The 57,206-nt window shown below is 57.4% G+C and carries 53 protein-coding genes (2 of these 53 only partly in view); 25 read left to right on the forward strand and 28 right to left on the reverse strand.

Translation table 11 applies throughout. From position 1 onward, the window contains the following. Window positions 1-1,587 carry the 3' portion of a DUF3772 domain-containing protein gene (locus Q8O73_RS15305; RefSeq protein ID WP_305559056.1) on the forward strand. It extends 981 nt beyond the left edge of the window, so only the last 1,587 of its 2,568 coding nucleotides appear in the window; the start codon falls outside the window, past its left edge; it ends in the stop codon at window positions 1,585-1,587. A gap of 6 nt (window positions 1,588-1,593) precedes the next feature. Here Q8O73_RS15305 and Q8O73_RS15310 read toward each other — a convergent pair whose 3' ends face one another. The 4 genes from Q8O73_RS15310 to Q8O73_RS15325 form a co-directional block, all read right to left on the reverse strand. Further along, window positions 1,594-1,995 (reverse strand): NUDIX domain-containing protein, encoded by a 402-nt coding sequence (locus Q8O73_RS15310; RefSeq protein ID WP_305559057.1) that lies wholly within the window; start codon window positions 1,993-1,995, stop codon window positions 1,594-1,596. Further along, window positions 1,995-2,834: a carboxylating nicotinate-nucleotide diphosphorylase gene (nadC, locus tag Q8O73_RS15315; protein ID WP_305559058.1), complete on the reverse strand. Its 840-nt coding sequence runs from the start codon at window positions 2,832-2,834 to the stop codon at window positions 1,995-1,997. Before nadC ends, Q8O73_RS15310 begins: the two co-directional genes overlap by 1 nt. A gap of 80 nt (window positions 2,835-2,914) precedes the next feature. Next, window positions 2,915-3,946: a quinolinate synthase NadA gene (gene nadA, locus Q8O73_RS15320; RefSeq protein ID WP_305559059.1), complete on the reverse strand. Its 1,032-nt coding sequence runs from the start codon at window positions 3,944-3,946 to the stop codon at window positions 2,915-2,917. Window positions 3,947-4,096: 150 nt separating this feature from the next. After that, window positions 4,097-4,447, reverse strand: coding sequence for a nuclear transport factor 2 family protein (locus tag Q8O73_RS15325; RefSeq protein ID WP_305559060.1), 351 nt, complete (start codon window positions 4,445-4,447; stop codon window positions 4,097-4,099). A gap of 368 nt (window positions 4,448-4,815) precedes the next feature. Here Q8O73_RS15325 and Q8O73_RS15330 point away from each other — a divergent pair, with 368 nt between their 5' ends. Next, on the forward strand, window positions 4,816-5,178 hold the full coding sequence (locus Q8O73_RS15330; protein WP_305559061.1) for a hypothetical protein: 363 nt from the start codon (window positions 4,816-4,818) through the stop codon (window positions 5,176-5,178). A 43-nt stretch (window positions 5,179-5,221) separates the two neighbouring features. On the opposite strand, the gene Q8O73_RS15335 is transcribed toward Q8O73_RS15330, so the two are convergent. The 7 genes from Q8O73_RS15335 to fsa all read right to left on the reverse strand — a co-directional run bounded on the left by Q8O73_RS15335 (window position 5,222) and on the right by fsa (window position 10,604). Beyond that, window positions 5,222-6,610, reverse strand: a complete 1,389-nt coding sequence (locus tag Q8O73_RS15335) for a glutamine synthetase family protein (RefSeq protein ID WP_305559062.1) — start codon at window positions 6,608-6,610, stop codon at window positions 5,222-5,224. 4 nt (window positions 6,611-6,614) lie between these two features. After that, the gene (locus Q8O73_RS15340; RefSeq protein WP_305559063.1) at window positions 6,615-7,106 is read right to left on the reverse strand and encodes a class I SAM-dependent methyltransferase; all 492 of its coding nucleotides are present in this window, start codon (window positions 7,104-7,106) and stop codon (window positions 6,615-6,617) included. 17 nt (window positions 7,107-7,123) lie between these two features. After that, entirely contained in the window at window positions 7,124-7,555 is a 432-nt protein-coding gene (locus tag Q8O73_RS15345) for a VOC family protein (RefSeq protein WP_305559064.1), read from the reverse strand. A 4-nt stretch (window positions 7,556-7,559) separates the two neighbouring features. Then, window positions 7,560-8,165, reverse strand: a complete 606-nt coding sequence (locus Q8O73_RS15350) for a glutathione S-transferase (RefSeq protein WP_305559065.1) — start codon at window positions 8,163-8,165, stop codon at window positions 7,560-7,562. Window positions 8,166-8,262: 97 nt separating this feature from the next. Continuing rightward, window positions 8,263-9,192 (reverse strand): tyrosine recombinase XerC, encoded by a 930-nt coding sequence (locus Q8O73_RS15355; RefSeq protein WP_305559066.1) that lies wholly within the window; start codon window positions 9,190-9,192, stop codon window positions 8,263-8,265. 8 nt (window positions 9,193-9,200) lie between these two features. Further along, the gene (locus Q8O73_RS15360) at window positions 9,201-9,911 is read right to left on the reverse strand and encodes a DUF484 family protein (protein ID WP_305559067.1); all 711 of its coding nucleotides are present in this window, start codon (window positions 9,909-9,911) and stop codon (window positions 9,201-9,203) included. 36 nt (window positions 9,912-9,947) lie between these two features. Further along, complete coding sequence (gene fsa, locus Q8O73_RS15365) at window positions 9,948-10,604, reverse strand: fructose-6-phosphate aldolase (protein ID WP_305559068.1); 657 nt, start codon at window positions 10,602-10,604, stop codon at window positions 9,948-9,950. A gap of 135 nt (window positions 10,605-10,739) precedes the next feature. Here fsa and Q8O73_RS15370 point away from each other — a divergent pair, with 135 nt between their 5' ends. Continuing rightward, window positions 10,740-12,947, forward strand: a complete 2,208-nt coding sequence (locus tag Q8O73_RS15370; protein WP_305559069.1) for a primosomal protein N' — start codon at window positions 10,740-10,742, stop codon at window positions 12,945-12,947. Between the two features lie 2 nt (window positions 12,948-12,949). On the opposite strand, the gene Q8O73_RS15375 is transcribed toward Q8O73_RS15370, so the two are convergent. Next, window positions 12,950-13,774 carry an ABC transporter substrate-binding protein gene (locus Q8O73_RS15375; RefSeq protein WP_305559070.1) on the reverse strand — a complete coding sequence of 275 codons (825 nt, stop codon included), beginning with the start codon at window positions 13,772-13,774 and terminating at the stop codon, window positions 12,950-12,952. An 83-nt stretch (window positions 13,775-13,857) separates the two neighbouring features. Between Q8O73_RS15375 and Q8O73_RS15380 the strand changes: the two genes are divergently transcribed. Further along, a complete protein-coding gene (locus Q8O73_RS15380) occupies window positions 13,858-14,178 on the forward strand; it encodes a MazG-like family protein (protein ID WP_305559071.1) in 321 nt (106 codons plus the stop codon). Between the two features lie 25 nt (window positions 14,179-14,203). On the opposite strand, the gene Q8O73_RS15385 is transcribed toward Q8O73_RS15380, so the two are convergent. Further along, entirely contained in the window at window positions 14,204-14,644 is a 441-nt protein-coding gene (locus Q8O73_RS15385) for a hypothetical protein (RefSeq protein ID WP_305559072.1), read from the reverse strand. Window positions 14,645-15,005: 361 nt separating this feature from the next. Between Q8O73_RS15385 and Q8O73_RS15390 the strand changes: the two genes are divergently transcribed. From Q8O73_RS15390 to atpC, 5 genes are read left to right on the forward strand one after another with little or no spacing between them, the layout of a single operon-like run. Further along, on the forward strand, window positions 15,006-15,563 hold the full coding sequence (locus tag Q8O73_RS15390) for a F0F1 ATP synthase subunit delta (RefSeq protein ID WP_305559073.1): 558 nt from the start codon (window positions 15,006-15,008) through the stop codon (window positions 15,561-15,563). After that, window positions 15,563-17,095 carry a F0F1 ATP synthase subunit alpha gene (atpA, locus tag Q8O73_RS15395; RefSeq protein ID WP_305559074.1) on the forward strand — a complete coding sequence of 511 codons (1,533 nt, stop codon included), beginning with the start codon at window positions 15,563-15,565 and terminating at the stop codon, window positions 17,093-17,095. Before Q8O73_RS15390 ends, atpA begins: the two co-directional genes overlap by 1 nt. A gap of 34 nt (window positions 17,096-17,129) precedes the next feature. Next, window positions 17,130-18,020, forward strand: a complete 891-nt coding sequence (locus Q8O73_RS15400) for a F0F1 ATP synthase subunit gamma (protein ID WP_305559075.1) — start codon at window positions 17,130-17,132, stop codon at window positions 18,018-18,020. Between the two features lie 49 nt (window positions 18,021-18,069). After that, window positions 18,070-19,488, forward strand: a complete 1,419-nt coding sequence (atpD, locus tag Q8O73_RS15405; RefSeq protein WP_305559076.1) for a F0F1 ATP synthase subunit beta — start codon at window positions 18,070-18,072, stop codon at window positions 19,486-19,488. Window positions 19,489-19,527: 39 nt separating this feature from the next. Continuing rightward, window positions 19,528-19,932 (forward strand): ATP synthase F1 subunit epsilon, encoded by a 405-nt coding sequence (atpC, locus tag Q8O73_RS15410; RefSeq protein ID WP_305559077.1) that lies wholly within the window; start codon window positions 19,528-19,530, stop codon window positions 19,930-19,932. A gap of 58 nt (window positions 19,933-19,990) precedes the next feature. Here atpC and Q8O73_RS15415 read toward each other — a convergent pair whose 3' ends face one another. The 4 genes from Q8O73_RS15415 to Q8O73_RS15430 all read right to left on the reverse strand — a co-directional run bounded on the left by Q8O73_RS15415 (window position 19,991) and on the right by Q8O73_RS15430 (window position 26,564). Further along, complete coding sequence (locus Q8O73_RS15415) at window positions 19,991-22,537, reverse strand: ABC transporter permease (RefSeq protein WP_305559078.1); 2,547 nt, start codon at window positions 22,535-22,537, stop codon at window positions 19,991-19,993. Between the two features lie 36 nt (window positions 22,538-22,573). Then, complete coding sequence (locus tag Q8O73_RS15420; protein WP_305559079.1) at window positions 22,574-23,020, reverse strand: response regulator; 447 nt, start codon at window positions 23,018-23,020, stop codon at window positions 22,574-22,576. Between the two features lie 288 nt (window positions 23,021-23,308). Next, window positions 23,309-24,547: a c-type cytochrome biogenesis protein CcmI gene (gene ccmI / locus Q8O73_RS15425; RefSeq protein WP_305559080.1), complete on the reverse strand. Its 1,239-nt coding sequence runs from the start codon at window positions 24,545-24,547 to the stop codon at window positions 23,309-23,311. Between the two features lie 25 nt (window positions 24,548-24,572). After that, a complete protein-coding gene (locus Q8O73_RS15430; RefSeq protein WP_305559081.1) occupies window positions 24,573-26,564 on the reverse strand; it encodes a heme lyase CcmF/NrfE family subunit in 1,992 nt (663 codons plus the stop codon). A gap of 199 nt (window positions 26,565-26,763) precedes the next feature. Between Q8O73_RS15430 and Q8O73_RS15435 the strand changes: the two genes are divergently transcribed. Beyond that, entirely contained in the window at window positions 26,764-27,780 is a 1,017-nt protein-coding gene (locus Q8O73_RS15435) for a cation diffusion facilitator family transporter (protein WP_305559082.1), read from the forward strand. Window positions 27,781-27,838: 58 nt separating this feature from the next. Here the strand turns inward: Q8O73_RS15435 and Q8O73_RS15440 are convergent, their stop codons facing one another. From Q8O73_RS15440 to Q8O73_RS15465, 6 genes are all read right to left on the reverse strand, one after another. Beyond that, a complete protein-coding gene (locus tag Q8O73_RS15440; protein WP_305559083.1) occupies window positions 27,839-28,603 on the reverse strand; it encodes a PhoH family protein in 765 nt (254 codons plus the stop codon). A 365-nt stretch (window positions 28,604-28,968) separates the two neighbouring features. After that, window positions 28,969-30,198 carry an organoarsenical effux MFS transporter ArsJ gene (gene arsJ / locus Q8O73_RS15445; RefSeq protein WP_305559084.1) on the reverse strand — a complete coding sequence of 410 codons (1,230 nt, stop codon included), beginning with the start codon at window positions 30,196-30,198 and terminating at the stop codon, window positions 28,969-28,971. Window positions 30,199-30,213: 15 nt separating this feature from the next. Further along, window positions 30,214-31,230, reverse strand: a complete 1,017-nt coding sequence (locus Q8O73_RS15450) for an ArsJ-associated glyceraldehyde-3-phosphate dehydrogenase (protein ID WP_305559085.1) — start codon at window positions 31,228-31,230, stop codon at window positions 30,214-30,216. A gap of 2 nt (window positions 31,231-31,232) precedes the next feature. After that, window positions 31,233-32,300 carry an ACR3 family arsenite efflux transporter gene (gene arsB, locus Q8O73_RS15455; RefSeq protein WP_305559086.1) on the reverse strand — a complete coding sequence of 356 codons (1,068 nt, stop codon included), beginning with the start codon at window positions 32,298-32,300 and terminating at the stop codon, window positions 31,233-31,235. Between the two features lie 3 nt (window positions 32,301-32,303). Then, on the reverse strand, window positions 32,304-32,825 hold the full coding sequence (locus Q8O73_RS15460; RefSeq protein ID WP_305559087.1) for an arsenate reductase ArsC: 522 nt from the start codon (window positions 32,823-32,825) through the stop codon (window positions 32,304-32,306). Window positions 32,826-32,853: 28 nt separating this feature from the next. Continuing rightward, window positions 32,854-33,189, reverse strand: coding sequence for a helix-turn-helix transcriptional regulator (locus tag Q8O73_RS15465; RefSeq protein ID WP_305559088.1), 336 nt, complete (start codon window positions 33,187-33,189; stop codon window positions 32,854-32,856). A 178-nt stretch (window positions 33,190-33,367) separates the two neighbouring features. On the opposite strand from Q8O73_RS15465, the gene Q8O73_RS15470 reads away from it, so the two are divergent. Next, window positions 33,368-34,963 carry a peptide chain release factor 3 gene (locus Q8O73_RS15470; RefSeq protein ID WP_305559089.1) on the forward strand — a complete coding sequence of 532 codons (1,596 nt, stop codon included), beginning with the start codon at window positions 33,368-33,370 and terminating at the stop codon, window positions 34,961-34,963. 45 nt (window positions 34,964-35,008) lie between these two features. Here Q8O73_RS15470 and Q8O73_RS15475 read toward each other — a convergent pair whose 3' ends face one another. From Q8O73_RS15475 to Q8O73_RS15485, 3 genes are all read right to left on the reverse strand, one after another. Continuing rightward, complete coding sequence (locus tag Q8O73_RS15475) at window positions 35,009-35,335, reverse strand: AzlD family protein (RefSeq protein ID WP_305559090.1); 327 nt, start codon at window positions 35,333-35,335, stop codon at window positions 35,009-35,011. After that, window positions 35,322-36,065, reverse strand: a complete 744-nt coding sequence (locus Q8O73_RS15480; protein WP_305559091.1) for an AzlC family ABC transporter permease — start codon at window positions 36,063-36,065, stop codon at window positions 35,322-35,324. Before Q8O73_RS15480 ends, Q8O73_RS15475 begins: the two co-directional genes overlap by 14 nt. Window positions 36,066-36,156: 91 nt before the next feature. Continuing rightward, window positions 36,157-37,065, reverse strand: a complete 909-nt coding sequence (locus tag Q8O73_RS15485; protein ID WP_305559092.1) for a LysR family transcriptional regulator — start codon at window positions 37,063-37,065, stop codon at window positions 36,157-36,159. Window positions 37,066-37,248: 183 nt separating this feature from the next. Here Q8O73_RS15485 and Q8O73_RS15490 point away from each other — a divergent pair, with 183 nt between their 5' ends. From Q8O73_RS15490 to Q8O73_RS15515, 6 genes are all read left to right on the forward strand, one after another. Next, entirely contained in the window at window positions 37,249-38,349 is a 1,101-nt protein-coding gene (locus tag Q8O73_RS15490) for a PotD/PotF family extracellular solute-binding protein (protein WP_305559093.1), read from the forward strand. Between the two features lie 76 nt (window positions 38,350-38,425). Next, entirely contained in the window at window positions 38,426-39,472 is a 1,047-nt protein-coding gene (locus Q8O73_RS15495; RefSeq protein ID WP_305559094.1) for an ABC transporter ATP-binding protein, read from the forward strand. After that, on the forward strand, window positions 39,472-40,323 hold the full coding sequence (locus Q8O73_RS15500) for an ABC transporter permease (RefSeq protein WP_305559095.1): 852 nt from the start codon (window positions 39,472-39,474) through the stop codon (window positions 40,321-40,323). The genes Q8O73_RS15495 and Q8O73_RS15500 overlap by 1 nt, the downstream gene beginning before the upstream one ends. Next, window positions 40,320-41,126 carry an ABC transporter permease gene (locus Q8O73_RS15505; protein WP_305559096.1) on the forward strand — a complete coding sequence of 269 codons (807 nt, stop codon included), beginning with the start codon at window positions 40,320-40,322 and terminating at the stop codon, window positions 41,124-41,126. Before Q8O73_RS15500 ends, Q8O73_RS15505 begins: the two co-directional genes overlap by 4 nt. Window positions 41,127-41,170: 44 nt before the next feature. Further along, complete coding sequence (gene speB, locus Q8O73_RS15510; protein ID WP_305559097.1) at window positions 41,171-42,226, forward strand: agmatinase; 1,056 nt, start codon at window positions 41,171-41,173, stop codon at window positions 42,224-42,226. Window positions 42,227-42,230: 4 nt separating this feature from the next. Further along, the gene (locus Q8O73_RS15515; RefSeq protein ID WP_305559098.1) at window positions 42,231-43,031 is read left to right on the forward strand and encodes a carbon-nitrogen hydrolase family protein; all 801 of its coding nucleotides are present in this window, start codon (window positions 42,231-42,233) and stop codon (window positions 43,029-43,031) included. Here the strand turns inward: Q8O73_RS15515 and Q8O73_RS15520 are convergent, their stop codons facing one another. Then, entirely contained in the window at window positions 43,032-43,898 is an 867-nt protein-coding gene (locus tag Q8O73_RS15520; RefSeq protein ID WP_305559099.1) for an AraC family transcriptional regulator, read from the reverse strand. It abuts the gene before it with no gap. Between the two features lie 324 nt (window positions 43,899-44,222). On the opposite strand from Q8O73_RS15520, the gene Q8O73_RS15525 reads away from it, so the two are divergent. The 6 genes from Q8O73_RS15525 (at window position 44,223) to Q8O73_RS15550 (ending at window position 54,519) form a co-directional block, all read left to right on the forward strand. Then, entirely contained in the window at window positions 44,223-46,685 is a 2,463-nt protein-coding gene (locus tag Q8O73_RS15525; protein ID WP_305559100.1) for a methyl-accepting chemotaxis protein, read from the forward strand. A 240-nt stretch (window positions 46,686-46,925) separates the two neighbouring features. Next, a complete protein-coding gene (locus tag Q8O73_RS15530; RefSeq protein ID WP_305559101.1) occupies window positions 46,926-48,077 on the forward strand; it encodes an efflux RND transporter periplasmic adaptor subunit in 1,152 nt (383 codons plus the stop codon). 1 nt (window position 48,078) lies between these two features. Next, window positions 48,079-51,210, forward strand: a complete 3,132-nt coding sequence (locus tag Q8O73_RS15535) for an efflux RND transporter permease subunit (RefSeq protein ID WP_305559102.1) — start codon at window positions 48,079-48,081, stop codon at window positions 51,208-51,210. After that, the gene (locus Q8O73_RS15540) at window positions 51,210-52,643 is read left to right on the forward strand and encodes an efflux transporter outer membrane subunit (protein ID WP_305559103.1); all 1,434 of its coding nucleotides are present in this window, start codon (window positions 51,210-51,212) and stop codon (window positions 52,641-52,643) included. The genes Q8O73_RS15535 and Q8O73_RS15540 overlap by 1 nt, the downstream gene beginning before the upstream one ends. 20 nt (window positions 52,644-52,663) lie before the next feature. Then, entirely contained in the window at window positions 52,664-53,275 is a 612-nt protein-coding gene (locus tag Q8O73_RS15545; RefSeq protein WP_305559104.1) for an alpha-ketoglutarate-dependent dioxygenase AlkB, read from the forward strand. 200 nt (window positions 53,276-53,475) lie between these two features. Next, window positions 53,476-54,519 carry a LacI family DNA-binding transcriptional regulator gene (locus Q8O73_RS15550; RefSeq protein WP_305559105.1) on the forward strand — a complete coding sequence of 348 codons (1,044 nt, stop codon included), beginning with the start codon at window positions 53,476-53,478 and terminating at the stop codon, window positions 54,517-54,519. A gap of 1 nt (window position 54,520) precedes the next feature. Here the strand turns inward: Q8O73_RS15550 and Q8O73_RS15555 are convergent, their stop codons facing one another. Continuing rightward, complete coding sequence (locus tag Q8O73_RS15555; protein WP_305559106.1) at window positions 54,521-55,204, reverse strand: DNA-3-methyladenine glycosylase I; 684 nt, start codon at window positions 55,202-55,204, stop codon at window positions 54,521-54,523. Window positions 55,205-55,300: 96 nt separating this feature from the next. Here Q8O73_RS15555 and Q8O73_RS15560 point away from each other — a divergent pair, with 96 nt between their 5' ends. Further along, on the forward strand, window positions 55,301-56,437 hold the full coding sequence (locus tag Q8O73_RS15560) for an ABC transporter ATP-binding protein (protein WP_305559107.1): 1,137 nt from the start codon (window positions 55,301-55,303) through the stop codon (window positions 56,435-56,437). Between the two features lie 12 nt (window positions 56,438-56,449). Next, window positions 56,450-57,206: the 5' portion of an ABC transporter substrate-binding protein gene (locus tag Q8O73_RS15565; protein ID WP_305559108.1), read on the forward strand. The gene runs 200 nt beyond the window's last position; only the first 757 of its 957 coding nucleotides appear in the window; the start codon lies at window positions 56,450-56,452; the stop codon falls past the right edge of the window.

Here is a 57,206-nt window from a genome sequence, read left to right on the forward strand (position 1 = left end):
ACGGTCACCGGGGCACGGATGGTCGGGTTTTTGGCCCTGCTCAATGCCCTGATTTTTGCGGGCGATATGGTGCTGTTACAGGGGGCCACCACTTTGGGGGCGTCGCTGGACCTTGCCCTGGTGCAAAGCGTTACCAATGTTCTGCTGATCAGTGCCTTGATGTTTGTGGCGACCATGGGCCGCTGGTGGGATCATTCGGACCCGGATCGCAAAATTCTGTCGAGCAAGGTTGAACGGCGCACCCGACGCACCTTGCGGATTATTTCGATTGTGATCCCGGTTCTGGCGTTGGTCGGCTATGTGTCGCTGGCGCGGTTCCTGCTTGAAAACATTATGGTGGCGGCGGCTTTTGTCATCAGTTTCTGGGTATTGCGCGAATATGCCCGCGCCCTGGTTCATACCTATCTGGTCAAACCCGATGTGCCGCGTGATGAAAACGCCACCAGTGATGCGGTGCATGGCACGCTGTATTTCTGGTTGCGGGTGACGGTTGATGCGGTGCTGGTGACCATTGCCGTGCCGATGGCGATTTTACTGTTTACCGATACCGGCTGGGAGGCGTTGATTGCTGTCACCGAGGCGGCCTTTATCGGGGTGCAGATCGGCACCATCAATATTTCGCTCCGCGCCATTCTGGTCGCGATTTTGCTGTTTCTGGTTTTGCTGTCGGTCATGCGGTTTTTTCAGCGTATGCTCAATACCCGCGTATTGCCCAATACCAAGCTGGATCAAGGTTTGCAGCATTCGGTTTCGGCGATTTTCGGCTATGTCGGGATTATTCTGGCGGTGTTGCTGGCGGTGTCGGCGGCCGGGGTGGATTTGTCCAATCTTGCCATCATTGCCGGTGCGATTTCGGTCGGCATCGGTTTTGGCATGCAAAGCATCGTCAATAACTTTGTTTCGGGCCTGATCCTGCTGATCGAACGGCCGATCAAGGTCGGGGACTGGATCGTGGTCGGGGCCGATCAGGGGCTGGTCAAGGATATCCGGGTGCGGGCGACCGAGATTGAAACCTTTGACCGTTCATCGGTGGTGATCCCCAATTCCGAACTGATTTCCAACCGGGTGATGAACTGGACCCTGACGGATCGCAACGGGCGCGGCATTGTCCGCATTGGCGTTGCGTATGGTTCGGATGCGGAAAAGGTGCGGTCGATCCTGCTGGATATTGCCGACAGCCGCACCGAAATTCTCAGCTATCCGGCGCCGCAGGTGGTGTTTATGGATTTCGGGGCCAGTTCGCTGGATTTTGAATTGCGGTTTTTCCTGCGCGACATCAGCAATGTTCTGGCGGTTTCCAGTGCCATCCGATTTGAAATTCTGGAACGGTTCCGCACCGAAAATGTTGAAATTCCGTTCCCGCAACAGGATTTGCATTTGCGCGATATCGACCGGCTGGAAGACGCCATTCGCAGCATCGGTCAGGGCAACCCGCCGCCCCGCAAGGAAGAGACGCCCGTCGCCGAAACGCCCGAACCTGCGCCCGAACCAATGCCGGAAACCGGCACCGATAGCGGCAAGGGCGGACAGGATGCAACGCCATCGGCGGCGACACGGGAATTGCCCGATGACGGCGATGCAAAATAAACCGGGTCAGATATCGCACAGGGTGGTGGCAATCCGTTGCCCCATCGGGGCCATCAGATACCGGTCCGCCGGGCCCAGCCAGGCATATTCGGCAATTTCGCGACCGGGTTGAAATTGCCCGGTGTAACCGGCCGAAAAGCAGGTCATTTCGATCCGGGCATCGGGTGGTAAATTATGGCCCGTTCCGGTGAAAATACCCAGCCGGGTCAGGCTGTCGGGGATCAGGGCGACACCCAGTTCCTCGTGAATTTCGCGGATCAGGGCGTCTTGCGGGCTTTCCCCGGCGTCAATCTTGCCGCCGGGCAGGTAAAACCTGTCCCGGTTCCGGGTTCGGACGGCAAGGATTTTTGTCCCGTCGGTCAGAACCCAGTTGGCGGTGCGGATCAGTAAGGGAATTGGACCGGGCATTACAGAATTGCCACATCCAGTCCGATATCGACCGCCGGGGCGGACTGGGTAATTCGCCCGACCGAGACATAATCAACGCCGGTGGCGGCAATGGCGGCGATGGTATCAAGGCGCACGCCGCCCGATGCCTCGGTCTTGCAACGCCCGGCAACGATGGCAACCGCCTGGCGCAGCATGTCGGGTGTCATGTTATCAAGCAGGATGATATCGGCCCCGGCGTCGGTGGCCTCGCGAACCTGATCAAGGGTATCGCATTCGACCTCGATCTTTGGCAGATTGGCAGCACGGGCCGATTGCACGCATTGTGTGATGGATCCGACGACGCCAATATGGTTGTCCTTGATCATCACCCCGTCATACAGCCCCATGCGGTGATTTTGCGCCCCGCCCATGCGGGTGGCATATTTTTCCAGCTTGCGCCATCCCGGCAGGGTCTTGCGGGTATCAAGCAATGTCGCGGTGCTGTTGCCCATCGCGGCGACATAATGTGCTGTGGTGGTGGCAATGCCCGACAGATGTTGCAGGGTGTTCAGCGCGGTGCGTTCGGCGGTCAGAATGCCGCGTGCCGATCCTTCGACCACGGCCAGAATGCCTTTGGCCGCCACGCGGTCGCCGTCTTTGCACTGCGCCTGGATTTTGGCATCCGGCACCAGTTTGCGAAAACAGTCCAGGGCGATATCCAGCCCGGCCACCACGATATCCTCGCGGGTTTCAAGGGCAACCCGCAGCCGGGCGGTTTCGGGGATCACATGGTTCGATGTGATGTCGCCGGGGCCGATATCCTCGGCAAAGGCGCGGTCGATAAAATCGGAAATCTCGGCCGGAGTCAGGACGGTCATGAGGGGCTGCCGTGTTTGGAAGGAAAGGGGCATAAAACAGCCCCGCAAGACAAAAGCCGTGCGGGGCTGTGATGATGATATCAGGCCGCGACATTCGTGCTGTCGGGTTTGAGCGGAATGCCTTGCGACATTTCCAGCATCCGTTCCAGCGGCTTGACCGCCGCAAGGCGCAAATCTTCGGGCATGATGATTTGCGGGCCGTTATTGACCAGACACAGATAGAGTTTTTCCAGCGTATTCAGTTCCATGAACGGGCAGTTGTTGCAGGCACAACTGCCATCGGCACCGGGCACGGGGATGAAGGTTTTGTGCGGGGCGGCCTTTTCCATCTGGTGGATGATGTGGGGTTCGGTCGCGATCAGATATTTCTGATCCGGGCCGTTGATCACATATTCCAGAATGGCGCGGGTTGACCCGATCTGATCGGCATGGCGCAAAATGCCGTCAGGGCATTCCGGGTGGGCGGCAATTTTGGCATCCGGATTTTGCGTTTTCAGGCGGATCAGTTCGCGTTCGGAAAACTGTTCATGGACGATGCACGACCCGTTCCAAAGCGTCATGTCGCGCCCGGTTTTCTTGGCAAGATAAGCACCAAGATGACGGTCGGGCGCCCACAGGATCGGTTTATCAAGCGGGATCTGATCGATGATTTCGGCGGCGTTTGACGATGTGACGATGATGTCGGACGCGGCCTTTACCTCGGCCGAGCAATTGATATAGGTGACCGAGACATGATCGGGATGGGCTTCGCGGAATTTGCGAAACGGTTCGGGCTGACACGAATCTTCCAGCGAACATCCGGCCTTGGAATCGGGCAGCAGAACGGTTTTTTGTGGGCTGAGGATTTTGGCGACTTCGGCCATAAACCGCACCCCGCAAAACACGATGACATCGGCATCGGTGGCCGCGGCCTTGCGCGACAGATCAAGACTGTCACCGACAAAATCGGCAATATCCTGAATTTCGCCATCCTGATAATAATGCGCCAGAATGATCGCGTTTTTCTCTTTCTTGAGGCGGGCAATCTCCGCTTCAAGATCAAGGGTCGGATCAATCTGGGTAACAGACATCGCATCGGCGCGGGCTTCTGCGATTGTTGTAATCTGATTCATGGCGTTTACTCGTCTCGCCTCTGTGCAACCCGGAGATAATCAGCGGGAACCGATGTTGCAAGTTGATGACTTTGTTAAATCCTGAATATCGCCATCGCGGGGCAAAGGCAAGGGAATGGGGGCGATGCCAAATCCGGCAAGCTGGCGGGATTAGGCCTTGGTAAAGAAACTGGCTTTGCGGATGTGATTGTCCTCAATCTCATAGACGCACACCATTTCGACCGATCCCTTGCCCGCGGCGAAGTTGCGCGTGACCATTTCATGGTCGATGACAATCGTGCCGACAACCAGCCGGTTTAGAAGTTCCGCCGACAGGTCCGGCTCGGCAAACCGGGTTTCAAAGCGCGGGCGGATTTCCGCATGGCCCTTTGCCAGAAGGTCGCCATGCAAGACATAAAGTTCGGCATCCTGTGCATAGCATTTCAGAAGGGCGTCGATATCTTTTGCATTATAGGCGTCAAGCTGTGCCTGAACGATGGCATGGGGTGTCCTGTTTTTCATCGCAATTCCTGTAATAGAGAGGGGCCATTTTTGACAGTAATATCAGCGTGCAACAATCAGAATATGGTATTTGAGAACGCCCCGGCAAACATTGGTGTTGCAAAAATGTCATAAAAATGTGTATAAGGAGGGCCGGTATTCATGTGCCGGTTCTATCCGAAGATTTCTGTTTTTGATGTCGGGCCTTGTGTCGTGTAAACGCGCCGGGTGCCGTTATGGCCCCGAATGTCATAGAACCGGTTGTCATCTGCATCCGTTTTAACCGAAATCCGCCAGACCACATCCGATCCTGTTTTCGGGGCAGCCGTCAAGGGCTTCTCCGTTTTGTTGTTTTATTGTTGGCCCGCCAACGCAGAAGGAAACGTCCCATGACAATGCGCACCCTTACCAAAACCGTGACATTCTCAAGACGGTTCAGCCTGCGGGGACTGGCAGAAGTTCTGCCGTCGGGCGCTTATAGCGTCACCACCATACAGGAACTGCCCGAAGGTGTGACTTATCCGGTGTATCGCACGGTTTCGACGCAAATTCAGTTGCAGGGCGATGCCGGGGATGCCGGTCGTCTGATGACGATTGACCCGCGCGATCTGGAAACCGCGATCTTGCAGGATCAACGATCCCTTGATGCGCGGGAAAAAACCACGGGTCGGCAAAAACAGGCGATCCGTTCGCCCCGCCGCCGTGCGGCCTTTAAATTCGATGAAATGGACAAGAACGTCCGCCAGGCCTGAGCCTCAAAGAGGCCCAAGACCGACAGCACGAGGTAGCCTGTGGCTACACCGTAAACCCGTAAAGCTCCCATTCCGCGTTTGAAACTTCCAGCGCCATGCGGTGATATTCGGCCCGTTTGATGGCACCAAAGGCCGTATGCAGGCAATCGCCAAGGGCGTGTCGGGTGAAGGCGGACTGATCGAAACGGTCAATTGCTTCAAGCCAGCCTTGCGGCAGGTCACCGGGTTTTTTGGCGGCGTTCATTTCGTCATTGGACGGTGCGCCGGGATCGGTTTTGTGTTCGATGCCGTCAAGGGCGGCGGCAAGGGTGACGGTGGCAACCAGATAGGGATTGGCATCAACCCCGGCAACGCGATGTTCAAAATGCCGGGTTTTGCCCGGCTGACCCGGCACACGGATGGCAACATTGCGGTTTTCAATGCCCCAGTCATCCGATGCCGGGGAATAAACCGCCGAGGCAAAGCGCCGCCATGAATTCATAAACGGGGCGAGAACCAGCATGGTATCGCCAATCGTTCCGCGAATGCCACCAATCGCATGAAGCATCAGGGGGCTTAGGGACCCGTCCGGCTGATCGGCAAACAGGTTATTGCCATCCCCATCGGCCAGCGACAGATGCAGATGCATGCCCGATCCGGCCTCGTGGCCGAAGGGTTTGGGCATAAAGCAGGCCTCCAGCCCGAAGCGCCTTGCACAGGTGCGGATCAGGCGTTTGGCGATGATCACATCATCGGCGGCCCGCAACAGATCGCGATAGCGGATGGTCAGTTCATATTGCCCCGGCGCATATTCGGAAATCAGGGTTTCCAGCGTCAGGCCCAGATGGGCCGCGCCTGCGTAAATCGCATCAAACAGCGGCGACATTTCATCAAGTTCATCGACCGACATGGTATTGCGCAGATTGCTGTGCCGATTGGTCAGGACATAGGGCGCGGGGCGATAGCGCCCGTCGGGCGTTTTTTGCGGATCGATCAGATAAAATTCAAGTTCAAACGCGCCCATCGGGGTGAAACCGGCGGCCTTTGCGCGGTCAATCTGGCGGGCAAGGGCCGGGCGCGGTTCGCCTGCCACCGGTGATCCGTCATCGTGATACATGCTGATCAGCAATTGCCCGCGTTTGGTGTGGGGCAGATAGCCGAGCGTGCCGGGGATCGGCCAGCAGCGTTTGTCGCCGCCGCCTTCGGTCATGACAAGGCCGGATGCCGCCACATCGTCGCCCGCCACATCCTGCCCGAACAGCGACATCGGCAGCGCCCGGCCTGCGGTATAAACCCCTTCAAGTTCATGACGGCGGATGGTCTTGCCCCGGCCAATACCGTGACAATCGGTCAGAAACACGTCAATCGCCTGCATATCGGGGTATTTTTCAAGAAAGGCCAAAGCCTCGGCAAGGTCGGCACCCCCGGGTGCAAGCGGTGTGGTTCCGGTCATGATATTACCCCTGATAACGCCGGAAGAAATACCGGTCCTGCGGCACGCCATCGGGCAGCGGCTCGGCGATGGTGCCCGGCACGTCGATTTTCTGATCGGAGGCGACAATCGCACCTGTGATCAGGGCGGTTGGCAATGTCTGGCCGATAAAGGCGGCGATTTTGGCGTTCAGGGCCTCGTCCCCGGTGCCGACATCGGAATGCACCAGCGCGACCTTGCCCTTGAATCGTTCGACGGCACGGGGCAGGGTTTCAAAAATATCGCCCAGAAACAGGTGATCCTCATCGGGAATACATTTGGGATGGGCGGCAATTTGCCGGTCAAACACATAAATTTCCCGATCCGGCAGGGTTTCACGCAAATGATCAAAGGTGCGGCCATTGCCCAGACCGATTTCAAAAACCAGCCCGTCATGATCCTTGATCATATCGGCGGCGGCATTCAGGCAGTCGCGCTGGGCTTGCAGGCGGCGGATGACGCTATTGAGGCGGGACATATATTTTCTCTCTCCGGTCAGGGCATGTCTGGAATATCGGGCAGCGGGTAAAAGACCGCGCCAGCAGGCGGATGGATGCGATACTGCGCCAGTCGCGATTGCCAGTCGCCGCTATGAATTTCAAGGCGGTGGCCGTCAGGATCAAGGAAATAAAGCGATGCGCCTTCGCTTTTGTTGTCCTGCCATTCCGGGATATTACCGGCACGCAGGCGTTCGGCCAGTGTGGCAAAGGCATCGGGCGCGACATCAAGGGCAATATGGGTATAATTTTGCGCCGGTTTCGGGGCGTCGTCGGCAAGGCTGAGGCACAGCCAGATATCGCCGAGCAACAAATACGCCCCGGTGTTCCAGCGCATCAGGGGCCGTGCATCCAGAACAGCCGTGTAAAACCCGAAACTGCGTTCAAGGTCCCACACGGCCAGCGTCAGATGATTAAGGCCCCGGATCACGGAATCAGACCTGTGGCACGGTGGTGTCAAAGGCCGGAACACGGGCGCGGAAATCATCCAGCCATGTTACCAGTGCCGGGTAACCGGCCCGCCATGCGCCGTCAAAGCGGAAATCAAGATAGCCCAGCGCACAGGCCACGGCAAAATGCCCGATGGTCAGATCGCCGGTCAGGGATGGCGGATTGGCGGCCAGCATCGTCAGGCTGCGGGTGATTTTGTCGGCCTGATAATCCACCCAGTCCTGATGGCGTTTGTCATCGGGGCGCATGCGTTTTTCATAGACCTGCAAAATTGCCGCATCGACAATCCCGTCACCCAATGATTGCAGGGTCAGGGCCTGCCAGCGGGCATCGCCGGTGGCCGGATGCAGGGTTTTGCCATTGGCCAGCGTGTCGAGATACTCGCAGATCACCCGCGAATCAAAAATCTTTTGCCCGTCATCGAGAATCAGAACCGGAATTTTGCCCAGCGGATTTTGGTTGCGCAGGCTGTCGTCCGGGTTGTTGGTGTCGGCTGTTTCGATGGTCAGTCCGTCATAAAGCCCCAGATATTTTGCCGCCATCTTGACCTTGCGGCCAAAGGGCGAGGGGATCGAGGAACGCAGAATCATGGAATTTCTCCGGTATTTTTCAACATATTGTGCGCAGTGTAAGGGGGAATGCCGGACAAATTGAACCGATAAATTTTAAAATCGGCGTATAAATCGATTAACGGGCGCGCGGATGGGTGCCGTTATAAACCGCCATCAAATGATTGCTATCCACTGCCGTATAGCGTTGCGTGGTTGACAGCGACGCATGACCCAGCAAATCCTGAATGGTGCGCAAATCCCCGCCCCCGGCCAAAAGATGGGTGGCAAAGGAATGACGCATTGCATGCGGGGTGGCGGTATCGGGCAGGTTCAAAAGGGCGCGGATGCGGCGCATTTCGCGTTGCGCCACCTGTGCGACCAGCCGTTTGCCGCGGGCGCCGACAAAAATCGGGTCCATGCCATCGGGGGCATAGGGGCAGGCGGCAAGATAATCGTTAATGGCGTCGCGCACCACTGGCAGGACCGGCACCAGACGCTGTTTGTTGCCCTTGCCGGTGACGACGAGCGTATCGCCCGTGGGCCGGTCGCAGGCATTGAGGTCCAGCGCCTCGGCAATACGCAGGCCACAGCCATACAGCAGGGTAAACAGCGCAATATTGCGTTTTGCCAGCCACGGTTCATCCTGAAACGCCCCGGCATTGTCCAGCACGGCCAGCGCATCCGCAGGTGCCAGCGGTTTGGGCACGGATTGCGGCAATTTCGGATTGCGCAGCGTGGTCAGGGCGGCATTGTGGCCGCGCCCGGAACGATCCAGAAACCGGTAAAAATTGCGCAACGACGACAGGGCGCGGGCGGTGGATGTTTTGGCCATGCCGTCCATCGTGCGCCGCGCCAGCCAGCTTCGGAAATCACGCGGGCCAAGGGTCATCAGGGCGGTCAGATCGGGGCACTGGCCCTGATGGCCGGTGACAAAGCCCAGAAAGGCATAAAGATCGGCCAGATAATTGTCGCTGGTATGGGGCGAGGCCCGCCGTTCAGACACCAGCCATTGTCGCCAGTCGGCAATCGCCGCCCGCAGATCGGCAGGCAGGTTGATGGCGGTCATTGCATTGTTTATTCCGGGGCTGTCAACCATCGGCGCACCCCGAATTCGATGACGGATGCCAGAAACAGCACCAGATCATTGCCCTGTACCGGACTGAAATAATCCGGTTCGGCGACGCCAAAGGCGACAAGCCCGACCGGATCGCCATAAAATGGGGCAAGCCGCACCAGGGCGGCAGACCGGACAATATCGGCCCGCGGGCCGAAAATCGCCTCGTCCCCGGCATGGTCGGGCACCATCCAGACATCCTGATCTTCGCCCAGAACCTGATCCACCGCGCCTGCGGTCAGGCGGCGGACCCGCCCGCCGCATCGGGGAATCGGTGCTTGTGCATGTTCTTCAAAACAGATCGCAATGCAATCAAGGTCCAGAAGATCGGGGACCAGATCCTGCAAGGCTTCGACAAAGGTTTCAAAACCCTTGGCATTGAGCAAGGCCAGCACCGCACGGTGAATGCGCTGCTGGGTTTCAAGATTGGATCGCGAAATATGGATCAGTTCGCTGGTGGCACCGCGCAACTTGTCGCTTTCGGCCCGCAGGCGTTCAACGATATAGTGCTGCATGTCGGCAACGCCGGAACCATGCTGTCGCACCGGCATTTCAAGACCATCGAGCAAATTCTGCCTATGCCGGAAAAAATCCGGGTTTTCGGCAAGATACTGTGCGACGTCTTCGGCGCTGGGGGCGGGTTTCAGCAAGGATTCCGGCATTTCCGTCATGGTGTCACTTTCGGTATCAGGTGTATCGCTGTCAGATTACAGAATCGACTGACCGGTTTTTTCCCAGTCGGCCAAAAAGGTTTCCAGACCCTTTTCGGTCAGCGGGTGTTTGAATAACTGGCCCAGAACCTGTGGCGGAATGGTGACGACATCGGCACCCAGACGGGCCGAATCGACAACATGCTGCGGACCACGGGCCGAGGCGACCAGGACTTCGGTTTCCCATTCCGGGTAATTGGCGTAAACGTCCACAATATCGGCGATCAGTTGCATGCCATCGGACGAAATATCGTCCAGACGCCCGACGAACGGCGAAACATAGGTCGCACCGGCCTTGGCGGCCAGAATGGCCTGACCAACCGAAAAGCACAGGGTGACGTTGGTTTTGACACCTTCGTCGCTGAAGGTTTTGCAGGCTTTGAGCCCGTCGGGGGTCAGCGGCAGCTTGACGACGACGTTGTCGGCGATTTTGGCAAGCTTGCGGCCTTCGGCGACCATGGTTTCGTAATCGGTGGCGGCGACTTCGGCGCTGACCGGGCCGTCAACGACCTCACAGATTTCCTTGATCAGGTCAAGGAACGGACGGCCAGCCTTGGCGACCAGCGACGGATTGGTGGTGACGCCGTCCACAAGGCCGGATTTGGCGAGTTCGCGGATGGCGTCGATGTCGGCGGTGTCGATGAAAAACTTCATTGTATTTCCTGCTGATGAAGACCGTTGTTCGATGATGCAGATAACTGCTATTGCCTGTGGGACCGTTTTGTTGTCCGCCCGAAGCGACAATGAATTTTCGTCCGCCCGAGCATATCGTGACGGGGTTTATAATATATGAGCGCCGCAAAGGCCACATCGGGAAATCTGTTTGCGCAGGCAAGTGTCAGTGTTTTGCCGCCCCTGCCGCTGGCCGGTCCCTATGATTATCTTGTACCTCAAGGGCTTGTGGTGCAGCCGGGCGATTTTGTCGAAATTCCGCTGGGACGGCAGGCGCAACGTGGAGTGGTGTGGGGGGAGGCCAAAGGCGATGTTGATCCGGCAAAGCTGAAAGAAATTTACGGACTCCTGCCCGCAGAACCCCTGTCGGATGTTTCACGCAAATTTATTGACTGGGTCGCGGCCTATACCATGACGCCGCCCGGTGCGGTGCTGCGTATGGCCATGAGCGCACCCGATGCGCTCGATGCGGTCAAGCAATTGTTTTTGTTCACCCTTGCCGGTGAAAATGTCGATGCCGACATTCGCATGACGCCGACGCGCCAGCGTGTGCTGGATCTGTTGCGCGATAACCCGCCGATGGAACAGGGTGATATCCTGCGCGAAACCGGGGTGGGGGCCAGCGTGATCAAGGGATTGCTGGAGGCAGGTCTGCTGCGCCGGGTGATGGTCGATCCGCCGTCGCCGTTTCGACGGCCCGATCTTGATCTTCCGGCCCCTGATTTGTCCGATGACCAGAAACAGGCCGCCGGGCATTTGTGCGACAAGGTTGCCGATGACGGGTTTTCGGTGACGTTGCTCGATGGTGTGACCGGGTCCGGCAAGACCGAGGTTTATTTCGAGGCGGTGCGTGACGCCCTTGCACGTGGCAAACAGGTTTTGGTTCTGTTGCCGGAAATCGCCCTGTCGGCACAATGGCTGGACCGGTTTCGCAGCCGTTTTGGTGTGGAACCGGCCCTGTGGCATTCCGAAGTCGGACAGGCGCGGCGGCGCGATACATGGCGGGCGGTGGCTGATGGCACGGCGTCGCTGGTGGTGGGGGCGCGATCCGCGTTGTTTTTGCCCTATCGCGATCTGGGCCTGATTGTGGTGGATGAAGAACATGAACATGCCTTCAAACAGGAAGAAGGCGTGATTTATCATGCCCGCGACATGGCGGTGGCCCGCGGGCATCTGGGCGCGTTTCCGGTTATTCTGGCATCGGCGACGCCGTCGCTTGAAACATTGGCGAATGTCGGGGCCGGGCGGTATGACCGGGTGGAACTGGGGCAACGTCATGGTCTGGCGGTGATGCCGACCGTTGAAATCGTCGATATCCGGCAGGACCGACCCGAACGGCAACGCTGGATCACACCGACCCTGAAACAGCGGCTGGTGGAAACCTTTGCTGCCGGGGAACAGGCGCTTTTGTTTCTGAACCGGCGGGGCTATGCGCCGCTGACATTGTGCCGGGCCTGTGGTCACCGGTTTCAATGCCCCAATTGTACCGCCTGGCTGGTTGAACACCGGGCATGGGGAAAATTGCAATGCCATCATTGCGGTTATACGGCGAAGGCCCCGGATTCGTGCCCGGCCTGCGGGGCGGAGGAAAAACTGGCGGCCTGCGGGCCGGGGGTGGAGCGGCTGTTTGAAGAAGCGGTTGAAACATTCCCCAATTTGAAAATCGAGGTTGCGACATCGGACAATATTGCCGGACCAAAGGCGGCGGCCGCCCTGATTGACCGGGTGCATCGTCACGAGGTCGATCTTTTGATCGGTACCCAGATATTGGCCAAGGGATATCATTTTCCGATGCTGACGCTGGTGGGTGTGGTTGATGCCGATCTGGGCCTGTCGGGCGGAGATTTGCGGGCGGCGGAACGCAGTTATCAATTGATGACGCAGGTTTCGGGCCGGGCGGGGCGCGGGGATCGGCCCGGCACGGTGATTTTGCAGACTGCCGATCCGTCGAATCGCGTGATCAAGGCGATTGCGGCGGGGGATCGTGATGCCTTTAACCAGGTGGAATTGTCGGAACGGCTGGCGCATGGCATGCCGCCGCACGGGCGGCTGGCGGCCCTGATTGTATCGGGCAAAAAGGAAAACGAGGTGGACGAAGCCGCATGGCGGCTGGGCCGGGCGGCCCCGCGCGGGGAAAATATGATGGTTCTGGGCCCGGCCCCGGCCCCGTTATCGTTATTGCGCGGGCGGTATCGCAGACGGTTTCTGGTGCGGGTCGATAAACAGGTGCGGCTGCAATCGGTGATCCATGACTGGCTATCGCGGGTGAAAACACCGGGCAGTGTCCGCATCCAGATCGATATTGATCCCTACAGCTTTATGTAGGGTCAGTCTGTCTGTTGTTGTGAGCGCCACCAGTCCAGCCCGTCCGGGCCAAGGTAATCCTGATAAATTTGCGCCAGCCGCCCGTTATTGCGCATGGCAAGCAGGATGGCGTCATAACGGCGCAGGAATTTTTCCTTGTCCGGGTAATCCGACGCCTTGGACATCACATTATAATAGGCCGCCCGGCGCAACGGGGTTTCGAGAAAATGCAATTGCGGGCGCAGGCCGTTATCCAGGGTTTCATAAAGGGTGCTGAGAAAATTGACCGGCACCACATCAAACCGTTTTTGCAATAACATCGGAATCAGCAAATCATTTTTGGCGACGGTTTCAATATCCAGCCCGGCATTCCAGAATTCCGGCGTATAGGAAAAACCCGCCGCCGCCCCGATACGCCAGGGGGCAAGATCGGGCAAATCGTTAAACCGGATGTGATTTCGATCCGCCGCCCGGATCACGAAACGCCAGTCCAGAATCAGATGTGCAATATCGGGATAAAGGCCAAAATCCTGCCGGTCGGTCGATTTTGACAGGGTCAGAACAATGTCCGATGACCCGTTTCGTGCGTTATAAAGCAGGCGTTTGCCGCTATCGACCAGACGGAATTCATAATCATCAATGCCCATTTCCGACAGGATGTCGCGCATGATGTCGATATCAATGCCGCGAATGACGCCGTTATCGTCCCATTTAAGCGGGGCTTCGTTCAGCCCTTCGATGATCAGGGTGCGAGCCTGTGCGGCAATTGGCATCATCAACAGCACAAAGGGCAACAAAACCCGGCACAGACCGCGAAACTTCCGAAATTGTGCCCGAAATCCGGCCATGTCCATTTTGCTCCCTTGACCAACGCGGGTCTTTTTGCCTGTCTGTAAAACAGACATTTGGAGAATGGTAAGGTTTAGATCTGATGCACAATAGTGAAAAAACAACGACAAAAGATGAAGATCAGGCGTCGATCTGTGCCTGGGCCGAAGAAATTTTCGGCCCGGTGCGCGAGCCGGTCGCGCTGGTGGATCGGGCGAAACTGGAAATGGATGAGTTGCGTGAGGCGGTGGAAGCCGTCGATCAGAATGAAATCGGGCGTGAAGCCGCAGATGTCCTGATCCTGCTTTATCGGCTGGCCGATCAGTTCGGCATTGATCTGGATGGGTCGGTGCAGGCCAAGATGGCGATCAACCGGGCGCGGAGATGGCAAGCCGCCGGGGATGGCACCGGATCACATATATAATGTGATCCGGTGGGATGGTTTTGGCCTAGTTCGAGAAAACCATTGTGGATTGAGCGGCCAGCGGGGCCGATGCCGCCGGGTAATTCGGGGCGGTAATCATTGCATGGGTCGGGGATTTGCCGCCGCTGGGATAAATCCATGATCCGACTTCGTATTTTTTGCCGTCCTGTGTTGCGGTCAGGGGGGATACCACCGCAGAACAGGGCACCATGAAAACGCTGGTGTCCGCACCAAAGCCGGACTGGCGATCATTTGCCATCGTCTGATAGGTAGCCGGGGCAAGATCGACAAAAACCGATACGCCATTGGCGGCATCCTGATCGTCGTAATAGGCGCGATTTTCGATATTCCAGGGCGATCCGGTGCCGGTATCGACAAACCGGTAATAACCGGTCTGGCAGGCTTGGGCCGACATTGCGGCGCATGTCAGGGTGAGGGCCAGCGGGGCCAGAAGAAACAGTTTCATCAGATATCTCCGGTTGGATGTCAGGTTCCTTATGACGGGAAGCCTTTGCCGCTGTGACGCGGTTTGTTTTGAAAGGGATTCGCACCCAAAACCGGCCAATCGGGTGTCTGTCATCGGATGATGAGACTTTGGCAGCATGAAACCGGCCCGGATCATGCCGGAAATCAGGCATCTGACCGCCCGATGCAGGCCAATTTTCGCAAGATTGAAAAAGACCGGGGAAATGGCGTTGCGCGGGGGTTGCTCCGGTCAAGGACATGTGATACCAAACGCACGCTTCCCGGAAGGCGTGCCATCCGGGGGACCATTTTTTTATACCTATCCGAGTCGTTCTCATAACCAGAATTGAGGGCTTTCACCGGTGTCCCAAAATACTGCCGCGACCGGGCTGCAAGGGCGTTATGCCACCGCACTTTTTGAACTGGCCAATCAGGCCAGCCAGCTTGATGCTGTGAAAAACGATCTTGAATTGCTCGACCAGGTTATTGCGCAAAGCGATGACCTGCGGAATGTGCTCCGTAGTCCCGTGATTTCCCGGGACGTGCAGGCCAAGGCTATGGCGGCCCTTCTGGAAAAGCTTGGCATATCCGAGTTGACCAAAAAGACCGTTGGCCTCCTGTGTCAAAAGCGCCGCCTGTTCGTTCTGCCGGGCGTAATCAATGCTTACCTTTCCATGCTCTCGGCTCATCGGGGTGAAGTGACCGCTTTGGTTACTTCTGCATCCGAGCTGAAACAGGAACAGATCGACGCGGTAACCGTTGCTCTGAAGGAAGTTGTCGGTGCCACTGTGAAGGTGGACCTCAATGTCGATCCGGCGGTTCTTGGCGGTCTTGTCGTCAAGGTCGGTTCCCGGGTTTTTGATGCCTCGCTTCGCACCAAATTGCAGAAGCTCGAGCTCGCTATGAAAGGGGTTGCGTGATGGAAATCCGCGCTGCGGAAATCTCCGCTATTCTTAAAGAACAGATTGCCAATTTTGGTTCAGAAGCCGAAGTGGCCGAAGTCGGTCAGGTTCTGTCTGTCGGTGACGGTATCGCCCGTGTTCATGGCCTTGACAATGTTCAGGCCGGTGAACTGGTCGATTTCCCCGGCGGCATCAAGGGCATGGCGCTGAACCTTGAAGAAGACAATGTCGGTATCGTGATTTTCGGTTCCGACCGTGCGATTAAAGAAGGCGACATCGTCAAACGGACCGGCAACATCGTTGACGTTCCGGTTGGCAAGGGCCTGCTGGGTCGTGTTGTTGATGGTCTGGGTAACCCGATCGACGGCAAGGGCGACATCGTCAGCACCGAACGCCGTCTGGCCGACGTCAAGGCACCGGGCATCATCCCGCGTAAATCGGTTCATGAACCGGTTCAGACCGGGATCAAGTCGATTGACGCCCTGATCCCGATTGGCCGTGGCCAGCGCGAACTGATCATTGGCGACCGTCAGACCGGTAAAACGGCGATCATCGTCGATACCATCCTGAACCAGAAGCCGGTGAACGATGCGGCCAAAAATGACGGCGAAAAGATGTTCTGCATCTATGTCGCCATCGGCCAGAAACGTTCGACCGTTGCCCAGGTTGTCAAGGTTCTCGAAGAACGCGGCGCAATGGATTACACCATTGTTGTGGCGGCCACCGCATCCGAACCGGCACCGTTGCAGTTCCTTGCACCGTTTGTTGGTTGCGCGATGGGTGAATATTTCCGCGACAACGGCATGCATGCCACCATCTTCTATGATGACTTGACCAAGCAGGCTGTTGCGTATCGTCAGATGTCGCTGCTGCTGCGCCGTCCGCCGGGACGTGAAGCGTTTCCGGGCGACGTTTTCTATCTGCATTCCCGCCTTCTGGAACGTGCAGCCAAGATGAACGACGAAAACGGTGCGGGTTCGCTGACGGCATTGCCGGTTATTGAAACCCAGGGCAACGACGTGTCGGCCTTTATTCCGACCAACGTGATTTCGATCACCGACGGCCAGATCTTCCTTGAAACCGACCTGTTCTACAAGGGCGTCCGCCCGGCTGTGAACGTTGGTCTGTCGGTTTCGCGTGTGGGTTCTGCGGCCCAGATCAAGGCGATGAAGCAGGTTGCAGGTTCGATCAAGCTGGAACTGGCACAGTTCCGCGAAATGGAAGCCTTCGCCCAGTTTGCATCCGACCTTGACCCGGCCACCCAGAAGCTTCTGGCCCGTGGTGCGCGTCTGACCGAACTGCTCAAACAGCCGCAATATTCGCCGCTGAAGATCGAAGAGCAGGTCGTGGTGATCTACGCTGGCGTTAAAGGCTATCTGGACGGTGTTGCCCTTGGCAAGGTGCGTGCATTTGAAGCCCAGTATCTTTCCGAGATGCGGACTTCGGGTGCCAACATTCTTGAGGCAATCCGTACGGAAAAAGCGATGTCGGCAGACACCGAAACCAAGCTGAAGGCGTTCCTCGACAAGTTCGCGAAAACCTTCGCGTAAAAGTCTGAAACTTTAGGCGAAGGAGGAAACGCACATGGCCAATCTCAAGGAGCTGCGCTCGCGCATTGCCAGCGTCAAATCGACGAAGAAAATTACTTCGGCGATGAAGATGGTGGCAGCCTCCAAGCTCCGTCGTGCGCAGGATGCCGCGGAATCCGCACGTCCCTATGCTGATCGCATGGGGACGATGCTGGGCCGTCTGGCAGCTGCTGTTGGCGGGGCGCAAGGGGCGCCGAAGCTTATGGCCGGGACCGGCAAGGATGATGTGCATTTGCTGATCATCTTTACCGCCGATCGCGGTTTGTGCGGCGGTTTTAATGCGTCGATCGTCAAGGCGACCCGTATCAAGGTCCGTGCGCTGAAGGCGGCGGGCAAGACGGTGAAGCTGGTTTGCGTCGGCCGCAAGGGTGCGGATGCGCTCAAACGTGAATTTGGCGACGATATCGTTGCCCGGTATAGCGGCATCGAGGGCAAGAAGGGGATTGATTTCTCCGAGGCGTCCAAGGTTGCCGAGAAGATTCTGGCACTGTTTGATAACGGTGAATTCGATATCTGCACGGTCTTCTATAACAAGTTCGTGTCGGCGATTTCGCAGACTGTGACTGAACAGCAGCTTGTTCCGTTTGCGGCGGCATCGGTGGAAACCGATGCGACTGAAACCGGGACTTCGGCGATTTATGAATATGAACCGTCGGAAGAAGCCATTCTGGCTGATTTGCTGCCGCGTAATGTCGGTGTCCAGATTTTTGGTGCGATGCTGGAAAGCAGTGCATCCGAACACGGTGCGCGGATGTCCGCAATGGATAACGCAACCCGCAATGCCGGCGACATGATCGACAACCTGAGCATCGTTTACAACCGTTCGCGTCAGGCCCAGATCACCAATGAACTGATTGAAATCATTTCCGGCGCCGAGGCTTTGTAAGCGGGTCGCAGGAACAACGGATATATTGTCCGAGCAGGAGACAACACCTATGGCGAACAAGAAGGTGGGGAAAATTTCCCAGGTGATGGGCGCCGTCGTCGACGTTAAGTTCGACGATGAACTGCCGTCCATCCTCAATGCGCTGCATGTTGATAACAACGGGCAGCGTCTGGTTCTTGAAGTGGCACAGCATCTTGGTGAAAAGGCGGTCCGTACGATCGCAATGGACACCACCGAAGGTCTGCGCCGCGGACAGGAAGTTATCGATACTGGCGATGCGATCCAGGTTCCGGTCGGTCCGGAAACCCTTGGCCGTATCCTGAACGTGATCGGCGAGCCGGTTGACGAACGCGGCCCGGTTAACGCCAAAATGACGTTGCCGATCCACCGTGAAGCACCGTCCTTTATGGATCAGTCCACCGAAACCGAAATCCTCAGCACGGGCATCAAGGTCATCGACCTGATCGCACCGTACACCAAGGGTGGTAAAATCGGTCTGTTCGGTGGTGCGGGCGTGGGTAAAACCGTTCTCATCATGGAACTGATCAACAACGTGGCCAAAGGCCACGGCGGTTATTCGGTTTTCGCCGGTGTGGGTGAACGTACCCGTGAAGGCAACGACCTGTACCATGAAATGATGGATTCGGGCGTTATCAACCTTGAGGGAACGTCCAAAGCCGCACTTGTTTACGGCCAGATGAACGAACCCCCTGGGGCCCGTGCCCGTGTCGCCCTGACCGGTCTGACCTTGGCGGAATATTTCCGTGACGAAGAAGGCCAGGACGTGCTGTTCTTCGTGGACAACATTTTCCGCTTTACCCAGGCTGGTTCCGAAGTGTCCGCCCTTCTGGGTCGTATCCCGTCGGCAGTGGGCTATCAGCCGACACTGGCCACCGACATGGGTGCGCTTCAGGAACGTATTACCTCGACCAAAAAAGGGTCGATTACATCGGTTCAGGCGATTTACGTCCCTGCCGACGACTTGACCGACCCGGCCCCGGCAACCTCGTTTGCCCACCTTGACGCCACCACGACGCTGAACCGCAAGATTGCCGAGCTTGGCATCTATCCGGCAGTGGACCCGCTTGACTCCACCTCACGCGCGCTTGATCCGAGCGTGGTGGGCGAAGAGCATTACACTGTTGCCCGTGACGTGCAGCGTATTTTGCAGACCTACAAGTCCTTGCAGGACATCATCGCCATTCTCGGCATGGACGAACTGTCGGAAGAAGATAAACTGGTTGTGGCCCGTGCCCGCAAAATCCAGCGTTTCCTGTCGCAGCCGTTCCACGTTGCCGAAGTGTTTACCGGTACGCCGGGCGTGTTTGTCCAGCTTGAAGATACGATCAAGGCGTTCAAGGCTATCGTCGCTGGTGAGTATGACCATATGCCCGAACAGGCATTCTATATGGTCGGCACGATCGAAGAAGCCATCGAAAAAGCCAGGAAGATGGCCGAAGCTGCTTGATGCAGCTTCGCCCCCTCCGGGTAAGGAGCGAGGACTGTCATGACTGATACGACTGTACTGGAACTGGTATCGCCTTCTGCCCTGCTCAAATCCGAGCCGGTCGAGATGGTCGTTGTTCCGGGCACGGACGGGAATTTTGGTGTGTTGCCCAGGCACGCACCGATGATCTCGACCATCCGTCCCGGTGTCATCGAAATCTATGAAGGTGGCAAGGTTTCAGAGCGGATCTTCGTTGCCGGTGGTGTTGCCGAGGTGAACCCCGAACGCTGTACCATTCTGGCCGAAGAAGCCGTTGCGGTTTCCGACATCAAGGCAGACGAAGCCCAGGCAGCCCTTGTCGCCGCCGAAGCCGACCTGCAAGCCGCCAGCACGGCGCATGAGACGGCCAATGCCGAACATGCACTGAAGGTGGCCCGTGCCCGGATTGCGGCACTGAAAAACTGATCGTTCGGGACTATCAAGACCTTAGGGGCCGCTGCATCATGCAGCGGCCCTTTTCTTTTTATCCACGCCAGCCCGGCTGGCGATGCAGGGCGCGGGATTGCAAGGCCATGCCGGTCAGGGCGGCCAGAATGCCGATGCCGGTCACAAGGCCCGCCACCGGGATGACCGGAACCATCAGGGGCGCACCATCGGTCAGGGAGGTGATGGCAATTTGCGCCAGAACCATCCCGATGCCACCCGCCAGCAGGGTGGCGGTCAGGCCGGTGATCAGCAATTCAAGACTGCCGGTGGCGATGATCTGCCCCGGACGCACCCCCAGAACCCGCAGCATTGCCGTATCGTGCAGGCGGTGTTGTGTGAGGGCGGCCAGCGCCCCGCCGGTGACAAACAGGGCGGCAAGGATGGTCAGGGTTACAAGCCCGGTCAGAAGATGGGCAATCTGATCGAACAACCCGGTCAGTTGGGCCAATACTGGTTTGATTGCAATCATCGGCACCGCTGGATAGTGATCCTGCAAATATGCCGCGATGCGGGTTTGCGCATCCGGATTGGTTGTGATGGCACTGACCACCCCATGCGGCGGAATGGTGCGTGGCGGGGATAAAATGATTGGAAAATCAAGGTCCAGACGGGTCCAGTCGATCCGCCGCAAGGCGGCAATGGTGACGATGGTGGGGTGTCCCAGAATATTCAGCGTCATCTGATCGCCGATCCCGATGCCAAGTCCGGCGGCAATATTGGCATCAAGGGCGGCAACTTGCCCGGTTGCCGGTTGATCATCCCACCATGCCCCGGCGATCAGGGGGCGGTCATCGGGCGGGGTGGCGGACCATGACAGGCCCCGATCCCCGCGAATGACCCAGGCAATATCCCGCGGGACCGGCCAGTTGGCAACGGCAATGCCTTTGATATGGGTGATGCGGCCATGCAGGAACGGCATCTGGCGAATTTGCGTCACATCGGGAAGGCGGCGGGCATCCTGTTCAAATTGACCGGCCTGATCGGGCGGAAGATCAAAAAACACCAGATCGGGGGACTGGGCAGGCAGGATATTGCGCAAATGATGTGATGCCTGATGCCCAAGCCCCACAAGGGCAATCATCAGACTGGCTGTCATGCCCAAGGCCATGACAATGGCCGGAGCCGCGGAGCCGGGCCGGGCGATATTGCGCAAGGCCAGCCGCGCCACCGGATGCCGGACACGTTCGGACATCAACCGGCAGATCACCTGCAAAGCCATCCCTGCCAGTCGGAAAAAACCAAGACACAGCGCCAATATGACAGCAAAAATCGCAGCAAATAGCGGTGATCCGGTCATGGAGAGCAGCAATAAAAGGGCCAGCATCACCAGCAAAAAGGTGACGGCGAGGGGAACGATCATCACCCGCCGGGGCAAGACAGGAAGTGTTTGGTGGCGAAATAACAGGGCAGGGCGGGTCTGGCAGGCCCGTGTGACGGGCAGAATCGCAAAAATCAGGGCGAACAGAAAGGCAAAGCCGACGGCCTGCAATAACGGGGCAGGATGCAGGGTAAAAGCCTGTTTAGGGAAAAACAGGCCGGTCAACGGCGCCTGAACCGCCAGTGCCACGATCAGCCCGGCCAGAGTCGCCACCCCGGCGGCACCCAGAATTTGCAGCAATAACAATGTCAGGATTTGCCGTTGCGATGCGCCAAGGCTGCGCAGGATGGCAATCGTGGTTTGACGGCCTGCCAGATGGGCGCGGACGGCCCCGCCAATACCAATCGCACAAATCACAAAGACCGCCAGCCCGGTCAGACTGACAAAATCATTGGCAAGGCCGGTCAGGCGTTCAATCCCCGGAATGCCATCCCCGGCATTGACAATGCGCCAGCCCGCATCGGGAAATCGGGTTTCGATAGCGTGGATGATGTCGGGGGCCTGATCGGGCTGTGCCAGTTTCAGGCGGGCATACCAATATGTCTGGGTGCCGGGATGCGCCAGCCCGGCCGGGACAAGGTTGTTTTGCGAGATCAGGATGCGCGGACCCAGACGAAACAGCCGAAAGGCCCGTTCGGGTTCGCGGTCCAGAACAGCACGCAGGGTAAAATCCGCCGATCCGATGCGGACGACATCCCCGATGGCAAGCCCGGTTTGATCCAGAAAGTCGGCATCGACAATCGCCCCCGACATGCCATCGACCGGGGCCAGCACATCCATAGGCCGACCATCCGGCAACAGTGCAAGATCGCCATATAACGGATAGGCGGCATCAATCGCCTTGAGTTCCGACAGAACGGCAGCACCGCCTTGTGCGGGGGCAACCATCACCCGCATTTCGGCGGTTTCGCTGTAGGTGCCGTATTGTTGCAGGAAATCGCGTTCGGTCGTGGAGGGGGGCCGGTGAAACAGCCGCAAGGACAGATCGCCGCCGATGGTTTGCTGGGCCGAGAGGCGGGTTGCCTCGCGGATCGAGGATGTGACAGACCCGATACTGGCAAGGCAGGCGACGGCGAAAGTCAGGGCAAGGATCAGAAACCAGATACCATGCCGCCCGTTCCCGCGTGGGGATCGCCTGATATCGCGCCATGCAGGCAAGACAGACCGGGCAGATTCAGCAAGACGAAACGCGAAATCCTGTAACACAGCAGACACCGGCAGTTGGGCAGGCAATGGCAAGCATTACCGCGAGGGGGTCAGTGCGGTGCCAAGCCAGAAGGTTTCGATCATTTTCATCAGATCGATAAATTCCGTGACATCAACCGGCTTGCGCAAATAGCAATTGGCCCCGGCAGCATAACACAGATCGACATCGCGTTCGGCCCCGGATGTTGTGAGGATGATCACCGGAATACTGGCCGAGAGGGGATTGTTGCGGATATCGCGCAACATTTCGCGGCCATCCTTGCGCGGCATATTAAGGTCCAGCAGAATCAGGCGCGGACGTGGCGCATTGCGATAGGGACCATCCTGTTGCAGGAATTGCAGCGCGGTCATGCCATCCTTGACGTGATGCAATGTGACAGGATGCGTAAATTCCTTCAATGCCTCGTGTACCAGACGGGCATCGCCGGGATTGTCTTCAATCAGCAAAAGATCGTTAGTGGTCGATCCGGTCCCATCAGACATTAGTATGACTCTTTATTCTTAAGAAGGGGGTGGGTGAAATCAGAATACCCCAAAAAATCAGACATGGTTATAGCCAGTCTTATTCTCATATAGAAGGGGACATTGTTTTTTTCTGTTCAACCTTGCGGTAATTTGATGTTTTTTGCAGAAACCTTGGGTGTTTTGGGATGGTTTTGCCAAACTGCGCGATCTGGATAACCTGTTTGGAACGAAAAAATCGCGGCGCGTCAGCCCTATGCAAAAGAAGGGGACGCGCCGCGATTGTCGATTCGGAACGGCGTGCGCCGCTTAGCCAGCCGGGACGCCCATATCGCGGGCAATATCGTCAAGGCGTTCCAGAATATCGGGTTGCCCGGCAAGGGCAGTGCGGGCATCCTGATAGGCAGTACGCGCCTGTTCTGGGCGGTTGGTGACCATATAGGCCTGCATCAGGCGGACCCAGCCATCCGGATCATCGGGGTTTTCTGCCAGCCGGTCGGCCAGACGCCCCACCATGTCTTCGATCATGGCGGCGCGTTCTTCGGGTGTCATCTCGGCGGCGGCTTTCATGTCTTCTTCGGACGGGCCACGGGCCGCAGACGGGGCAAGGGTGATGCGCCCGGTCAGATCAATGCCTTCTACACGCGCAACCTCGTCAATCCGGCCCAGAACCATGGGCAGCCAGTTGGCGTCCGCCGGGGCATTGTTGACCAGCACGATCCAGCGTTCGACCGCCGCCGCCCCATCCCCGTTCTGGGCCTCATACATGCCCAGATAATAGGGAATGCGCGGGTCGCGGCTGGTGGTGTCGGCGGCTTCCTGCAAGGCGGAATAGGCGGCGGGGGTGATCTGGCCGGTGTTGCTGCGAATAACCGATTCGGCATACATCGCCAGATAATCGCCGCTGCGGTCCGAAAGCCGGATGGTTTCCAGAAACGCGGTCTGGGCATCTTCGGGACGACCCAGCGCCATCAGGCTGTTGCCCAGCAATTCCCAGCCTTCAAGATCATCGGGGTTTTCGATCAACCGGTTGGACAAATCGGCCACGGCCCGGTTCAGGGCACCTTGACGCGATTGATCCTGTTGCTGGCTGGCGCGGATGGCGGCGATTTCATCGGCCCGGCTGACGATTGGCCTGTCGGGGGTTTGCGGGCTGCCAAGATCCAGATACAGGCCAAGGCCGGCCAATATTGATATGGCGACAAATCCGGCAACGATGGGACGGACAATGGCAGCGCCACCGGGTTTGGTTTTTCCGGCGCGGTCCTGAATACGTTGATCGGTGGCAAGGATACGGCGTTGTACCTCGATCCGGGCGGCGGTGGCCTGCTCCCCGCTCAGCACACCGCGTTCGATATCGCGGCCGATTTCGTCAAGTTGATCGCGGTATACCGCCAGATCACGGGTCAGTTCGTCCGGCACCGCATCGTCGTCGGTGTTATTGCCATTGTCGGGGGTGCCTGCCGCCCGGTGCGGGTGCCGCAAGGGCCACAAAACATAACCCGCCACCAGCAAGGTTACGGCTGTGATGATAATCCAGATGGTCATGATGATACCTGTTGCCCTTGTCTGTTCATTCTGCCGGAAGGGCGGATTTGGCGGCGGGGCTGGTTTTGTGCGACCGGGTGGGCGCGCCGACACGATATCGGCGATCCGACAGCGACATCAAACCGCCCAATACCATGACCAGGCCACCGGCCCACATCCACGGGATCATTGGTTTGACATAAAAGCGCGTCACCCATTTGCCGCTGCTATCCTGATCGCCCAGTACGGCATAGATATCGCCGGTGAAGGATGAGCGGATTCCAGCCTCGGTCGTCGGCATGGCTTCGACGGTATAAACCCGTTTTTCAGGATAGAGCAAAACCGGAGCTTCGCCGGGCCGCGAGACGGTCACGGTTCCTTCGCGGGCGGCGAAATTGGGGCCCTGATATTCACGCAGGGCCGACAGTTCAAAGGTGTAACCGGCGATTTCCGTGCTTTCGCCAACTGCCAGCGACTGCACGCTTTCGGTGGTCCATGCCTGTGATCCGGTGATTCCGGCAACGACAATTGCCACCCCGACATGGGCCAGCATGGTGCCGTGGGCGGCACGCGGCAGGTTGCGCATGCGGCGCAAACTGGTGCCCAGCGGTTCGCGGAACAGTTTGATGCGGTTGGCCCATTCAATCATCGATCCGACAAACAGCCAGATCGCCAGCCCCATGCCAAACAGGGCAAAGGCCGGGCCCCCCGACAGCCAGAAAGTGACCAGAACGACGACGACCACACTGGCAATGGCGATTTTCAGTTTGCCGATGGCGGCAAACAGATCGGCGCGTTTCCACGGCAATAAGGGCCCGATGGCCATGGCGATGATGACGGGCGTCATGATCGGCACAAAGGTCATGTTGAAAAACGGTTCGCCGACCGAAATTTTTTCGCCGGTCACGGTTTCGAGCAACAGCGGATAAAGGGTTCCCAGCAACACCATGGCGGCGGCAATCGACAACAGAATATTGTTGAAAACCAGCGCCCCTTCGCGCGAGATCGGCTGAAACAACCCGCCACCTTTCAGCGTTGGAGCCCGCCACGCATAAAGCGCAAACGACCCGCCCACCGTCAGACACAGCAGGATCAGAATGAAAACGCCGCGTGTCGGATCGGTAGCAAAGGCATGCACCGAAGTCAGCGCACCCGACCGCACCAGAAACGTGCCCAGCAACGAAAAGGAAAAGGCAATGATCGCCAGAAAGATCGACCAGCTTTTCAGTGCATCGCGTTTTTCCACCACGATGGCGGAATGCAGCAACGCCGTTCCGGCCAGCCACGGCATGAAGGACGCATTTTCAACCGGGTCCCAGAACCACCATCCGCCCCAACCCAGTTCGTAATAGGCCCACCATGATCCCAGACCGATCCCGGCGGTCAGAAACACCCAGGCGGCCAGCGTCCACGGACGGACCCAACGCGCCCATGCCGGGTCCACCCGGCCTTCGATCAGGGCGGCGATGGCAAAGGAAAAGGCGACCGAAAATCCGACATAGCCCAGATACAGGAAAGGCGGATGAATGGCGATGCCGGGGTCCTGCAACAGGGGATTCATACCCTGTCCGTCCAGCGGCGGGTTAAAGACCCGTTCAAACGGGTTGGAGGTCAGAAGGATAAACAACAGAAACCCGAAGGCAATCAGCCCCATCACCCCGACAACCCGTGCCAGAAGGGTGGGCGGCAAATTGCCGCCAAATGCCGATACCGACGCCCCGAACAGGGCAAGGATCAGAATCCACAGCAGCATCGATCCTTCGTGATTGGCCCAGACCCCGGTGATTTTATAAATCAGCGGTTTTGACGTATGGCTGTTTTGCAGGACATTGAGCACCGAAAAATCGGATGTGACATAGGCCCAGGTGAGCGCGACAAACGATACCGCCACCAGAATAAAGGTGGCAATTGCGGTGCGTGGCGCGATGCGCAACAGGGCCTGATCCTGCCGGTTGGCGGCAAGGAAGGGGATGATGGATTGCGCCAGAGCCATTACAAGGGCCAGCACAAGGGCATAATGTCCCGTCTCGACAATCATGGGGGTCTGTATTTCCTTTTGTCAGCCCGAAGCGGTCGATATAATCGCTCATACGCAGTTTGGAAACCTTGCGGAATATCAAATTTGCGCTATTTGCAGCATCAACAGCGTTATTTTTATGGCTTTTGCCGTTATCATTTGAGTCGTATCAGGATATAAAGCGCCCACCGGATGGGTTAATGACCAAAGGCCATATATCATGAGTCAATGTCCCGTCATTGACATCGCACAAAGAGAATTGTGGGCGCGTCGTGCAACGACGGCCGCAATTGTCATTGCCTCGACCCTGATTGCCATCAAGGCGGTCGGCTGGTTCATGACCGATTCCGTCAGTCTTTTATCCTCGATGATTGATAGCATGCTGGATGTTGGCGCGTCTGTGATCAACTTCATGGCGGTGCGCAGTGCCTGGCGTCCGGCCGACCATGATCACCGTTTCGGGCATGGCAAGGCCGAACCGCTGGCCGGGCTGTTTCAGTCGGCCTTTATGATTGGTGCCGCCGTTCTGGTTCTGGCCGAGGCGGCATCGCGGATCACAAACCCGCAACCCCTGAATTTCGCCGCCGAAGGTGTGTGGATCATGGGGGTGTCGCTGGTGATGACCATCGGGCTTGTGTTGTTGCAACGCAAGGCGGTGCGCATATCGGGTTCGGTCGCGGTTGATGCCGATTCCCTGCATTACAGCGGCGATATCCTTGCCAATCTGGCGGTGATCATTGCCCTGTTGATGGGGGCATCCGGGTTTTTGTGGGCCGATCCGGTGATTGGCGGGATGGTGGCGGTGTTTTTGCTGTATTCCGCGGCACGGGTCGGGCGCAATTCGGTGTCGGTTTTGATGGACCGGGAATTGCCAATATCGGACAGCCGCCGGATTATTGAATTGTCGATGAAAAACAAATCGGTGATCGGCATTCACCGCCTGCGCACCCGGTCGTCGGGCATTCACCGGTTTGCCGAAATTGAACTGATCATGGATGGTGGCATGTTGATGCGTGAAGCACACACGATCTGCCATCAGGTGATGGACAGCATCCGCACCGAATATCCCGATCTGGATATCACCATCCATCCCGAACCGCCCGAAGACATCCATCTGGATGAATTCAGCGGCTATACCGAAGACCCGGAATTCTGGCATCCGGTGCGGGCCAAAAAGGCCGGGCAGGAAGATATTCCCCTGTCAAATGGCGACCCGCAACTGGTCAGCGGACGATAGATAATAAAAAGGCGGAGCCCGGGAAGGGCCCCGCCTTTGTTGTTTCGGATGGTGTCGGTTACAGAACCGTCAACATGCTGGCGACCAGCGGGTGACGGACGATATCCTGGTCTTTCAGGCGGACACAGGCGATGTCTTCGACATGTTCCAGACGGTCCGACATTTCCGACAGGCCGGAAAGTTCCGGCAGAAGGTCGGTCTGGTCCGGATCGCCCGTCAGGATCATGGTGGAATTCCAGCCCAGACGTGTGACCAGCATTTTAAGCTGTCCATAGGTGCAGTTCTGGGCCTCGTCGATCACCACAAAGGCATTGTTGAGGGTGCGGCCGCGCATATAGCCGATCGGGGCGATTTCAATGGTGCCATCCGACAGGAAGGTGCGCAGGCGTTTGGCCCCCAGACGATCATTCAGCGCATCGTAAAGCGGGCGCAGATAGGGGGCCATCTTGGCTTCGACATCGCCGGGCAAAAAGCCGATATTTTCCCCGGCCTCGACCGCCGGGCGGGCAAGGACGATGCGGCCAATATCACCATTTTCAAGGGATTCGACGGCCTTTGACACCGCGATATAGGTTTTGCCGGTCCCGGCTGGTCCCAGTGCAAGGATCAGGTTGTGGTTGTCAATGGCGTCCATCAGGGCTGCCTGATTGGCGCTTTTGGGGCGGATATGACGGCGGAAACTTTGATCGCGCTGTGCTTGCTCCTGTGGGCCAGATTTTTCAACCAATGGATGCCAGGTCGAATTGCCTTCATCAAACAGTTCGTGAACATTGGTATCTGTTTGCTGCGGACGGCTCCGACGGCGTGTTAAGCGCTTACCCATCACAATCACCTCGCGGTTTGGTTGCCAAAAAAGCAAAACGCGCCATTCCATTCAAGGAAAGGCGCGCAGTCTGATGTCATCTTGCGATGAAGGGGGCAGAAGGGGCTTCCACCGTCCGCCGCAGCATGTTGCATCTGCGGTCCGGGTGGTGAGAAGGTCCGATTTGTAACGCGGTTTCGCGGCACTCGTTATCCCCCTTAGCGGTCCAGTTATTGACCGTACATTCGAATCGTACCCCTACATGATGTGGTTTGTCACGAGTTTTGAGGAATTATATTTATGTGAAATCGCGAAGTGATTCTTTTCAAACACTTATATCGCATCTGCGAAGGGGGTTTTATCGGCCCGGCCCCTTTCTGTGCGGGTCAGACCGACGTTGCGGGCGTCCGCGTCGCGCCCGGCAGGCCAAAACTGATCACCCAGCCTACCAGCAAAAACGCCAGCGATACCAGCAAACATCCTGCCAGCCCGCCATAAAGATAGGCAACCCCCGACAATACCGTGCCGGTCAGACGGCCAATTGCATTGGACATGTAATAAAATCCGACATTCATCGCCACCTTGTCGCCCTGGGCATAGGCAAGGATCAGATAGGAATGCAGCGATGAATTGACAGCAAAGACAATGCCAAACACCAGCAATCCGCCCAGAACAGCAAAGCGCGGATCAAGGCCATAGAGGATTGCCCCGGCAATCGCCCCGGTGACAAGGATCAGGGCAAAAATCCAGAGCCGCGCACTGCGCCCGTCCGGGGCCTTGCGATGGCTGCGCAGGATTTTGGGTGCACCGGCCTGAATAAAACCATAACCGATCACCCATGCCGCCATATAGCTGCCGACTTCGATGTGGCTCCATCCCATTTCAGCAGACAAAAACACCGGCAGGCCGACGACAAACCAGATATCGCGCGACCCGAACAAAAACACACGGGCGGCGGACAGGAAATTGATCTTGCGATCCTTTGAAAAAACTTCGCGGAATTTCGGTTTGGCCTTGCCCGGTGTCGGGCCCATTTCAGCGCCGAGGGCCACAGCCACGGCAATCAGGATCACGGTCAGGCCAATCGCCATCACCAGCAACGCTCCGGCAAAACCCAGCCATGCCAGTAACGCGCCGCCCATGAAAAAGCCAACCCCCTTTAGCGCATTTTTCGATCCGGTCAGCAGGGCGACCCAGCGAAACAACACCCCCTGGGCGTCATCGGGCACCAGAATTTTAATTGCACTTTTGCTCGACATCTTGGTCAGGTCCTTGGCGACCCCCGACAGGGCCTGTAACCCCATCACCCATGCCACCGAAATCCACGGCAACCAGTCTGGCCCGGTCAGGGACAGGGCGGACAGGGCGGTGATTTGCAGGATCAGACCGGCATAAAGTGTGACCCGCAAGCCAAGGGCCGCGGCCATCCAGCCGCCAACCAGATTGGTGACAATCCCGGCAAATTCATACAGAACAAACAGCAGGGCAATTTCAAACGCCGAATAGCCCAGTGCATGAAAATGCAGCAGAACCAGCATCCGCAACGCCCCGTCGGTCAGGGTGAACCCCCAATAGGCGCTGGTGACAAGGGCGTAATTGCGAATGGCGGCGGACATGCTGGTTTCCAGACTTTAAAGACTGCGGGCGACTTTGGCGGCCAGATCAACCATGCGGCAGACATAGCCCCATTCATTGTCATACCAGGCAAGGATTTTGACCTGTCGTTTGTCGATCACCATCGTCGATTCGGCGTCAATGATTGAGGATCGCGGATCATTCAGATAATCGACACTGACCAATGGCCTTGTTTCATAGCCCAGAATGCCGACCAGATAGGTTTCGGATGCAACGCGCAGCAGGTCATTGACCTCCTCAACGCTGGTGTCGCGGGCGACTTCAAACACGCAATCGGTCAGGGATGCATTCAACAGCGGCACCCGTACGGCAATGCCGTTCAGCTTGCCCGCCAGTTCCGGGTAAATCATCGTGATTGCGGTGGCCGATCCGGTGCTGGTCGGGATCAGCGATTGCAGGCAGGACCGCGCCCGGCGCAAATCCTTGTGCGGCAGATCGACAATCACCTGTGTATTGGTGACATCGTGAATGGTGGTGATCGACCCGTGGACAAGGCCGATTTTCTCGTGGATCACCTTGATCACCGGGGCCAGACAATTGGTGGTGCAACTGGCCGCTGTCAGCAGATGATGGGTCGCCGGATCATACAGATCGTCATTGATGCCATAAACGATGTTGAGCGCCCCTTGCTTGACCGGGGCGGCGACGATGACTTTTTTGATGCCCTGATCAAAATAGGGCTGGATCGTTTCGGGGGTTTTGAAAACGCCGGTGCATTCAAGAACCATATCGCATCCCGCCGCCATCCAGTCGGTTGCGCCCGGTGTTGTGTTGGCGGAAAATCCGATGGCATGGTCCTGATCGACGACGACTTGCCCCTTCACGCATTCGGCACGATGGTTCCAGCGGCCATGAACCGAATCAAATTCCAGCAAATGCGCCGCCGTTTCCGGGCCCCCGGCAATTTCATTGATATGGACAAATTCAATATCCGGGTGGCCCCATCCGGCGCGCAGGGCCAACCGTCCCATGCGGCCAAAGCCATTGATACCGATACGGATTTTACGGGTCATGATCAGGCTCCGGTTTTTTGGGGGACGGGAAACCAGTGACGGGTGCGATTGGCAATCGCCACCAGCGACAACATTACCGGGACTTCGACCAGGACCCCGACCACGGTGGCAAGGGCCGCGCCGGATGAAAAGCCAAACAGGCCAATGGCGGTGGCGACGGCCAGTTCAAAAAAGTTCGAGGCCCCGATCATTGCCGAGGGTGCGGCAATGCGATGTTCTACCCCCAGAATTTTATTGAGCCCATAGGCAAGGGCGGCAATGAAATAGGTCTGCAAAATGATCGGCACCGCCAGCAGGACAATGATCATCGGTTGCGCCAGAATTTGCTGCCCCTGAAAGGCAAACAGCAAAACCAGCGTGGTCAGAAGGGCGATCAGTGACACCGGACGCAATCGGGCATCGGCCCGATGAAAGGCCGCGATGCCGCCCGACATCAATTGTCGGCGAATCAGTTGCCCGGCAATCACCGGAATGACGATAAAGGCGATGACCGAAATCGTCAGGGTTTCCCACGGCACGGTAATCGCCGAAATACCCAGCAGCAGGGCAACAATCGGCGCAAAGGCGAAAATCATCACCGTGTCATTCAGCGCGACCTGGCTTAAGGTGAAATTGGCATCCCCCTTGGTCAGATGCGACCAGACAAACACCATCGCGGTACAGGGGGCGGCCCCCAACAGGATCAACCCGGCGATATAGCTTTCAATTTCGGTTTCCGGCAAAAACGGGCGAAACAGCCAGCCGATAAACAGCCAGCCAAGGGCGGCCATCGTAAAGGGTTTGATCAGCCAGTTGACGCCAAGGGTGACACTGATCCCGCGCCATTGGCGGCCAACTTCGTGCAAGGCGCCGAAATCCACCTTCATCAACATCGGCACGATCATCAGCCAGATCAGAATGGTGACCGGCAGATTGATCTCATAGGCGGTCCATGACCCGATGGTCTGAAACAGACCGGGTAATGCTTGCCCCAATATGATGCCGACAACGATGCTGCCTAGAACCCAAAGGGTCAGGTAACGTTCAAAGGTTCCCAGCGGGGATGCCGCCGGTTTGGTCTGGTCTGTCATTCTTCAGGCCGTTTCCTGTGTGTCGGAAAGGGTGGTCTTGCCGATATCATCCAGCTTGTGCTGCAAGGACAGACGATCCAGCGAGGCAAAGGGCAGGCTGGTGAAAATGCTGATGCGGTTTTGCATCATTCGCCATGTATCGGCAAAGGCGAGGCGGATTTCCGCCTCGGTCCCGGTGACGGATGCCGGATCGGGCACGCCCCAATGGGCGGTCATCGGTGATCCGGGGAAAACCGGGCATCCTTCGGCGGCGGTCTGGTCGCAGACCGTAAAGATGAAATCAAACCGGATGTCGGATTGTTCAGAATAGATTTCCATCGGTTTGGATGAGTATCTGGACGGGTCTTCGCCCAGATTGTTCAGAAGATCAACCGTGTAGGGATGCAAATTGCCGCGCGGATGCGCCCCGGCGCTATAGGCATGAAAATGATCATGCCCGTTTTTGTTCATGATTGCTTCGGCAATGATGCTGCGCGCCGAATTGCCCTGACACAGAAACAGAACGTTATAGGTTCCACTGGCCATCACTTTGTCCTTTTTATGAAAAACGGGCCTAACAACAGGCCGTTGGTTTGTCCTGTATGGTCAGACCGCACAGCTCCGGGCGACCCTGACAACAATCATCGGCAAGAAATCCCAGTAATTCGCGCATCGCATCGGGTGCGATAAAATAAATGATCGACCGCCCTTCGCGTCGCGACGTGATCAGCCCGGCATGGCTGAGCACCGCCAGATGCGACGACATGGTGTTATGCGGAATGGCAAGGCTGCGGGCCAGTTCACCTGCGGCCATGCCGTCCTCGCCCGCCCGCACCAACAGCCGGAACGCGGTCAGACGATGTTCCTGTGCCAGTGCCGACAGGGCGGTGATTGCGTTATTTGTTTCCATATGTCGAGAATTATCGACATGTTTTCGCAAAGGCAAGTGACAAGTTTGTGTCAGCCCGTTTGTACCACCATGACGATTTCGATCCACGTCATGCCGGGCATGACGAATTCAGGATGGCATCGGCGTCAAAAATCAGTACAGTGCGCGCCAAATCGAAAATCAGTTTATTGGAATGACCATGTCGCCGATTGACCATCAGGTATCGCGCCGCCGGACCTTCGCCATCATCTCGCATCCCGATGCGGGCAAAACCACCCTGACCGAAAAGCTGTTGCTGTTTGGGGGGGCCATTCAGATGGCCGGGGCCGTCAAGGCGAAAAAGGCCCAGCGCGGGGCACGGTCGGACTTTATGAAAATCGAACAGGATCGCGGGATTTCGGTTTCCTCGGCGGTGATGACGTTCGAGTTTGAAGACAATATCTTCAACCTGCTTGATACGCCGGGCCACGAGGATTTTTCCGAAGATACCTATCGCGTGCTGACGGCGGTTGACAGTGCGGTGATGGTGATCGACGCGGCCAAGGGGATCGAAACCCAGACGCGCAAGCTGTTTGAGGTCTGCCGTCTGCGCGATGTGCCGATCACGACCTTTATCAACAAGCTGGACCGCGAAACCCGCGATTTCTTTGAGTTGATGGACCAGATCGAACAGGATCTGGCGCTGGATGTCACGCCGGTGACCTGGCCGATTGGATCGGGCCGGGATTTTCGCGGCTGTTACGATCTGGTCAATGACCAGATTCTGTTTATGGAAAAGGGCGGCAATGTGATCAAGGATGCCATCCAGATTAAAGGTCTGGATGATCCGCGCCTTGAAGAATTGATCCCCGATTATTTGTTGGCGCAATTGCGCGAGGATATCGAAATGGTGCGCGAAATGTGCCCGAAATTCGATATCGAGGCCTATCGCGAAGGCCATATGACGCCGGTGTTTTTTGGATCGGCGATCAATAATTTTGGCGTGCGTGAATTGTTGCGCGGCATTGGCGAAAATGCGCCAACCCCGCGCCCGCAAGAAGCCGCCACCCGCCTTGTCAATGCCAACGAGCCCAAGGTATCGGGCTTTGTGTTCAAGGTGCAGGCCAATATCGACCCGCAACATCGCGACCGCATTGCCTTTATCCGCCTGTGTTCGGGCCATTTCAAACGCGGCATGAAACTGAAACATGTGCGGGCGGGCAAGGTGATGGCGGTGCATAACCCGATGCTGTTTTTCGCCAATGACCGAGAAATTGCCGAAGAAGCCTGGCCGGGCGATATTATCGGCATTCCCAACCACGGCACCTTGCGGATTGGCGATACCCTGACCGAAGGCGAAGATTTGCGCTTTCGCGGGGTTCCGGCCTTTGCGCCGGAATTGCTGCAAAAGGTCCGTCTTGATGATCCGCTCAAGGGCAAACATCTGCAACGTGCGCTTGAACAGCTTGCCGAAGAAGGTGCATCGCAGGTGTTCAAACCGATGCTGGGGGCGGACTGGATCGTTGGCGTGGTCGGGCAGCTTCAGTTTGAAGTGCTGAAAGAACGCATTTCGGCCGAATATGGCATCAAGGTCCATTTTGAACAGACCCCGGCCTATGCGGCGCGCTGGGTGGTGGGCGATGATCCGCTGGAACTGAAAAAATTCAGCGAAACCAATCGCGGGGCACTGTTTGAAGACCATGACGGTACATTGGTCTTCATTGCCCGCAATGCGTGGCATCTGGAAACCACGCAAAAGGACTGGCCGAATTTGAAATTCGAGGCCACCCGCGAACAAAATCTGGCGGCGGCGTGACAATGAAACGGGCTCCGCATTCGACGGGGCCCTTTCTTTTTGGGATCAGACGATAAAATACCGCCCGGCGGCGACCAGCCCCATGCCCGTCACCATCGCCACAAACAGATTGCGGGTGACGATCATGGCAATCAGGGTGACCGCCGCCCCGGCGATGCCGATGGTGCCCGATGCCAGTGCGCTGGGCACCCAGACGGAAATCAGAACCGCGCCGGGCAATCGTTCCAGAACATGTGCCCATCGCCCGGTTTGCGGCAAACGGTCCGCCATCAAAAGCCCGCCCACGCGCATGCCATAGGTCACCGCCGCCATGCCCAGAATGGTCAGAATTGCATTGATATGAAACGTCGAAAGGCTTTCAAATACGGTCATTTTGGGCTCCTTGTCGGGCGGGTTTTGCATCCGGTGCGGTCGTGTTTCCCGGCCATGTCAGGGCCGAAACCAGCACCCCGGACGCCGCCCCGGCCAGAACCGACCATTTGCCCGGCAACAGATAATGGCCGATGATCGAGCCAATGGCGGCGGCGACCCACGGTAACAAATCAATGCGGCCTTTCCACATGCCGACCGTCAGGGCAGCAAAAATGGCGGTAAAGGCGAAATCCAGCGCATAAATCTGAGGATCGGGAATGCCGCCGCCCAGAATATATCCCGCAATATTGCCGGTTGCCCAAACCACCCCCAGAAACAGCCCGCCGCCCAGAAGAAAACCCGGATTGGCGATATCGGGTTGCGACATGGTGACGGCCCAGTTTTCATCGGCAACCAAATGAATGCCGGCGATTTTCACCCATAAGGGCCGCCCGCGAAACACCGGGCGCAAGGACGCGCCAATCAGCACATAGCGCAGATTGATAACCGCCGTGGCAATGATGATGGTGGCGGTCGGGATCGTCTCGCGCCACAAATCGACCGAGACAAATTGCGCCGATCCGGCAAACACCGTCAGGCTCATCAACAGCAATTCGCCAAGGGTAAGACCGCGCTGGGTCGCCAGCACGCCCAGCACCGCCCCGAAAATGATTGTGCTGGGCAATAAAGGCAGGCAGGCCATCGCCCCGCGCAAAATGGCGTCGGCCTGAAAATGAGAATCGCGCGACATGAACGTTTCCAGAATTTGTTGTTTTTGGCAGTCTGTTATAGCGCAGGCAAGATGTGGGCGATTGGATGAAATTGCGGTGGTGTTTGGGGCGCTATGCCGGGCGACGTTGATTGAAATCCTCTATCAGCATATCAAGAAAAAGCTGGGTGATCGGTTCCAGTTGCTGGCTGGTGTCGAAACTGGCCTGAAACATTGCCTCGGTAAAGAACTGATCGGGGCGGATGGCGCGCATGCGGCCCTGCCCCACAAATTGTTGGGCGTAATGTTCGGGCAAATATCCCAGAAAGGCACCAGACAGAATCAGACGGGCCTCGGCCTCCATGTCCGATACGGTGGCGTGCGGACGGGCAATGGCAAAATCCTTGAGATCGCGGCCCAGCCAGAATTTACGTCCGACAATGCGATAACGCCGGATTTCGTCGATGTCGATCCGGTCATCGGGCATGTGAAACAACGGGTGATCCTGCCCGCAATAGAACCGGTGCATTTCCGAATAAAGATCGATGTAGGTCAGGCCCAGAACGGTTTTTGGAAAGCTGCAAATGCCAATCTGGATCGCGCCGGTGACCACCTCGCGCAATAATTCGTTGGGCGGATAGGTTAACAGATGCAGGGTGACATCGGGGGCCTGTTCGACAAAACGGGCAATCGTGCCTTCGATGCTGGAATTGGGATCGGTGATTGTATTGTCGGTCAGCCCGATGGTCAGGGTGCCATTCAGTTTGTCGCGCAGGCTGCGCATTTTTGTTTCAAACTGTCCGACCGATTTAAACAGGCGGTGGGCATCGTCAAAAACCGTTTGTCCCTCGCCGGTCAGGGAAAACCCGCCGCGCCCGCGTTTGCACAGGCTGAAACCCAGCCGGGTTTCAAGGGTGGTGATATAGCTGGAGATGGTCGAAAGCGACAGGTTCAACTGGCTTTGCGCCGGGGCAAAGCCGCCTGCCTCGACGATGGTGACAAAAATCCGCAGCAATTTAAGGTCCGACTGGTCCATCATCATGGCGGAAATCCTTGGATTTTGATTTTACTTTGGGAATCATCAAAGTGAATTTCAGCAATAATTGATTTTTCGCCTTCCTGCAATTTGATCTGCTGATGGATGCTGGCGCGAAGGCGATGAGGCTGTGACCGGCATATAAAATTAAAAACCGGGCCCGGCCCGGCCATATCAGAGGTGGATCACATGGAAATAGTGAAGACGGGGGTAAGCCGCCGCAAGGTTCTGGCTGGCCTGGCAGGCGGATCGGCGCTGGCCGTGGCCGGGATCAGCGGTTTCCCCGGCATTCTGAGAGCCCAGACCAAAACCCTGAAAATCGGCACCTATGGCGGGTATTTCAAGGATTCGTTCGATACCCATATTTTCCCGGAATTTACCAAGGCAACCGGCATCGACGTCGAATCAATTGCCCAGCCGACCGGCGAGGCATGGCTGGTGCAGCTTGAACAGGCGGCCCGCGCCGGGCAGGCCCCGGCCGATGTATCGATGATCGCACAGGCCAGCATGTTGCGCGGTGCCAGTGCCGGGATCTGGGCGGTGCTGGATGCGGCGAAAATGCCAAATCTTGCCAATGTCAAACCGGCTTTTATCAACAAATATGCCGATGGCGGGGTTTGCGGCGTTGGGGCGGTGACATGGTATATCACGCTGGTTTCCAACACCGACGTGATTGCCGAAACCCCGACAAGCTGGGCCGAATTGTGGAAACCTGAACGCAAACAGCAATTGGGATTGCTGGCGCTGGCGTCCAATTCCTTCTTGCTTGATATCACCGCCAAAACCCATTTTGGCGGGCAGGAAATCCTTGATACCGAAGACGGTATTTTGCAGGTGATGGATAAAATCGCCGAACTGAAAGACAATGTGCAGCTTTGGTATCGTGACGAGGCGCAGTTTGAACAGGCGCTGAAATCGGGCGAAATTCCGATGGGGCAATATTATCACGATGTTGCCGGTCTGGCGGCAGCAGACGGGTATCCGGTCCGATCCACCTTCCCGCAGGAAGGAGGCATCAATGATGCCGGAAGCTGGGCGGTGTCGAAGGCATCCGATCAACTTGATCTGGCACATGTTTTTATCGATTTCATGAGCCAGCCGTCGATCCAGTCCCTGCTGTCGCGCAAGGTGGGGACATCGCCAACCATTGACCGGGCGGCAACCGACCTGACCGACGATGAATTTGCATCGGTATCGTCGGAAATTGATCCGATCATTCCGCGCTATGACATCTATCTGGAAAAGGGCGACTGGCTGGCCCAGAAATGGACCGAACTGATCGTTGGCTGATTGGATCGGGCAGGGGCAAGAATGCCTCTGCCCGCCGTCTTGCTGCGATAGTCCCGCCATCAACAGGAAATGCTGCATGTCCGGTCTGGTGTTTGATGCCGTCGAAAAACAATTCGGCGCTTTTACGGCTATTTCCGAAACCACCCTGACCATCCCGCAGGGCAAATTTGTCTGTCTGTTGGGGCCGTCGGGCTGTGGCAAAACCACATTGCTGCGGATGATTGCCGGGTTGGAAAGCCCGACCCGGGGGCGGATTTTGCTCGACGGGCGCGATATCACCCGCCTGCCGGTTCATAAACGCGATTTTGGCATGGTTTTCCAAAGCCTTGCCTTGTTTCCGCATTTAAGTGTCGGCGAAAATGTTGCTTATCCGCTGCGCATTCGCGGCACGGGCAAGGCAGATTGTTTCAAGGCCGTGCAACGGTTGCTGGATCTGGTGCAATTGCCCGATATGGCCAACCGGCCTGTGTCGAAACTGTCGGGCGGGCAACGGCAACGGGTGGCGATTGCCCGGGCGTTGGCCCTGTCACCACAGCTTTTTTTGCTGGATGAACCGTTGTCGGCGCTGGATGCCAAGCTGCGCGAAAGCATGCAGATCGAATTAAAACAGCTTCAGCGCAAGCTGGGCATTACCACCATCGTTGTCACCCATGATCAGCGTGAAGCCATGACGATGGCCGATCTGGTGGTTGTGATGTCGGAAGGCAAGGTGCATCAGGTCGCCCCGCCGGTTGAAATTTATCGCCGTCCGCGCGATGCCTTTGTCGCCGGTTTCATCGGCATGACCAATTTGCTGAAAGGCCGGGTGGCAGCCCCCGGCAGATTGGCCGTCGCCGGGGGAATTTTGGCCGTGCCGGGATTACCGGCAACCGGCGAAGCCAGCATTTCGGTGCGGCCTGAAAATGTGCAGGTCGGCAAAATGACACAGGCCAATGGTGATGGCGACCTTGAAGGGCGGGTATCCTATATCCGCGATCTGGGGGCCAGCATTGAAATTTATCTGGAAGTGGCAGGCGAACAGATTGTCGCCGTCTGTTCACCCTATAACCGCCCCGATATTACCGATGGCGATAGCGTCAGGGTGCATTTCCCGCCGGACGATTGTGTGGTGGTGGGGGCGTAATGCGGATCAAACCCCGAAATGCGTCTGATTATGCGCTGATTGCCTTTCCCGCAGGGATGCTGGCGCTGTTTTTCGTGGTGCCGTTTGGCATCATGATTACCGTTTCATTTTTTCAGCGCGTGCAGGGGGCATTCTATGAACCGGCCTTTGTTCTGGAAAACTATGCGCGGTTTCTCAGCATGTTTTTCGCCGGAATTCTGGGGTTTTCACTGGGGTTGGCAGCACTGGTCGCGGTAATTTGTGTCATTCTGGCCTTTCCGTTCACCTATATGCTGACGCGGCAATCGCGAAGGGTGCAGGTGGTGTGGCTGGTATTTTTGTTGTCAGTGCTGTCGCTGTCCGAAGTTTTGATCGGGTTTGGCTGGTCAACGCTGCTATCGCGCACAGCTGGCATTACCAATCTGTTTGTTGCCCTTGGCCTGATGGAAACGCCGATGTCGCTGACGCCGGGTTTTGGGGCGGTTCTGACCGGCATGGTGTATCAGGCATTCCCCTATACGGTTCTGGTGCTGTATCCCGCCCTGTCGCGGCTTGACCCGACACTGGTGGAGGCGGCGCGCACCCTTGGTTCCAGCCCGGCGCGCAGTTTTTTTAACGTCATTGTGCCAGCCCTGCGCAACAGCATCGTTTCAACGCTGATCATGGTGTTTGTCTTTGCATTGGGATGCTATCTGTTGCCGCAATTGTTGGGCCGTCCGTCGCAATGGACGTTATCGGTGCTGATTACCGATCAGGCGATTTACCAGTCCAACATGCCCTTTGCGGCGGCGATGGCCGTGTTTCTGGTGCTGGTCAGCCTGTCGTTTGTGGCGTTGGCGCTGTTGGTGGGCAAGCGGGAGCATACGGGATGAGCACATTCATGATCCGTTTGTTCATGGGCGCGATGGCGCTGTTTTTGGCGGCACCTTTGGCGGTGGTTGCCGGGGTGTCGGTGAATGAACGCAAATCTCTCAGCTTTCCGCCACAGGGTTTTTCGCTGGAATGGTATGCGCAGATTTTCACCGATCCGGGATGGCGGGGTGCGCTGGTCAACAGTTTTGGTGTGGCGGTCGGCGCATCGTTGCTGTCGGTGATTGTGGCCTTTCCGCTGGCGTGGTTTTTGTGGCGGTATCATGCGCCGTGGGCGCGGATCGTCCAGATTTTGGGACTGGCCCCCTTTATCCTGCCGCCGGTGATTACCGCCCTTGGTTTCCTGAGTTTCTGGAGCATGGCGGGCTTTTACGGGCAGCCATGGACGGTTGTGATCAGCCACGGCATTTTCTTTGTCACCCTGCCGCTGGTCACACTGACCCTTGGTTTCGAGGCGGTCGATGACAGTCTGGTCGAGGCCGCGGCGACAATGGGAGCCGATGACCGCACGATTTTGCGCACCGTCATTTTTCCGCTGATCGTGCCCTATATCATTTCCGGGCTGGCCTTTGCGTTTGTGTTGTCGCTTAACGAATATATCGTTGCCTATATGGCGGTGGGCTTCACCGTTGAAACCCTGCCGATCAAAATTTTCAATTCCCTGCGTTATGGTTACACCCCGACGATGGCCTCGGTGACGGTGGTGTTTGTCGTGCTGGCCGTTCTGGTGTTTGGCCTGATTGCCCGTTTTGGCGATCTGCCGCGCCTGTTGGGGGCATGGCGCGATGATGACGGGGACCGTTAGAAAACCTGCGCTCCACGCTGTTTTGTTTCAAGGAGAACGCCGCCATGTTCACACATGACAAACTTGCCGCCCTGCGGGATAAATATGCCAGCACCAAGGGCGGGGATATTTATGACCCGCATTTTCGGGCCGTGGCCGACACACAATTTAGCGGCGGCGACAAACGTAAATGGCCGTTTGCCGGGGTGCCGACCTTTCTGGATGCCCCCTATCTTCCGGATGCGACGGAATTACCCGATTTTGGCGGCATCGACATTGCCCTGATCGGGGTGCCGATGGATTTGGGGGTGACGAACCGGGCCGGTGCGCGTCTTGGTCCGCGGGCGGTGCGCAATATCGAACGCATTGGCCCTTATGAACATGTGTTGCGCATGGTGCCGGGATCGGAATGCAAGGTTGCCGATATCGGTGATGTGCCGTTTCGCAGCCGCTATTCCCTGCAATCCTGCCACGAGGATATCGAGGAATATTTCAGCAAGCTGGTGACGGCGGGCGTTATTCCGATTGCGATTGGCGGCGATCATTCGATCAGTTATTCGATCTTGCGGGCGGTTGGCAAACAGCGACCGGTCGGCATGATCCATATTGACGCCCATTGCGATACCGGTGGCGAATATGAAGGATCAAAATTCCATCATGGCGGCCCGTTCCGGCAGGCCGTGATCGATGGTGTTCTGGACCCGGAACGCACGATCCAGATCGGCATTCGCGGCGGGGCGGAATATTTGTGGGAATTTTCCTATGACAGCGGCATGACCGTGATCCATGCCGAAGACGTGCCGAAAATGGGGGTAGATGCCGTTATTGCCCGCGCCCGTGCGGTGGCAGGTGATGGGCCGGTCTATTTGTCCTTTGATATCGACAGCCTTGATCCGTCCTTTGCGCCGGGTACCGGCACGCCGGAAATCGGCGGCCTGACCTCGCGCGAGGCCCTGGCGATTTTGCGTGGGTTGTCGGGGGTGGATTTTATCGGGGCCGATATGGTGGAAGTCGCACCGCAATATGATGGCACCACCAATACGGCCCATGCCGGGGCGCAAATCCTGTTTGAGGAATTCTGCCTGTGCGTCGCGGCGCTGAAAAACCGCAAAGGCGGTTAGGCTGATGAAAATCGCCATTTATCAGTCCGGATCGGGTAGTGGCCCTGACAAGGAACAACGGCTGTCTGATCTGGCCGTGCAGGCGGCACAGGCCCGGTCCGATGGTGCGGCATTGTTGCTGTGCCCGGAAATGTTCCTGTGCGGCTATAATATTGGTCGGTCCGGGGTGGTGGAACGGGCCGAAACAATCGGCGGTCCCAGCCAGCAAATAATCTCGGCCCTTGCGCGGCGCACCGGCATTGCGATTGCGGCGGGGTTTGCCGAACGCGGGGCGGATGGGCGGCATTATAACAGTGCCGTGCTGTTTGATGCCGATGGCAAACGCCGTTTGCATCATCGCAAATTACATCTTTATGGCGATCTGGACCGCGAGATGTTTTCACCGGGCAATCATTTGCCGTTGGTGGCGGAATGGAACGGCATTCAGGTTGGTATTCTGATTTGCTATGACGCCGAATTTCCCGAAGCCGCCCGTGTTTTGGCCTTGTCGGGATGCGATCTTTTGCTGGTGCCGACGGCCCTGATGGATCCGTTTTCGCGGGTGGCGCATATTTTGATTCCGGCGCGGGCGATGGAAAACCAGATATTTGTCGCCTATGCCAACCGGTGCGACCGCGAGGGGGATCTGACCTATTGCGGGCAAAGCGTTATTTGCGGCCCAAAGGGCGACCTGGCGCGGGCGGATCGGGCCGAAGGCCTGATCATTGCCGATCTGGATTTTCAGGAACTGAGCCAATCACGCCTTGCCAATCCCTATTTGCAGGATCGGCGGGCCGATGCCTATGGCGCGGTTTTGGCAGAATGATCAGCGCAAACTGGCGATAAACGCACCGGGGCTGACCCCCCACATGGCCTTGAAATGCCGGTTGAGGTGGCTTTGGTCGCTAAATCCGGTGGCGGCTGCTGTATCGGCAATTGCGGCACCGTCAAACAACATGCGTTTGGCCCGGCGCAGGCGCATATGGCCAAGATAGGTATGGGGCGGCAGGCCGGTGGCATCGCGAAACACCCTCAGCAGGTGAAAGCGGCTGAGACCGGTCAGGGTGGCCAGTTCGTCCAGCGTAATATTTTCATCGAGATGGGCGGCCATATATTCAATCACCCGGCGCACCCGGCGGTCTTCGGACCCCGGATGATAGGTAAAGGGCGGCGCATCGGCATGGCGCAGGGCCAACCGGGCCGCACCATACAATAACGCGCTGTCGCGTTCCAGATCGGGGGTCGCATGGCGGGTTTCGGGGTGAAACATCCGATGCAGCCGTTGCAGCAACAGATGTAAATCGGGGTCATTGATGACGGAATTGCCAAAAAACGGCAGGCCGGGGCTGCGCGGCGATATTTCGGCAATCAGATCGGCGAAGATTTCCGGGGCGATAAACATGATCTGGTAATGATAGCCCTCGTCGCTGGCGGGGCCGCCATCATGAATCTGCATCGGATTCATCAATAAGAGTTGTCCGCGCCGGGCGACATAGCTGGTGCCGCGCGTGATGAATTTTTCCGCCCCGTCCAGCATGGTGCCAAAGGCGTAATAATCATGGCTGTGTTTGGGGAAGGTAAAGCGTTTGTAATCGGCCTCGAACAAATCAATACCCGTTGCCGCCCGCCAGTGACGGGCATGTTCGCGGGGCTTGTCGGCCGCGGGCCGGGGATGTTTTTCCGAATGTACCATCGGCCCATTATAATCAGGGTTTTGTCCGTCGGCTTGGACAATATTGTTGTGATACAATTTTGCAATATCCGGCGAGTCGAAATTTTGGTGATTTCACCGGAAAAGGGCCGAGTCAGAAAGGTAGAGGGGGCTTTATGCCCCTGTATAGAGGCCTGGCGCACTTGTCGGTTTTTCGGGGCCTGAAATGTTCATGTGAACAGGATGTTTGCGCCTTTGCGCACGGATGCAGCCTGAAACACGATCTTCATCCAACTGTTACAAAACCTGCGCCTTCTTGCGGGTAAGGATCGGGCACCTGTTTCATCCCGGACCGTCGGAGATTTCATGTTTCTGGATCGCATTCGTATCGGCCATCGCATTTTTGCCGGGTTCATGGCGTTGATTGTGCTGGTGCTGGGGCTCAGCGCGTTGTCGTCATCCTATCTTTTGGGATTTGCCGGTCAGGCGGACCGGATTGCCAAAAGCACCGAACTGGTGGGGCTGGCCAATGATTATGCCTTGCGGCTGGAACGGCTTTCCAATCAGGTTTTGCTGTTTGCCCAGACCATCGACCCGCAGGACCGGGCGGGGATTGCAACGGTTCAGGATCATGCGGTGGCAAGCGGTCAGACCCTGATCGATGCCTTGCGCAGCAGCGGCGATGAACAAAAGGCTGCCGCCCTTGAAACATTGGCAGCACGTTATCTGGCGACGCTTGAACCATTGGTGTTGCGGGCGGAAAATCTGTCGGCATCGGCCGATACCATGTTGCTGGGTGCCCATCAGATGGGCGGGTCTGCCGCCGAACTGGTGGCCTTTGTCGATGCGCATGACCCGGCGGTGGCCGCACAGTTTGGCGACCGGCTGGCGAATGGCAATATGGCGGCAATTGTCGAAAATCTGGAATATGCGATTGTCGCCACCCCGGAAAATCTGGATGAAGCCCGTGCGGCGACGGCCGGTCTGACCGGCCTGCATGACGAAATCCGCGCTGCAATGGGCGATATCAGCCGCAATGACCGCAAACTGTTTTCCTATGCCACCCGCGATAATGACCTGTTGAAACAGGGGGCGAACCAGCTTGAAGGATCGATCATCGGGTTTCGCCAGTCGATGGATGATTTCAAGGCAGCAGTGCGCGAGGTGCAGCAGATTATTGAAAATATCCGCGCCGAGGCGATTGCCGGGCAGAATGCCCTGGTGACATCGGTTCATGCGCAATCGCAAAATACTGCCATCACCAATATGGTGGTCGCCGGGATTGGCGCATTGGTGGCGTTGCTGTTGGCCGCCGCGATTGCCCTGAGCATCCTGCGCCCCCTGTCGCGGGTCAATCATGACATGAAACGGCTGGGCGAAAACAATACCGATATTGATTTGCAGGATCGGCATCGCCGCGATGAATTTGGGGCGATGTCGCGCACGGTGGCGGTATTCCGGGAAAATATCCTGAAAATCGAGGCAATGACCGAAGAACGCCTTGAAGTTCAGCGGGCGGAAGAAGAAAAACGCCGGGCATCATTGGGTGGAATGGCCGAAACCATCGAGGGTGAAACGACCGGGCTGGTGGAATCGGTGGCAAGTCAGGTCAACCGGATGCGCGAGGCGGTGGGCGAAGTTGCCGCCGCCGCCCAGCGGGTGACGGGGCAGACCGAAACCGCCACCCGTGCGGCGGATCAAAGCCGCAGCCACGCCCAGTCGATTGCCGATGCCGCCACCCGCCTGTCGGGGGCCATCGGGTCCATCGCCGCCCGGGTGGATCGTCAACGAACCATTGCCCATACGGCGGTTGCCAATACCGAACAATCGGCCGGGGCGGTCGATGATTTGCGCAAGGTCGCCACCAGCATTGAACAAATGGTCGATCTGATCCGCGGAATTGCCGGGCAGACCAATTTGCTGGCCCTGAATGCCACCATCGAGGCGGCCCGTGCCGGGGAGGCGGGCAAGGGATTTGCCGTGGTCGCCGCCGAGGTCAAAAGCCTCGCCGGGCAAACCGCCCGGGCCACCGAACAGATTACCGCCCATGTCAGTGCGATGGGTGATGTGACGGACCGGTGCGTTGCCGCGATGGAAAATGTCGGGGTGACGGTGCGCGATATGATGACGATTTCCGAAGAAGTCGCGGGCGATGTCGGCCAGCAACGCCGTGAAACCGAAGAAATTTCAGCCGCCATTGTCGCCGCCAGCGACGCCGCCCGCCATGTCAGCGAGGCAATTGTCGAAGTATCGCGCGATATTGCCGCAACCGGGCAACTCAGCGTCGATCTGACTGTGCGGGCCGATGATGTGTCGGCCAATGTCGGGGAATTGTCGATGTCGCTGAACCGGGCGGTGCGCGATGCCGCCGGGGATCGACCGGGCAATGGGGGCGAAGGGGACGATGAGGACAAGGATGACCCGCGTGTGATGTCGGGCAAGGCGGTCCGGGTGACGTTTCAGGATCGCGGCGAGATGATTGTCGCCAGCCTTTATGATTTGTCGGTGGGCGGGCTTTCGGTCCGGCCTTCACAGGATTGGGCGTGCGGCCATAAAATGATGGTCACCATTGCCGGATGCCCTGGCGAATACGGGGTCGAGGTCACCAGTCGCCGGGGTCTGCAATCGCCGCGCATGCGACTGAAATTTACCGATCCGCTGGAACAGCGCGGTGATGTCATCATGTTCATTGCTGAAATGTGGCGTGCCCATTTATCGGCGGTGACCCATCTGACCGCCGGGGATGACGGCAGGCACCCGCTGGTGATGGGGGCGGCCAATGATCTGTTGCAGGATGCGCCTCCTCCCGCTTTGCGCCACAGCGCCTGATCTTTCAAACTTTTGTCATCTGCCATCAGGACCGGTTGCGCAACCGGTCCTGATTATTGTTTGTGCAATTGTCGGGATTTGGATGCAATCCTGATACAAAACAGTACAATTTAAATGTCGAAGTTTTAAAAAGGCAGTGGCAATCTGGAACTGCTGTCAAACCGGATGCGCAAAAACAGCGTAACGGTTTCAGGATTATTCATTTTTTATGAAAAACAAAGAACAGGAACGGGACATTCAATGTCACGCGCAGGCAGGCTGGTACTGATTTCGGGATTGATTGTGGCCGGTATTGGCGGCTGGCTGGTTTATAGCGGACAGACCGGGCTGCTGACCGGCGGTACCGGCAGCGATGAAGCAGGATCGAATGGGGCCAAAAATGCCGCATCCGCCGGGCTGCCGGTGATTGCCGAATATGCCAGCATGGTTCGCAACGATACTGTGATCGAGGCTGTTGGCACCGGGAAATCGGCGCTGGGTGTGTCGATTTTTCCGGCGGTCAGAGGCGAGGTTTCCGATGTTTTGTTCAATGCCGGTGATGAAGTTGTGCGCGGGCAGGTTCTGGTGATTCTGGATTCTGCGCGGGAAAAACTGGCGCGCGATCTGGCGGCGGTGCAGTTGCAAGATACCCGTCAGATGTTGGCGCGGTATGAGCAGGCCCGGCCCCTGGGTGCTGTATCGGACAGCGAGGTCGATAATGCCCGCACCGCTTTGGCCGAGGCGCGCATTCGGCTGGATCAGGCCGAGGTCGATCTGGCGGATCGCAGCATTCTGGCCCCGTTTGACGGGGTGGTCGGTATTTCGGCGATTGAAACCGGCGACCGCGTGGATGATGCAACCCAGATTACGACACTGGATTACATCAAGAATATTCTGGTCGATTTTGAAATTTCCGAAACCCGTTTTGCCGATGTCCGGCCGGGACAGGCTTTGCGTGTTGAAACATGGAGCCTGCCGGGCGAAATTTTTGAAGGCACTGTTGCCGCAATCGGCAGCCGGGTCGATCCGCAAAGCCGGACCTTCAGTGTGCGCGCCAGTGTGCCCAACCCCGATGACCGGCTGCGTCCCGGCATGTCTTTTGCGGTTTATCTGGAACTGGCCGGGAAATCCTATCCGTCGGTGCCGGAAATTTCGGTGTTGTGGGGGGATGGCGGGACCTATGTCTGGCAGATCGACGAGAATGACGCCGTATCGCGGGTTCCGGTGCGGGTCGTCAAACGGACCGGCGGGCGGATTTTGATCGACGGGCCGGTGGCCGAGGGCGACCTGATTGTCGTTGAAGGCGTTCAGCGCCTGCGTCCGGGGCGGACAGTATCGGCGGCAATCCGGGGTGAAGCCGCCGGGCAGCCCGGTGTCGTCCGGCGCAATGACGATACCGGCGAAGGCCTGTAAGATGAGCGACAATCAAAACGATCTTGCCTCGCTCAGCATTCGTCGCCCGATCCTGATTGTCGTGGTGTCGCTTTTGATCATTCTGGCCGGTTTGTCGGCGATTCTGGGGGTTGAAATCCGGGAATTGCCGAATGTGGATCGCCCGATTGTCTCGGTCAATGCCACCTATACCGGCGCATCGCCCGAAACAGTCGATACCGAAGTAACCAGCGTGATCGAAGGGGCGGCATCGCGGGTCAGTGGTGTTCGGGAAATCAGTTCCAGCAGCGAAGAAGGCAGTTCGCGGGTTCGGGTCGAATTTTATCCCGATGTTGATATCAACAACGCCGCCAATGATATCCGCGAGGCGGTCAGTCGTGCGCAACGATCCCTGCCCGACGAAGTGGATGATATCCGCATCGTCAAGGCCGATGCCGACGCCAGTCCGATCCTGCGGCTGGCGGTGGCCAGTACCCGCCTGACCGAAGAAGAACTGGCCAATGTGGTCGAAGACCAGATTGAACCGGCGTTGTTGTCGGTGCCGGGGGTTGCGGAAATCAGCATCAACGGCGAACGCGACAAAATACTGCATGTGCGGATCGATCCGTTGCGTCTGGCCAGTTATGGCCTGTCGGTCGAGGATCTGGCTGCGGTGATGCGCACGGCCAAGTTTGATATTCCGGCAGGCAGTTTCGATCCGAACGATCAGAATTTGTTTGTGCGGGCCGATGCGTCGGTCTGGAAAATCGAGGATATCAACCGGATTTTCGTGCGCGACGGCATTCGCGTTGGTGATGTGGCGGATGTTTATTTCGGGCCGGATGATGCGTCATCCTATGTCCGCCTTGATGGCCGCACCGTGATCGGGCTTGGCGTGATTCGGCAGGCGCAATCAAACACCATTGCGATTGCGCAGGGCGTGCGCGACGTCACCGCGCAACTCAACCGTCAGCTTGACGGGATTCAAATCATCATCAATTCCGACGATGCGGTCTTTATCGAAAGTGCGTTGTGGGAAGTCATGACCAGCCTTGGTCTGGCCGTGCTGATTGTGATCGGCACATTATATGTTTTCCTGCGGTCCGTTCCGGCGACGCTGATCCCGACCGTGACCATTCCGATTGCCCTGATTGGCACTGTTGCGGCGGTGTGGATGCTGGGTTTTTCGATCAATATTCTGACCTTGCTGGCGCTGGTTCTGGCGACCGGGCTGATTGTTGACGATGCGATTGTCGTTCTGGAAAATATTCAGCGCCGCAAGGCACAGGGTCTGGGGTCGCTGGCGGCGTCGGTTCTGGGCACGCGGCAGGTGTTTTTTGCGGTGATTGCCACCACGGCAACGCTGGTGTCGGTGTTTCTGCCGATTTCCTTTTTGCCCAGCACGGCCGGTCGGCTGTTTCGCGAATTCGGGTTTGTTCTGGCGGTCGCGGTGGCGATTTCGTCTTTCGTGGCCCTGTCCTTGTGCCCGATGCTGGCCTCGCGGCTGAAAAATATCGATCCGGACGAAGGCGGGGCGAAAAACCCGGGCATGTTGGAAAAATTCGGTGGATATTGCGGGCGATACTATCACCGTATTCTGGATGTCACCCTGAAATTTCCCTATGTGACCCTGATCATCGCCGTTGTGACCGCCGGGGTGGCATTTGGGGCCTATAACAGTGTCACCCAGGAATTGCTGCCCGACGAGGATCGCGGGCGTTTGCTGGTGTCGCTACGCGGGCCGGATGGTGTCGGGATCGATTATATGGACCGTCAGGTCGAAATGGTCGAAGACATTCTAAGGCCGGTGGTCGAGGCAGGCGAAGCCAACAATATCTATACCATTGTCGGGCTTTGGGACCCCAACCGCGCACTGGTTATTACGCCGCTGGTGCCGTGGGAAGAACGCCGCCGCAGCCAGCAGGAAATCACGGCATCTATCCAGCCGCAACTTGACCGGTTGCCGGGTGTCCAGGCTTTTCTGTATCAACCCAACAGTCTGGGATTGCGCGGCGGATCGGGTGAAGGGCTTGAGTTTGCCCTGATCGGGACCAATTACGACAATCTGGCGGCCAATGCCCGTGCCGTACAGGCCGAACTTGAAGCCAAATATGAAAGCGTTATCGATATCCGGGTTTCGTATCAGACGACGCAGCCGCAGTTGCGGGTCAATATCGACCGGATGCGGGCCTTTGATCTTGGCGTAACCATCGACAGCCTCGACAGCACGTTGCGGGCGATGATTGACGGGTATGAAGTCACCGAAATCAGCGTTGATGACACCACCGTACCGGTCAAATTGCGCAGCATGCAAGGTGCGATCAATGATCCGGGCGACTTGGAAAATCTGTTTGTTCCGGGTACGGATGGCCGCATTTTGCCGCTGTCTTCGATTATTTCGATGGATGAAGAAGCTGTCGCATCGGAGCTGGAACGCGAAGGGCAACGACGGGCGGTCAAGGTAACGGCCAATATCGCGCCCGGTTTTACCCTTCAGGAGGCAATCGTCGATATTGAAGATGTGGTTGGCGATATTGTTCCGGCGGGAACCGGGTTATTGTTTCTGGGCGAGGCCGCAACATTTGGCGAAACCACATCGGATTTGCAACTGACTTTCCTGATTGCAATTCTGGTGGTGTTGCTGGTGCTTGCCGCACAGTTTGAAAGTTTCATGTCGGCTGCTGTGGTGGTTCTTACCGTGCCATTCGGGATTGCCGCGGCGATTTTCGCCCTGTCGATCAGCGGTACATCGATCAATATTTACAGCCAGATCGGGCTTGTGATGCTGGTCGGGTTGATGGCGAAAAACGGCATTCTGGTTGTCGAATTTGCCGATCAGCTGCGCGATGAGGGGCGCAGTGTTTATGATGCCGTCCACGAAGCGGCGATGATCCGTCTGCGCCCGATCATGATGACGATGATTTCAACGGTGCTGGGCGGGTTGCCATTGGTGCTGGGCAGCGGGGCCGGGGCCGAGGCACGGGCGGCGATTGGCTGGGTGGTTTTTGGCGGGCTTGGCTTTGCCACTGTTTTCACCCTGTTTTTAACGCCGGTTCTGTATCTGTTGCTGGCAAGGTTTGTTTCGGCGCGGGCCGATCGTGGCCAGAAACTTGAGGCCCAGCTTGCAGCGGCCCAGCTTATTGAAGAACGCCGGTCAGAAGGAAAAGCAGGATAATGGTGCAAGGGATCGGACGGTTTGCGCCGTTCATGGCGATGTGTGCGACGATGTCCCTGATGGCCTGTCAGACGGTTGGCCCGGAATATACCGCACCGCAATTTGATCTGGTATCGGCCTACAGCCCCGAAATCCCGATGATTTCACCCAATATTGCCGGGGATGGCCGTTGGTGGCAAAGCAGCAATGACCCGGTTTTGCAGAAACTGTTGCAAGATGGCCTGGCCAATAACCTTGATTTGCAAATCGCCGCCAGCCGCATTGCCGAGGCCCGCGCGATTGCCCGGGGTGTTGTCGGCGGCAATGGTGTGCAGGCCGACATTCAGGGCAACACCGGCGTTGAACGCCGCTGGTCAACGCGCGAAGCCGGAAATTATGTCAATAGTGCCGAATATGGTGCGGCCCTTGATCTGGAATGGACGCCCGATCTGTGGGGCGGGCAATTGCGCGAGGAACAGGGCGCGCAGGCCGATTTGATGGAGCAGATTTATCTGCGCGAAGATGTGTATCGCACCGTGATTGCCGATATTGTCCGCAATTACATTGAACTGCGCGGCACCCAGCAACGTCAGGCCCTGCTGCAGGATTCACTGGATTTGCAACGCCAGACCAGCGACATCGTGCAATTGCGGGCGCAAAGCGGGTTGGCCTCCGAACTTGATCTGTCCCGCGCCCGTGCCGAAGTCGCCGATATCGAGGCGACCTTGCCCTTGCTGCAAACCGGGATTGATCGTTCGGTCAATGCGCTGGCCGTGTTGATCGGGGCACAACCGGGCACCTATCGCGATGAATTGCTGCAACCGGCCCCCTTGCCGCTGTTTGATGCGGCCCCGGCGATTGGCCTGCCGGCCGATTTGTTGCGCCGTCGGCCTGATTTGCGGGCCGCCGAACTGGCCCTGATTTCGGCAACGGCGGAAATTGGCGTACAAACCGCCGAACTTTATCCGCAATTATCGCTGAATGGCAGCCTGTCGATGGCGGCCAGCGGTTTTGGCTCTGGGCCGATTATCCGCACCGCCCTTGCCGCCATCGGGGCGGTGATTGACGCCAATCTGTATGATGGCGGGCAACGTCGCGCCAATATCGAGGTGGCCGAACAACGCGCCCAACAGGCTTTTTATGCTTACCGGCAAACCCTTTTGAACGCGATTGAAGAAGTTGAATCGGCAATTTTTGGTTATGTCGGCGCCGTCGGGCAACGGGATTCCCTGATCACGGCGGTATCCTATCACCGGCAGGCCTTTGACCAGTCGCGGGTGCGCTATGTGCAGGGCCTGTCGAATTTCCTTGATGTGCTGGATGCGCAACGGACCCTGACCCGATCGCAACAGGATCTGGCCGATGCCGAAACCAGCCTGGAACTTGAAACCATCAATCTTTACGAAGCCGTGGGATTGAGTGTTGATGATGTCGAACAGGCCACCGGAACCTGATTGTCCTGACCGAGCACCTGATGTCCGATCTTTTCGCCAGTTTGCCACCGCAAAACATCCTGCCCCGTGACGGGACGGCGTTTTTATATTGCGATGTTTTGCCAGACGACGAGGCTGACCGTGTTTTCGAGCGCCTGCAAAGCCGGATTATCTGGCAACAGGAAACCGCCCGGATGATGGGGCGCGATATTGCCGTGCCGCGCCTTACGGCATGGTTTGGCGATGTCGCCTATCGCTATAGCGGCGTTTATCACCCGGCGGCCCCGTTTCCCGAAATTTTGCTGCCGTTGAAATCAAGGGCCGAGGAAAAGGCCGGGGTGGCGTTTAACACGGTGTTGCTGAACCGGTATCGCGATGGCCGCGACAGTGTGTCATGGCATGCCGATGATGAGGCGGTTCTGGGCATCAACCCGGTGATCGCCAGCCTGTCCTTTGGGGCGCCGCGGCGGTTTCATTTCAAACACCGGGCATCGGGTGAACGGATTGATGTCGATTTGCCGCATAATTCAATGTTGGTGATGGCGGGTGAAACACAGCATTGCTGGATCCATCAAATTCCCAAAACGGCACGTCCGGTCGGGCAACGTATCAATCTGACCTTTCGTCAGACCCGTGCCGAACGCCCGGAATGACCGATGCAAAAAAAAGCCGCCCCATCAGGGCGGCAAGGAGCAATCGGAAGATCGCCGGGAAAACCGAAATGAATCGATTCAATAATGTATTGTGGCGATAGGGATGGGGTTCTGTCAATATCGGAATGAACCGATTCAATAACAGGCCCGATGTCGTGGGGAACACGGGCCGTAAAATGAAAACAGGGGAAAGACCACCGATGGAAAAACGGGTGCGACTGGTGGATGTGGCGCGGGCGGCCGGTGTGTCGCAGGGAACGGCGTCCAATGCCTTTGGCAAGCCGCATCTGGTGCGCCAACAGGTGCGCGACCGGATTTTTGCTGTCGCCGCCGAACTGGGTTATCGCGGACCACATGTCATGGCGCGGATGTTGCGCACCGGTCGGGCCGGGGCGCTGGGCGTCGTTTTTCCCGACAATCTGGAATATGCCTTTACCGACCCGGTGGCGATTGAATTGCTGCGTGGTGTCGGGCGCGAATGTGCCCGTCAGGCCGTCAATATGATGATCATTTCGGCCGAAAATCAGGAACAGGCGATTTCTGCAGTCAATAATGCCGCCGTTGATGCCTTTCTGGTGCATTGTTATTCCGACAATAACGACATTATTTCTGCCCTGCGGCGGCGCAATTTGCCGCTGGTGGGGATTGATACCGATATCCGGGATGCCGTGGCCTCGGTCGTGCTGGATGATTATACCGGGGCGGCAATGGCCGCCCGGCATTTGCTGGAATGCGGGGCAGGGTATTTTGCCATTCTGTCGCTTCAGGCCAACGAGGCCGAACGGTTTGGCCCGATGGATGACAAACGGCGCGGTGCGGTCAGCCACCGTGTGGTGCGGGAACGGCTGGCAGGGTATCACGCCATGCTGGAAAGCGGCGGGGTCGAGGTTGATGATATTGTCCATATTGAATGCGACAATCTGTCGGAACAGGCCAGTGCGCAGGTGCGCCAGCTTTTGATCGATCACCCGAAAATTGACGGTATTCTGGCGATGTCCGATGTGATTGCCATCGGCGCGCTGGACGCGATCAAAAAGGCCGGTAAATCGGTGCCGGGCGATATTCGCGTGATCGGCTTTGACGGCATTGCCGACGGCGAACGGACCGATCCGCCCTTATCGACCATCACCCAGAATTCGGTGGAAAAAGGCCGACTTGCCGCCGAACTGGCGCTGGGCGAGGGGGATCGGCGCAGCCGGGTCCTGCCCACCACCCTGACGGTGCGCGGCAGCACAAAAGCCTGATTTAAGCCCCGCACAAATCGGCATAGCGGTAACAATCGGTGGTGTGATCCATCACCAGCCCGGTGGCCTGCAAAAATGAATAGATGATGGTCGATCCGACAAAGCTCATACCGCGTTTTTTCAGATCTTTTGAAATCGCATCGGAAAGCGGGCTGGTGGCCGGAACGTCCTTGACATCGGACCAGTGATTGATCACCGGTTTGCCGCCGACAAACTGCCAGATATAGGCATTAAAACTGCCAAATTCCTGCTGGATTTGAATAAAGGCACGGGCATTTTTAACCGTCGAGGCGATTTTCAACCGGTTGCGGATCAGCAACGGATTGGCAAGGCAGGCCGCCAGCCGGGCATCGTCAAAAGCCACCACTTTTTGCACATCGAAATTGTCAAAGGCGGCGCGATAGGCATCGCGCCGCGCCAGAACCGTCAGCCAGCTTAACCCGGCCTGCGCCCCTTCAAGGATCAGCATTTCAAAGAAATGCCGGTCATCATGCACCGGAACACCCCATTCCTCATCGTGATAGGCGACGTAAAACGGCTTGTCGATATGGGTGTTGGCCCATTGGCAACGCAGTTTGGCGGGGCTGTTGACCGTCACGGCATGATCCTTTGGCGATGAAGCTGTGATGGTCTTAGCATTTTCGATCTGGCTGGCAAAGGCTTCGTCAGGGGCCGGGGGTGTCATCAAACAGCAAAGAAAACGCCACAAAACATTCAAAACGACTGTTTTAAGACTGTGGTAAACGCATCAATCGCTGAATTTTCAAAGAAATTTGCACGGATGCACGGTTTTTCAGACACGATGATTGCCCCCAAATCCACAGCAGGATCGCCGGTGGCGGCGTTTGGGGTATCCCAGCGTTTCGGCACCAATACGGTCCTGAAATCGGTCGATATTGATGTGGCACCGGGCGAGGTCGTGGCGTTGCTGGGGCCATCGGGATGTGGCAAAACCACCCTGTTGCGGTTGCTGGCCGGGTTGACGCGACCCAGTGCCGGGCGGATTTGCATTGGCGATCAGGTGGTCGCCGATGCCGCCACCCATCAGTTTCTGCCGCCGGAAAAACGGTCCATCGGCATGGTGTTTCAGGATTATGCCCTGTGGCCGCATATGAGCGTTGCCGAAAATATTGCCTTTCCGCTTGAAATGCGCAAGGTGGCGCGGGCCGAACGCAATGCCCGCGTGAAAGAGGCCCTGAAACTGGTCGGGCTGGATCATCTGGCGGACCGGCAACCGGGCACATTGTCGGGCGGGCAGCAACAACGGGTTGCGCTGGCACGTGCGATTGTGCCGCGCCCGTCCCTGATCCTGTTTGATGAACCGCTTTCCAATCTGGACCGCGAATTGCGCGAAAGCCTTGTTGTCGATATTGCCGCTTTGTTGCGGCAACTGGGCATGACCGGGATTTACGTCACCCATGATCATGGCGAGGCATTCGCCATCGCCGACCGGGTGGCGGTTTTACGCGATGGCAATATTTTGCAAATCGCGACCCCCGAAAATCTGGTGCAAAACCCGGCCTCGGTGGCGGTGGCCGAATTTTTGAAACTGGGCCTTGTTCTGCCGGCGACGGTGGAGGGCGGCGATTTGGTGGTGCGTAACGGACAGCAACGGTTGCGCCCGCCCGCCCAATTCGCCAATGGCAGCCGGTCTGGCGATTTGTTCGTGCCGCGTTCGGCCCTGTCCCCTGCCGGGCAGAATGGCGGAACCCTGTCGGGAACGGCGGTGCGCAGCATGTTTCGCGGCGATGGTTACAGCGTGCAGATGCGCCTTGATGCCGATACCAGCATCGAACTTTTCAGCCCGTTACGTGTCGATGACGGCAAGGCCATGGGGCTTGATATCGCGTGGGACCGGGCTTTCTGGTTTCCGCATGGTGAAGCAGCCCCGCAACATTCCAATACAACCTCTTCCTGAAGGATGATCATTATGAAACGGATTGGTACTTTTTTGCTGGCCGGGTTGGCCGGTTTTGGTCTTGCCGGTGCCGCACAAGCCCAAAATGTGACGGTTTATACCGCCGGTCCGGCGAACCTGATTGATAGTCTTGCCAGTGGCTTCAAGGACGAAACCGGCATTACGGTCGATGTGTTTCAGGCCACAACCGGCAAGGTCATGGCGCGACTGGAAGCCGAAGCAGGCAACCCGGTGGCCGATATCCTGATTTCGGCATCGTGGGATACCGCAACCGATTTTGCCGCCCAGGGAAAACTTCTGGACTATAACAGTGCCAATGCCGCCAATGTGCCCGATTTCCTGAAAGGTCCGGGTTATGTCGCGCAGGGTATTTCGGCCCTTGCCATCGCCTGGAACCCCAATAGCGGCACCCCGCGCCCGGCTGACTGGTCCGATCTGACGGATGAGGCCTATCGTGATCTGGTGACGATGCCCGATCCGTCGCAATCGGGATCGGCTTATGAACTGGTGGCGGCCCTGACGACGCAAAATGATCTGGGCTGGACCCTGTTTGATGCGCTGGCCGCCAATGACATGATTGTGCCCGGTGCCAATGCACAGGCCCTGAACCCGGTTCTGCAAGGGGCCAAAGGTGTGGTGTTTGGCGCGGTGGATTACATCAGTCTTGGTCAGGCCGCCAAGGGTGAAACGATTGAAGTCATTTTCCCGGCCAGCGGTACGGTGATTGCCCCGCGCCCGATGATGATCCTGAAATCCTCGAAAAATCAGG

This window comes from Thalassospira sp., assembly GCF_030690045.1.
Taxonomy (GTDB): Bacteria; Pseudomonadota; Alphaproteobacteria; order Rhodospirillales; family Thalassospiraceae; genus Thalassospira.

Coding starts and splice junctions, on each gene's coding strand:
- Q8O73_RS15310 (WP_305559057.1), bottom strand. CDS start 1,995: ATGCCCGGTCCAATTCCCTTACTGATCCGCACCGCCAACTGGGTTCTG.
- nadC (WP_305559058.1), bottom strand. CDS start 2,834: ATGACCGTCCTGACTCCGGCCGAGATTTCCGATTTTATCGACCGCGCC.
- nadA (WP_305559059.1), bottom strand. CDS start 3,946: ATGAATCAGATTACAACAATCGCAGAAGCCCGCGCCGATGCGATGTCT.
- Q8O73_RS15325 (WP_305559060.1), bottom strand. CDS start 4,447: ATGAAAAACAGGACACCCCATGCCATCGTTCAGGCACAGCTTGACGCC.
- Q8O73_RS15330 (WP_305559061.1), top strand. CDS start 4,816: ATGACAATGCGCACCCTTACCAAAACCGTGACATTCTCAAGACGGTTC.
- Q8O73_RS15335 (WP_305559062.1), bottom strand. CDS start 6,610: ATGACCGGAACCACACCGCTTGCACCCGGGGGTGCCGACCTTGCCGAG.
- Q8O73_RS15340 (WP_305559063.1), bottom strand. CDS start 7,106: ATGTCCCGCCTCAATAGCGTCATCCGCCGCCTGCAAGCCCAGCGCGAC.
- Q8O73_RS15350 (WP_305559065.1), bottom strand. CDS start 8,165: ATGATTCTGCGTTCCTCGATCCCCTCGCCCTTTGGCCGCAAGGTCAAG.
- Q8O73_RS15355 (WP_305559066.1), bottom strand. CDS start 9,192: ATGACCGCCATCAACCTGCCTGCCGATCTGCGGGCGGCGATTGCCGAC.
- Q8O73_RS15360 (WP_305559067.1), bottom strand. CDS start 9,911: ATGACGGAAATGCCGGAATCCTTGCTGAAACCCGCCCCCAGCGCCGAA.
- fsa (WP_305559068.1), bottom strand. CDS start 10,604: ATGAAGTTTTTCATCGACACCGCCGACATCGACGCCATCCGCGAACTC.
- Q8O73_RS15370 (WP_305559069.1), top strand. CDS start 10,740: ATGAGCGCCGCAAAGGCCACATCGGGAAATCTGTTTGCGCAGGCAAGT.
- Q8O73_RS15375 (WP_305559070.1), bottom strand. CDS start 13,774: ATGGCCGGATTTCGGGCACAATTTCGGAAGTTTCGCGGTCTGTGCCGG.
- Q8O73_RS15380 (WP_305559071.1), top strand. CDS start 13,858: ATGCACAATAGTGAAAAAACAACGACAAAAGATGAAGATCAGGCGTCG.
- Q8O73_RS15385 (WP_305559072.1), bottom strand. CDS start 14,644: ATGAAACTGTTTCTTCTGGCCCCGCTGGCCCTCACCCTGACATGCGCC.
- atpA (WP_305559074.1), top strand. CDS start 15,563: ATGGAAATCCGCGCTGCGGAAATCTCCGCTATTCTTAAAGAACAGATT.
- Q8O73_RS15400 (WP_305559075.1), top strand. CDS start 17,130: ATGGCCAATCTCAAGGAGCTGCGCTCGCGCATTGCCAGCGTCAAATCG.
- atpD (WP_305559076.1), top strand. CDS start 18,070: ATGGCGAACAAGAAGGTGGGGAAAATTTCCCAGGTGATGGGCGCCGTC.
- atpC (WP_305559077.1), top strand. CDS start 19,528: ATGACTGATACGACTGTACTGGAACTGGTATCGCCTTCTGCCCTGCTC.
- Q8O73_RS15420 (WP_305559079.1), bottom strand. CDS start 23,020: ATGTCTGATGGGACCGGATCGACCACTAACGATCTTTTGCTGATTGAA.
- ccmI (WP_305559080.1), bottom strand. CDS start 24,547: ATGACCATCTGGATTATCATCACAGCCGTAACCTTGCTGGTGGCGGGT.
- Q8O73_RS15430 (WP_305559081.1), bottom strand. CDS start 26,564: ATGATTGTCGAGACGGGACATTATGCCCTTGTGCTGGCCCTTGTAATG.
- Q8O73_RS15435 (WP_305559082.1), top strand. CDS start 26,764: ATGAGTCAATGTCCCGTCATTGACATCGCACAAAGAGAATTGTGGGCG.
- Q8O73_RS15440 (WP_305559083.1), bottom strand. CDS start 28,603: ATGGGTAAGCGCTTAACACGCCGTCGGAGCCGTCCGCAGCAAACAGAT.
- arsJ (WP_305559084.1), bottom strand. CDS start 30,198: ATGTCCGCCGCCATTCGCAATTACGCCCTTGTCACCAGCGCCTATTGG.
- Q8O73_RS15450 (WP_305559085.1), bottom strand. CDS start 31,230: ATGACCCGTAAAATCCGTATCGGTATCAATGGCTTTGGCCGCATGGGA.
- arsB (WP_305559086.1), bottom strand. CDS start 32,300: ATGACAGACCAGACCAAACCGGCGGCATCCCCGCTGGGAACCTTTGAA.
- Q8O73_RS15460 (WP_305559087.1), bottom strand. CDS start 32,825: ATGGCCAGTGGAACCTATAACGTTCTGTTTCTGTGTCAGGGCAATTCG.
- Q8O73_RS15465 (WP_305559088.1), bottom strand. CDS start 33,189: ATGGAAACAAATAACGCAATCACCGCCCTGTCGGCACTGGCACAGGAA.
- Q8O73_RS15470 (WP_305559089.1), top strand. CDS start 33,368: ATGTCGCCGATTGACCATCAGGTATCGCGCCGCCGGACCTTCGCCATC.
- Q8O73_RS15475 (WP_305559090.1), bottom strand. CDS start 35,335: ATGACCGTATTTGAAAGCCTTTCGACGTTTCATATCAATGCAATTCTG.
- Q8O73_RS15480 (WP_305559091.1), bottom strand. CDS start 36,065: ATGTCGCGCGATTCTCATTTTCAGGCCGACGCCATTTTGCGCGGGGCG.
- Q8O73_RS15485 (WP_305559092.1), bottom strand. CDS start 37,065: ATGATGATGGACCAGTCGGACCTTAAATTGCTGCGGATTTTTGTCACC.
- Q8O73_RS15490 (WP_305559093.1), top strand. CDS start 37,249: ATGGAAATAGTGAAGACGGGGGTAAGCCGCCGCAAGGTTCTGGCTGGC.
- Q8O73_RS15495 (WP_305559094.1), top strand. CDS start 38,426: ATGTCCGGTCTGGTGTTTGATGCCGTCGAAAAACAATTCGGCGCTTTT.
- Q8O73_RS15500 (WP_305559095.1), top strand. CDS start 39,472: ATGCGGATCAAACCCCGAAATGCGTCTGATTATGCGCTGATTGCCTTT.
- Q8O73_RS15505 (WP_305559096.1), top strand. CDS start 40,320: ATGAGCACATTCATGATCCGTTTGTTCATGGGCGCGATGGCGCTGTTT.
- speB (WP_305559097.1), top strand. CDS start 41,171: ATGTTCACACATGACAAACTTGCCGCCCTGCGGGATAAATATGCCAGC.
- Q8O73_RS15515 (WP_305559098.1), top strand. CDS start 42,231: ATGAAAATCGCCATTTATCAGTCCGGATCGGGTAGTGGCCCTGACAAG.
- Q8O73_RS15520 (WP_305559099.1), bottom strand. CDS start 43,898: ATGGTACATTCGGAAAAACATCCCCGGCCCGCGGCCGACAAGCCCCGC.
- Q8O73_RS15525 (WP_305559100.1), top strand. CDS start 44,223: ATGTTTCTGGATCGCATTCGTATCGGCCATCGCATTTTTGCCGGGTTC.
- Q8O73_RS15530 (WP_305559101.1), top strand. CDS start 46,926: ATGTCACGCGCAGGCAGGCTGGTACTGATTTCGGGATTGATTGTGGCC.
- Q8O73_RS15535 (WP_305559102.1), top strand. CDS start 48,079: ATGAGCGACAATCAAAACGATCTTGCCTCGCTCAGCATTCGTCGCCCG.
- Q8O73_RS15540 (WP_305559103.1), top strand. CDS start 51,210: ATGGTGCAAGGGATCGGACGGTTTGCGCCGTTCATGGCGATGTGTGCG.
- Q8O73_RS15545 (WP_305559104.1), top strand. CDS start 52,664: ATGTCCGATCTTTTCGCCAGTTTGCCACCGCAAAACATCCTGCCCCGT.
- Q8O73_RS15550 (WP_305559105.1), top strand. CDS start 53,476: ATGGAAAAACGGGTGCGACTGGTGGATGTGGCGCGGGCGGCCGGTGTG.
- Q8O73_RS15555 (WP_305559106.1), bottom strand. CDS start 55,204: ATGACACCCCCGGCCCCTGACGAAGCCTTTGCCAGCCAGATCGAAAAT.
- Q8O73_RS15560 (WP_305559107.1), top strand. CDS start 55,301: ATGCACGGTTTTTCAGACACGATGATTGCCCCCAAATCCACAGCAGGA.